Annotated in this window: 56 protein-coding genes and 8 pseudogenes; 23 read left to right on the forward strand and 41 right to left on the reverse strand. The window is 59.8% G+C overall.

What is annotated here, in order from left to right; all coding sequences use genetic code 11:
* Positions 1-393 (reverse strand): annotated as a pseudogene (locus tag IEX84_RS14910) (transposase); the annotation flags it as partial.
* Between the two features lie 655 nt (positions 394-1048).
* Here IEX84_RS14910 and IEX84_RS13235 point away from each other — a divergent pair.
* A complete protein-coding gene (locus IEX84_RS13235; protein ID WP_188873045.1) occupies positions 1049-1702 on the forward strand; it encodes a winged helix-turn-helix domain-containing protein in 654 nt (217 codons plus the stop codon).
* 14 nt (positions 1703-1716) lie between these two features.
* Complete coding sequence (locus IEX84_RS13240; protein WP_188873046.1) at positions 1717-2274, forward strand: hypothetical protein; 558 nt, start codon at positions 1717-1719, stop codon at positions 2272-2274.
* A gap of 492 nt (positions 2275-2766) precedes the next feature.
* On the opposite strand, the gene IEX84_RS13245 is transcribed toward IEX84_RS13240, so the two are convergent.
* Both IEX84_RS13245 and IEX84_RS13250 read right to left on the reverse strand, forming a co-directional pair.
* Positions 2767-3858: a hypothetical protein gene (locus IEX84_RS13245; protein WP_188873047.1), complete on the reverse strand. Its 1092-nt coding sequence runs from the start codon at positions 3856-3858 to the stop codon at positions 2767-2769.
* 149 nt (positions 3859-4007) lie between these two features.
* Entirely contained in the window at positions 4008-4547 is a 540-nt protein-coding gene (locus IEX84_RS13250) for a COX15/CtaA family protein (RefSeq protein WP_188873048.1), read from the reverse strand.
* Positions 4548-4720: 173 nt separating this feature from the next.
* On the opposite strand from IEX84_RS13250, the gene IEX84_RS13255 reads away from it, so the two are divergent.
* From IEX84_RS13255 to IEX84_RS13265, 3 genes are read left to right on the forward strand one after another with little or no spacing between them, the layout of a single operon-like run.
* The gene (locus tag IEX84_RS13255; RefSeq protein WP_188873049.1) at positions 4721-5998 is read left to right on the forward strand and encodes a DUF7405 family protein; all 1278 of its coding nucleotides are present in this window, start codon (positions 4721-4723) and stop codon (positions 5996-5998) included.
* The gene (locus tag IEX84_RS13260) at positions 5991-7034 is read left to right on the forward strand and encodes a DUF7350 domain-containing protein (RefSeq protein ID WP_188873050.1); all 1044 of its coding nucleotides are present in this window, start codon (positions 5991-5993) and stop codon (positions 7032-7034) included. The genes IEX84_RS13255 and IEX84_RS13260 overlap by 8 nt, the downstream gene beginning before the upstream one ends.
* Entirely contained in the window at positions 7031-7831 is an 801-nt protein-coding gene (locus IEX84_RS13265) for a sulfite exporter TauE/SafE family protein (RefSeq protein WP_229732380.1), read from the forward strand. Before IEX84_RS13260 ends, IEX84_RS13265 begins: the two co-directional genes overlap by 4 nt.
* Before the next feature lie 412 nt (positions 7832-8243).
* On the opposite strand, the gene IEX84_RS13270 is transcribed toward IEX84_RS13265, so the two are convergent.
* Genes IEX84_RS13270 through IEX84_RS13280 form a run of 3 tightly spaced genes read right to left on the reverse strand, consistent with a single transcriptional unit; the run spans position 8244 to position 10223 of the window.
* Positions 8244-8756 (reverse strand): winged helix-turn-helix transcriptional regulator, encoded by a 513-nt coding sequence (locus IEX84_RS13270; RefSeq protein WP_188873051.1) that lies wholly within the window; start codon positions 8754-8756, stop codon positions 8244-8246.
* A gap of 28 nt (positions 8757-8784) precedes the next feature.
* Positions 8785-9147 carry a DUF7471 family protein gene (locus tag IEX84_RS13275; protein WP_188873052.1) on the reverse strand — a complete coding sequence of 121 codons (363 nt, stop codon included), beginning with the start codon at positions 9145-9147 and terminating at the stop codon, positions 8785-8787.
* Between the two features lie 26 nt (positions 9148-9173).
* Complete coding sequence (locus IEX84_RS13280) at positions 9174-10223, reverse strand: CNNM domain-containing protein (RefSeq protein WP_188873053.1); 1050 nt, start codon at positions 10221-10223, stop codon at positions 9174-9176.
* Between the two features lie 356 nt (positions 10224-10579).
* On the opposite strand from IEX84_RS13280, the pseudogene ilvN reads away from it, so the two are divergent.
* Together ilvN and IEX84_RS14920 are read left to right on the forward strand one after the other, a co-directional pair.
* Positions 10580-11110 (forward strand): annotated as a pseudogene (ilvN, locus tag IEX84_RS14915) (acetolactate synthase small subunit); the annotation flags it as partial.
* A gap of 25 nt (positions 11111-11135) precedes the next feature.
* Positions 11136-11280: pseudogene (locus tag IEX84_RS14920) on the forward strand (ketol-acid reductoisomerase); the annotation flags it as partial.
* Between the two features lie 66 nt (positions 11281-11346).
* On the opposite strand, the pseudogene lrp reads toward IEX84_RS14920, so the two are convergent.
* From lrp to IEX84_RS13305, 3 genes and pseudogenes are all read right to left on the reverse strand, one after another.
* A pseudogene (lrp, locus tag IEX84_RS13295) lies at positions 11347-11801 on the reverse strand (HTH-type transcriptional regulator Lrp).
* Positions 11801-12373, reverse strand: a complete 573-nt coding sequence (locus IEX84_RS13300; RefSeq protein ID WP_188873054.1) for a hypothetical protein — start codon at positions 12371-12373, stop codon at positions 11801-11803. The pseudogene lrp and the gene IEX84_RS13300 overlap by 1 nt, the downstream one beginning before the upstream one ends.
* On the reverse strand, positions 12370-13161 hold the full coding sequence (locus IEX84_RS13305; RefSeq protein ID WP_188873055.1) for a ParA family protein: 792 nt from the start codon (positions 13159-13161) through the stop codon (positions 12370-12372). Before IEX84_RS13305 ends, IEX84_RS13300 begins: the two co-directional genes overlap by 4 nt.
* A 476-nt stretch (positions 13162-13637) precedes the next feature.
* Between IEX84_RS13305 and mntA the strand changes: the two genes are divergently transcribed.
* Complete coding sequence (gene mntA / locus IEX84_RS13310; RefSeq protein ID WP_209590452.1) at positions 13638-14030, forward strand: type VII toxin-antitoxin system MntA family adenylyltransferase antitoxin; 393 nt, start codon at positions 13638-13640, stop codon at positions 14028-14030.
* A gap of 248 nt (positions 14031-14278) precedes the next feature.
* On the opposite strand, the pseudogene IEX84_RS13315 reads toward mntA, so the two are convergent.
* Positions 14279-14518: pseudogene (locus tag IEX84_RS13315) on the reverse strand (zinc ribbon domain-containing protein); the annotation flags it as partial.
* Between the two features lie 23 nt (positions 14519-14541).
* On the opposite strand from IEX84_RS13315, the gene IEX84_RS13320 reads away from it, so the two are divergent.
* Positions 14542-14739 (forward strand): hypothetical protein, encoded by a 198-nt coding sequence (locus IEX84_RS13320; RefSeq protein WP_188873097.1) that lies wholly within the window; start codon positions 14542-14544, stop codon positions 14737-14739.
* Between the two features lie 60 nt (positions 14740-14799).
* Here the strand turns inward: IEX84_RS13320 and IEX84_RS13325 are convergent, their stop codons facing one another.
* Genes IEX84_RS13325 through IEX84_RS13340 form a run of 4 tightly spaced genes read right to left on the reverse strand, consistent with a single transcriptional unit; the run spans position 14800 to position 18185 of the window.
* On the reverse strand, positions 14800-15780 hold the full coding sequence (locus IEX84_RS13325; RefSeq protein ID WP_188873056.1) for a beta-ribofuranosylaminobenzene 5'-phosphate synthase family protein: 981 nt from the start codon (positions 15778-15780) through the stop codon (positions 14800-14802).
* Positions 15773-16351 carry a DUF447 domain-containing protein gene (locus IEX84_RS13330; protein ID WP_188873057.1) on the reverse strand — a complete coding sequence of 193 codons (579 nt, stop codon included), beginning with the start codon at positions 16349-16351 and terminating at the stop codon, positions 15773-15775. The genes IEX84_RS13325 and IEX84_RS13330 overlap by 8 nt, the downstream gene beginning before the upstream one ends.
* On the reverse strand, positions 16348-17190 hold the full coding sequence (locus tag IEX84_RS13335) for a triphosphoribosyl-dephospho-CoA synthase (protein ID WP_188873058.1): 843 nt from the start codon (positions 17188-17190) through the stop codon (positions 16348-16350). Before IEX84_RS13335 ends, IEX84_RS13330 begins: the two co-directional genes overlap by 4 nt.
* On the reverse strand, positions 17187-18185 hold the full coding sequence (locus IEX84_RS13340; protein ID WP_188873059.1) for a 5,10-methylenetetrahydromethanopterin reductase: 999 nt from the start codon (positions 18183-18185) through the stop codon (positions 17187-17189). Before IEX84_RS13340 ends, IEX84_RS13335 begins: the two co-directional genes overlap by 4 nt.
* Before the next feature lie 172 nt (positions 18186-18357).
* Between IEX84_RS13340 and IEX84_RS13345 the strand changes: the two genes are divergently transcribed.
* The 3 genes from IEX84_RS13345 (at position 18358) to IEX84_RS13355 (ending at position 21003) form a co-directional block, all read left to right on the forward strand.
* Positions 18358-19341 (forward strand): 5-methyltetrahydropteroyltriglutamate--homocysteine methyltransferase, encoded by a 984-nt coding sequence (locus tag IEX84_RS13345; RefSeq protein WP_188873060.1) that lies wholly within the window; start codon positions 18358-18360, stop codon positions 19339-19341.
* Positions 19338-20393: a methionine synthase gene (locus IEX84_RS13350; protein WP_188873061.1), complete on the forward strand. Its 1056-nt coding sequence runs from the start codon at positions 19338-19340 to the stop codon at positions 20391-20393. The genes IEX84_RS13345 and IEX84_RS13350 overlap by 4 nt, the downstream gene beginning before the upstream one ends.
* Positions 20394-20487: 94 nt before the next feature.
* Entirely contained in the window at positions 20488-21003 is a 516-nt protein-coding gene (locus IEX84_RS13355; protein ID WP_188873062.1) for a TOBE domain-containing protein, read from the forward strand.
* Here IEX84_RS13355 and IEX84_RS14620 read toward each other — a convergent pair.
* A pseudogene (locus IEX84_RS14620) lies at positions 20981-21285 on the reverse strand (hypothetical protein). The gene IEX84_RS13355 and the pseudogene IEX84_RS14620 sit on opposite strands and share 23 nt — an antisense overlap.
* 200 nt (positions 21286-21485) lie before the next feature.
* On the opposite strand from IEX84_RS14620, the gene IEX84_RS13360 reads away from it, so the two are divergent.
* On the forward strand, positions 21486-21653 hold the full coding sequence (locus IEX84_RS13360; protein ID WP_188873063.1) for a DUF1931 family protein: 168 nt from the start codon (positions 21486-21488) through the stop codon (positions 21651-21653).
* A gap of 219 nt (positions 21654-21872) precedes the next feature.
* Here the strand turns inward: IEX84_RS13360 and IEX84_RS13365 are convergent, their stop codons facing one another.
* On the reverse strand, positions 21873-23126 hold the full coding sequence (locus tag IEX84_RS13365) for a Cdc6/Cdc18 family protein (protein ID WP_188873064.1): 1254 nt from the start codon (positions 23124-23126) through the stop codon (positions 21873-21875).
* 613 nt (positions 23127-23739) lie between these two features.
* Between IEX84_RS13365 and IEX84_RS13370 the strand changes: the two genes are divergently transcribed.
* Entirely contained in the window at positions 23740-24063 is a 324-nt protein-coding gene (locus IEX84_RS13370) for a hypothetical protein (RefSeq protein WP_188873065.1), read from the forward strand.
* A gap of 141 nt (positions 24064-24204) precedes the next feature.
* Here IEX84_RS13370 and IEX84_RS13375 read toward each other — a convergent pair whose 3' ends face one another.
* The 4 genes from IEX84_RS13375 to IEX84_RS13390 form a co-directional block, all read right to left on the reverse strand.
* On the reverse strand, positions 24205-25011 hold the full coding sequence (locus tag IEX84_RS13375) for a hypothetical protein (protein WP_188873066.1): 807 nt from the start codon (positions 25009-25011) through the stop codon (positions 24205-24207).
* Positions 25012-25454: 443 nt separating this feature from the next.
* Entirely contained in the window at positions 25455-26282 is an 828-nt protein-coding gene (locus IEX84_RS13380; protein ID WP_188873067.1) for a DUF6159 family protein, read from the reverse strand.
* A 96-nt stretch (positions 26283-26378) separates the two neighbouring features.
* The gene (locus IEX84_RS13385; protein WP_188873068.1) at positions 26379-27176 is read right to left on the reverse strand and encodes a DUF7847 domain-containing protein; all 798 of its coding nucleotides are present in this window, start codon (positions 27174-27176) and stop codon (positions 26379-26381) included.
* Positions 27177-27224: 48 nt separating this feature from the next.
* Positions 27225-27974, reverse strand: a complete 750-nt coding sequence (locus IEX84_RS13390; RefSeq protein ID WP_188873069.1) for a hypothetical protein — start codon at positions 27972-27974, stop codon at positions 27225-27227.
* 226 nt (positions 27975-28200) lie between these two features.
* On the opposite strand from IEX84_RS13390, the gene IEX84_RS13395 reads away from it, so the two are divergent.
* The gene (locus IEX84_RS13395) at positions 28201-28413 is read left to right on the forward strand and encodes a hypothetical protein (RefSeq protein WP_188873070.1); all 213 of its coding nucleotides are present in this window, start codon (positions 28201-28203) and stop codon (positions 28411-28413) included.
* Between the two features lie 481 nt (positions 28414-28894).
* On the opposite strand, the gene IEX84_RS13400 is transcribed toward IEX84_RS13395, so the two are convergent.
* The 8 genes and pseudogenes from IEX84_RS13400 to IEX84_RS13430 form a co-directional block, all read right to left on the reverse strand.
* Positions 28895-29215 carry an AzlD family protein gene (locus IEX84_RS13400; RefSeq protein ID WP_188873071.1) on the reverse strand — a complete coding sequence of 107 codons (321 nt, stop codon included), beginning with the start codon at positions 29213-29215 and terminating at the stop codon, positions 28895-28897.
* Positions 29208-29918, reverse strand: a complete 711-nt coding sequence (locus IEX84_RS13405; RefSeq protein WP_188873072.1) for an AzlC family ABC transporter permease — start codon at positions 29916-29918, stop codon at positions 29208-29210. Before IEX84_RS13405 ends, IEX84_RS13400 begins: the two co-directional genes overlap by 8 nt.
* A gap of 159 nt (positions 29919-30077) precedes the next feature.
* On the reverse strand, positions 30078-30728 hold the full coding sequence (locus IEX84_RS13410) for a helix-turn-helix domain-containing protein (RefSeq protein ID WP_188873073.1): 651 nt from the start codon (positions 30726-30728) through the stop codon (positions 30078-30080).
* 1025 nt (positions 30729-31753) lie between these two features.
* A complete protein-coding gene (locus IEX84_RS13415) occupies positions 31754-32029 on the reverse strand; it encodes a PadR family transcriptional regulator (RefSeq protein ID WP_188873074.1) in 276 nt (91 codons plus the stop codon).
* Between the two features lie 146 nt (positions 32030-32175).
* The gene (locus tag IEX84_RS13420; RefSeq protein WP_188873095.1) at positions 32176-33111 is read right to left on the reverse strand and encodes an ImmA/IrrE family metallo-endopeptidase; all 936 of its coding nucleotides are present in this window, start codon (positions 33109-33111) and stop codon (positions 32176-32178) included.
* A gap of 836 nt (positions 33112-33947) precedes the next feature.
* Entirely contained in the window at positions 33948-34610 is a 663-nt protein-coding gene (locus IEX84_RS13425) for a hypothetical protein (RefSeq protein WP_188873075.1), read from the reverse strand.
* Between the two features lie 12 nt (positions 34611-34622).
* On the reverse strand, positions 34623-34745 hold the full coding sequence (locus tag IEX84_RS14785) for a hypothetical protein (protein WP_268237670.1): 123 nt from the start codon (positions 34743-34745) through the stop codon (positions 34623-34625).
* Between the two features lie 273 nt (positions 34746-35018).
* A pseudogene (locus IEX84_RS13430) lies at positions 35019-35198 on the reverse strand (transposase); the annotation flags it as partial.
* A 573-nt stretch (positions 35199-35771) separates the two neighbouring features.
* Here IEX84_RS13430 and IEX84_RS13435 point away from each other — a divergent pair.
* Positions 35772-36098 carry a hypothetical protein gene (locus IEX84_RS13435; protein ID WP_188873076.1) on the forward strand — a complete coding sequence of 109 codons (327 nt, stop codon included), beginning with the start codon at positions 35772-35774 and terminating at the stop codon, positions 36096-36098.
* Positions 36099-36294: 196 nt separating this feature from the next.
* On the opposite strand, the gene IEX84_RS14925 is transcribed toward IEX84_RS13435, so the two are convergent.
* Positions 36295-36597 (reverse strand): hypothetical protein, encoded by a 303-nt coding sequence (locus IEX84_RS14925; RefSeq protein WP_407647618.1) that lies wholly within the window; start codon positions 36595-36597, stop codon positions 36295-36297.
* Positions 36598-36709: 112 nt separating this feature from the next.
* Here IEX84_RS14925 and tnpA point away from each other — a divergent pair, with 112 nt between their 5' ends.
* The 4 genes from tnpA (at position 36710) to IEX84_RS14625 (ending at position 39575) form a co-directional block, all read left to right on the forward strand.
* Entirely contained in the window at positions 36710-37099 is a 390-nt protein-coding gene (gene tnpA, locus IEX84_RS13440; protein ID WP_188873077.1) for an IS200/IS605 family transposase, read from the forward strand.
* The gene (locus IEX84_RS13445) at positions 37096-38331 is read left to right on the forward strand and encodes an RNA-guided endonuclease InsQ/TnpB family protein (protein ID WP_188873078.1); all 1236 of its coding nucleotides are present in this window, start codon (positions 37096-37098) and stop codon (positions 38329-38331) included. The genes tnpA and IEX84_RS13445 overlap by 4 nt, the downstream gene beginning before the upstream one ends.
* Positions 38332-38568: 237 nt before the next feature.
* Positions 38569-39123 (forward strand): DUF7342 family protein, encoded by a 555-nt coding sequence (locus IEX84_RS13450; protein ID WP_188873079.1) that lies wholly within the window; start codon positions 38569-38571, stop codon positions 39121-39123.
* Positions 39124-39311: 188 nt separating this feature from the next.
* The gene (locus tag IEX84_RS14625; protein ID WP_229732381.1) at positions 39312-39575 is read left to right on the forward strand and encodes a hypothetical protein; all 264 of its coding nucleotides are present in this window, start codon (positions 39312-39314) and stop codon (positions 39573-39575) included.
* An 85-nt stretch (positions 39576-39660) separates the two neighbouring features.
* On the opposite strand, the gene IEX84_RS13460 is transcribed toward IEX84_RS14625, so the two are convergent.
* The gene (locus IEX84_RS13460; protein ID WP_188873081.1) at positions 39661-39924 is read right to left on the reverse strand and encodes a hypothetical protein; all 264 of its coding nucleotides are present in this window, start codon (positions 39922-39924) and stop codon (positions 39661-39663) included.
* Positions 39925-40095: 171 nt separating this feature from the next.
* Here IEX84_RS13460 and IEX84_RS13465 point away from each other — a divergent pair, with 171 nt between their 5' ends.
* Positions 40096-40518 (forward strand): helix-turn-helix domain-containing protein, encoded by a 423-nt coding sequence (locus tag IEX84_RS13465; RefSeq protein WP_188873082.1) that lies wholly within the window; start codon positions 40096-40098, stop codon positions 40516-40518.
* A gap of 157 nt (positions 40519-40675) precedes the next feature.
* On the opposite strand, the gene IEX84_RS13470 is transcribed toward IEX84_RS13465, so the two are convergent.
* The 4 genes from IEX84_RS13470 to IEX84_RS13485 form a co-directional block, all read right to left on the reverse strand.
* On the reverse strand, positions 40676-40966 hold the full coding sequence (locus IEX84_RS13470) for a UPF0175 family protein (RefSeq protein ID WP_188873083.1): 291 nt from the start codon (positions 40964-40966) through the stop codon (positions 40676-40678).
* A gap of 97 nt (positions 40967-41063) precedes the next feature.
* The gene (locus tag IEX84_RS13475) at positions 41064-41273 is read right to left on the reverse strand and encodes a hypothetical protein (protein WP_188873084.1); all 210 of its coding nucleotides are present in this window, start codon (positions 41271-41273) and stop codon (positions 41064-41066) included.
* Between the two features lie 61 nt (positions 41274-41334).
* A complete protein-coding gene (locus IEX84_RS13480) occupies positions 41335-41598 on the reverse strand; it encodes a DUF7389 domain-containing protein (RefSeq protein WP_188873085.1) in 264 nt (87 codons plus the stop codon).
* Positions 41599-41615: 17 nt separating this feature from the next.
* Complete coding sequence (locus tag IEX84_RS13485; RefSeq protein ID WP_229732382.1) at positions 41616-41999, reverse strand: DUF6166 domain-containing protein; 384 nt, start codon at positions 41997-41999, stop codon at positions 41616-41618.
* A gap of 440 nt (positions 42000-42439) precedes the next feature.
* Here IEX84_RS13485 and IEX84_RS13490 point away from each other — a divergent pair, with 440 nt between their 5' ends.
* On the forward strand, positions 42440-43813 hold the full coding sequence (locus IEX84_RS13490) for an MEDS domain-containing protein (protein ID WP_188873087.1): 1374 nt from the start codon (positions 42440-42442) through the stop codon (positions 43811-43813).
* 153 nt (positions 43814-43966) lie between these two features.
* Positions 43967-45859, forward strand: a complete 1893-nt coding sequence (locus tag IEX84_RS13495; protein ID WP_188873088.1) for a sensor histidine kinase — start codon at positions 43967-43969, stop codon at positions 45857-45859.
* A gap of 76 nt (positions 45860-45935) precedes the next feature.
* Here IEX84_RS13495 and IEX84_RS13500 read toward each other — a convergent pair whose 3' ends face one another.
* From IEX84_RS13500 to IEX84_RS13530, 7 genes and pseudogenes are all read right to left on the reverse strand, one after another.
* Positions 45936-47078: a PAS domain-containing response regulator gene (locus IEX84_RS13500; RefSeq protein ID WP_188873089.1), complete on the reverse strand. Its 1143-nt coding sequence runs from the start codon at positions 47076-47078 to the stop codon at positions 45936-45938.
* 610 nt (positions 47079-47688) lie between these two features.
* Entirely contained in the window at positions 47689-48180 is a 492-nt protein-coding gene (locus IEX84_RS13505; RefSeq protein ID WP_188873090.1) for a hypothetical protein, read from the reverse strand.
* Between the two features lie 191 nt (positions 48181-48371).
* Complete coding sequence (locus IEX84_RS13510; RefSeq protein WP_209590454.1) at positions 48372-48593, reverse strand: hypothetical protein; 222 nt, start codon at positions 48591-48593, stop codon at positions 48372-48374.
* Between the two features lie 420 nt (positions 48594-49013).
* On the reverse strand, positions 49014-49877 hold the full coding sequence (locus IEX84_RS13515) for a biosurfactant protein 1 (protein WP_188873091.1): 864 nt from the start codon (positions 49875-49877) through the stop codon (positions 49014-49016).
* A gap of 67 nt (positions 49878-49944) precedes the next feature.
* Positions 49945-50866, reverse strand: a pseudogene (locus tag IEX84_RS14930) (transcription initiation factor IIB).
* 85 nt (positions 50867-50951) lie between these two features.
* A complete protein-coding gene (locus IEX84_RS13525) occupies positions 50952-51398 on the reverse strand; it encodes a hypothetical protein (protein WP_188873092.1) in 447 nt (148 codons plus the stop codon).
* A partial coding sequence (locus IEX84_RS13530; RefSeq protein WP_188873093.1) for a DUF7342 family protein occupies positions 51395-51838 on the reverse strand: 444 nt, incomplete at its 5' end. The genes IEX84_RS13525 and IEX84_RS13530, both read right to left, overlap by 4 nt.

Raw genomic sequence — 51838 nt, forward strand, 5'->3', positions numbered from 1 at the left:
CGATTGATCGGGTGCCGTCCCCAACTCGAGGCGTTCACAAAGTTCAGGGTGGCTATCGAGATACTCGAAGAGAGGCGTTTCGTGCGTCCAGCCGTGGAGTTCTTTCAGCACGAACACGCGAAAGAGGGTATCCATCTCGTAGCATGTCGAACTCTCGTAGCAGTCGTGGGCTTCGAAGCGAAAGTAGGCCAGGGGAAGCTCGCAGACAAACTGTTCGAGTGAGTCATGATCAGGGTGCGTAAACCAGACACCCAAGACGACTCGAACGTCCGATTCTAACCCACCGAGTGAGGAGCGATCGTACAGCGGTGTCGAGTCATATTCGGGCCACTCGACGTGCTGGTGTGCGATTCGTCGAAAGACGCTGCGTCGAGACTCACGAGTCGCAGCCACTGCAAATGGATAGTAGAGATACGCTCAAGAGTCCGTCCAACCGGCCAGTATCGAGAGAGTTCCGTGCTCTGTCAATCGCGAACAGGAGTGGTGCAACTAATCGTTAGATGTAGGCCAGCTATTGAACGTTCGATAAGAGGGAATTGAACTACGCCGTGGACACGACTGCTACATATGTGTCATTGTCATATCTCACGTAGCGGTAGTGAGTCCATGGATCAATACTAACATTATTCGGTACGTCAGCAATCCCCTTCTGAAGCGCGTCCTTGAACACCCGCTGTTGAGCAGGAGTTAGCTCATCGAATTGGATCACATCATCAGCTGAAATGTTTCCGTCTGCTTGCTGGACGTGAAGGTGGTACTGTGAGTTCTGGGTATTCGACGGCGATAGAGGGTTCGTAGCGGCACAACCAGCAAGGACGATTAAGCACCCTGCAACAAGGACGTGGAGATGCACACGGTCCATATGATAAGCTAGTAGTACACTGGTAAATACTCTCTGGGAGATTGCCACTTAATCATCAATAAGCGTATCTACTTAATTGACGTTGTGGGCGAGAGTAGTGTGTAATTAAGGCACGTAACAAAGCTATCCTCTGCGATTGCGCCCGTTTGTAAACGCTACAGCGTCCCGTTTCCGTGGCAAACATTTATGGTTTCCAGTTTCGTAACTCTATACAAGATGAGCTACGATACAGAACACGTGCGAAACGCGGGGGACACTCCGGGAACTATCACTGGAATTCCGACGTTCGCAGAATTACTTGAAAACCCGTCTCTCGCTGACCTCTATACATCGATTAGACAGGCAGAAACTGCGACAGGCCCCGAGCTCGTCGAAACAACGACCGTCTCGAAAAAGACGGTGTACGACTACCTCCATAAACTGGAGCAAGCGGGCTTGATCAGCAAGGTTGGTGACGACGGCGGGACTGCCGTATACACCGCTCAGGAGTTCGAGCTAACGTTGACAGTCCGTGAGACGGAAGTCTCGATCACTCCCAAGATCATCGAGGTAATCGCCCAGAAAAACGAGTACCCAGCGATCGAACGAGTCCTCGAAGACTACGGCATCGTCACGCTCGCACTCGCATACGATCTCGTGAACGCACACAGTGAGGGCGATGTCACGATCCGGCAAATCGCGAGCCTCACAGATCTCTCTCCTGGAACTACGTATGACCTCGTCGAAGCGCTCTATTCGGTTCTCGATCTCGGTGATGATGAGTCGGCCCCGACGACGTACACACCGGATGAGTTCGATGCGGACGAGGGCGCTCTTCTCGAGGAATTTGCTGACAAGTAGACCGAGTGACGAGGATGTATACTGCGAACATTGCGGACACGGTGATGTTTCGGAACTTGGGGAAGCGCCCCAGTCCACACCTACAATCGCTCAAGAGTGCCGTAGAGGAAGCTGGAACTGAAGTTTGGGTGCCAGCAGCGGTCTACCACGAGTTGGCGGATACCGGGAGTGCCGACTCACCGACGAATCCATACCTCGATACGGCTATCGAAGAAGGAAGGCTTCGGGTAGCCCCACCGCTACCAGGTGATCGTACAGAGGGATTCGATAGTAGCGCTGGACCGGTTGAGAAAGCACGGTTCGTTGCAGATGGGTTTCTCAACCAGCAGAGCAAGTATCCAGAGACTAACAACTGGCAGGATGCGGCGTTGGTCGCGTTGGCAGTTCGATTGTTCGATGCGAATGCTCGAATCCGTGTGATCACCCACACAGCGGACGAAAATCTGGCAAAGGCGTGCGCTCGTATCCCTCCCGAATTCGGATACTACGACATCAAGTCCCGATACTACAACCCACCCCAAACAGCAAAGGTTGAGTTCCCAACCGTTGGCCAGCTCACGTGGAGCGAGTAGCGAACATTTTGGCGGCTGGGCCAGTATCAGCACGTCCATTCACGACGTTAATGTCAACGTCAGCGCGACGCACTGGCCGCTGTGGAATGAGTAGCCCTCCCAGCTTGTCTGTGGCTAGGAGTGAAATCGACGAAAATGTCGAAGGAGCACCTTGTCCATAGCCACAAACCAGCCCGAGAACCATATGCATTGAGAAGGACGGTCTCAACTTCTGATACCCCCAGTCGCTCCGAATGTGTACGAGAACCCGCGAAATTTGTCCCACGATTCGACGATTCGTGCCTCTGTTACCCCGATTGAGCCCGTTCAGCCTCCGATGAACCGACCGGAAAACCGAGTTCGTTGCAAAATCGGTGATTTTCTCGACGAGTCGATAGCGATGCCTCTCGCCACCCGCTCACACCGGCCTCTTCACGAGGTTACAGTGGCACGAGCAGCGACGAGCGAACGAACTCGAGGAACCGCCTCGCAGTTCGCTCCCGATACGGTCGCTTACAGAGTGTGTTCCGGTAGCGGTTCTGTCGGAGCAAGCGCAGCCGAGAATCGGACGAGATTGCCGAGTAAGAGTACGATACTGCCGGTGAAGAAGAGGACTCCGAGCGGTGACGCTGTGTCGATGAAGAGCCAGTAGAACGGCATCGCGGCGCTCGGTCCGAGTGCGACGACAGCGAGCTGGGAGAGGACGGGGCCACAACAACAGCAGGCGTTCGGGGCGGCGATTGCTGCCGCACCCGTTGCACCGTCGAACCCGACCGTACTCTGACAGCGCCACTGGTAGGCGACGATAGCGCCGTTCAACCCGACGAGGAGCGAGATGATGAGGACGAGTGTGAGCATCCCGACGGAGAGATAGCCACCGAGCGGTAGCGGTGGGAACCAGAACTCGACCGCCGGCCAGTAGACGAGCGGGTCCTTCACGGGAAGAACGTGAACGAATGACTGCGTCCACGTGATTCCGACGCCGCTCGGATCCGGGAGCATGATGAGGATCCCTGCAGAGAACATGAAGAAGACGGCTGTGAGGACGCTGACCGCAGCGCCGAAGCGCCGTGTGATCGGGTCCGTGCAGAGCGTTCGAATCGCGTGGCGGCAATCTCGCCATGCGATGTAGCCGACTGAGAAGACGAGCGTGGCGAAGAGCAGATAGCCGATGGGATTGAACCCGGGCTGGAAATCTCGAAGGAGAATCGGGTAGAGGAACCACCCACCGAAGAGCAGTCCGAGACCGGCGTAGCGTGGCTTCATCGGCCAGCGTCGCCGGGCGAGCGTAACGCTTGTGACGAGGACAGTCCCCCCGAGAACGAGCCGGACGAGCGTGAGCGTCCGCGTCGTGAACGGGCGGGATGTCGTGCTGAACGACGTAATTGGCGAAAGCTGGACGAGCGCGATTGCACCGATAACCGCGAGAACGAGCCCGGAGAAGACGACTGTGAGGACGTGTGAGACGCGAGCAGCGGGACGGCGGCGGCGGACGGTGACGGCGCCCGCGACGACGAGTATCCCGAGCAGTAGTGGGATGAGTGCGTACCACTGTTCGACGCCGGGGAAGTAGGCCGCGCCGCCGTGTGCCGAAACGACCGGCACACCACAGAGACTCCCGAAAAGCAGTGTAACGCACACGAGCGTTCGCCGGAGTGTGCTGGCGAGCGACGCGCGATTCGGTGGGTACGTGTTCTCCATCGGTGGTTCGTCCGTCAACTGAGGTTGAGAGGTCGTGATAGACGTGGACATAGTCAATTAGTAGCCGTGGCGTCAGTTGCTGTGGAAGTATTCCGTGTCGTGTGCCGCCAGAGGATGGCGGTCGCAATGGCCAGCGAGCCGAGGACGAACAACGAGATGACGGTATGGAGGGCAACGTAGCCGAATGCGGGATTGGGAACGCCGGTGACGACGCCGAGCCACGCCTCAAACGGAAGGACAGCGGTCGCGGCTATGACGAGCCGTGTGGTGAGCCAGAACCCCGTGATGCGCCACCAGGCAATCGCGCTCGCTGCAAGCATCAGCAGGCCGGTGAGGAACGCGATAGCGCGATGCGACCACTCAGCGAGAATTTGCGCGGCGGTGTATTCGGCGGAGAGCGTCTCAACCGGGTGGAAGATCGGTGCCCAAACGCCGGCGCACTTCGGGAACCCCGCACCACAGGACATCCACCCTTGGAGGGCGACTGAGTAGACGGCCGCGCCCATCAGAAGGATCGTCCCGACAAGCGAGAGCGTCACCAGCCAGCGGAACGCGCGCGACCACCGTCGGGATCGTTCGGAGTTCTCCGTCATCGTACTGTGCGATGGTGTTGCGTTCGATGCCTTCTATGCGTCGGTCGTACGAGTGCTTTCGACCAGCGTACCAGACGGTTCAGACGCTCACGGCTACGATACGTCATCCCTCCGAACATCGATTCGACGCCCGTACCAGAACCACCATTGACGGTGGTCGCATCGACGCACCCATGGCTGACCACGGTGGTCGTGGCATCAACCGGCGGGCGTTCGTGAAGTCCGCGCTCGCGATCGGCGGCGTGAGCGCGCTCTCGGCGTGCCTCGACCGAACGGACGACCCTGACGTCCCACCGGGTACTCCGACGTCGCTTCCTGAGCGCCAGCACGCGTGGAGCGCCTACGTCGAGCGCGACGACCACGGGAACGCCGTCCCCGTTCCGCACCGCCTGCTCCTCATGCTCGACTACGACGGTGACGGCACCCCCACCGCGGACGAGCGCGACACCGTCAAGGGCGCGCTGGCAACGCTCGAAGAGGCGTACGCGTGGCGTCACAACGGCCTCCTCTCCACGATGGCGTACTCACCCTCCTACTTCGCGCGCTATGACGCCTCGCTCCCTGACTCCGTTGACCTCCCCGCTCCCGCCGCGCTCGCCTCCTTCGAGAATCCTGAGCTCGACACCTACGACGCCGCCCTCCATCTCGCAAGCGACCACGCACACGTCCTCCTCGCCGCCGAACAAGCGCTCAAAGGAAAGAAAGGCACTCTCAACGGCGTCGACGTTTCGGGGACGTTCGACGATGTCCTCAACGTCGCCGAGCGTCGCACCGGCTTCACCGGTGACGGCCTTCCCGCCGACCACCAAGATACGAACGGAGTGCCGGACTCTGATCCGGTCCCGGAGGACACCCCGCTCTACATGGGCTTCAAGTCCACCTTCAAGAAGACCCAGGCAAGCGAGGACCGCGTCACCATTCGCGAGGGGCCATTTGCGGGCGGTACGACGCAGCACGCCTCGCATATGCGTCTCAATCTCGAGCAGTGGTACGAGCAGGACGATCGCTATCAGCGCGTCGGAAAGATGTTCTGCCCGTATCACGCCGAGAATGGCGTCGTCAAGGGCGCTGGCGACAACCTTGGGACGGACGCGAAGATGGATAAGGCCAAACCCGCCGTGAAGGCCGCCAACGAGGACGGGATGGTCGGTCACAGTCAGAAGATGCTCGACGTCCGCAAGGACGACCGCCCGATCATTCTCCGGCGGGATTTCGACTCCACCGACGGCGGCCACGCCGGCCTCCACTTCCTCAGCTATCAACGCGACATCACCGACTTCGTCCAGACTCGCGAGGCGATGACTGGCACCGGCCTCGCCGGAGAGACGCCGGTCGGCCAGCGCAACAACAACGGTATTCTCCAATACATGACTGTCACCCACAGAGGCAACTACCTCGTCCCGCCACGTTCGAATCGCGCACTGCCGACACCCGAGGGTGCCGATGCGTAGACGACGCGTCCTCTCAACCGCCGGGACGCTCGGCGTGGCCGCACTCGCCGGCTGTACGGACCTATTTAATCTCGAGGAGCGTGCGTTCAGCGCACCGCCGGTCGTCGAGAATCGGCCGAACGCCGTCTACTACCCCTCACACGTCGAACAGATGCAGATGGTCGGGATGGCGACAGAGGGCGCTTACGCGTGCGCACTTAGCTACACCTACCCGCATCGCTTCTGGCTCGTCACTGGCACGCACACGAACCGCGTCACTATCGAGTCGGCAGACACGATGCATCTGATGGTGTCGCTCTGGCACCGCGACTCGGGGACCGTGATTTCCGACGTCGCGCCGAGCGTCCGCCTTACTGGGCCGAGCGGTGAGACGGTTTCGAACACCCCGTGGTCGATGCTCTCCCAACCGATGGGCTTCCACTTCGGCGACAACGTCCGGCTCCCTCAGGAGGCGACGTATGACGTCAGTATTGATGTCGGTGCGCCGTCGGCGACGCGGACAGGCACGCTCGGGGATGCCCCCAATTCGCTCTCCTTCGACTTCACGCTCGACTACGCCCGCTCGACGCTCCGCAACATCGAGTGGCGTCGACTCCCCGAAAAGCAGGGGACGAGCGGTGCGATTGCTCCGATGGATATGGAGATGCTGCCCGCGGGAACCGTCCCGACGGCCGAGGCCATGCCAGGATCAGTACGTGGGCGGGGATCGATTGGCGATGCCGACCTCGTCGCGACCAATCTCGATGACGCGACGCGGTTCGGTGGCAGTGAGGGCGACACTTATCTCGCCGTCTCCCCACGCACACCCTATAACCGCTTCCCACTCCCGGCAATGGGGGTGACCGCGATAGTTGAGGATACCGAACACGACCTCACGGAGACGCTCGATCCCACACTCGGCCTCCACTACGGCGTCGTTCTGAATGCGGATCCGACCACCGTCTCGCTCCGCGTCGAGACGCCACCCCATATCGCACGCCACGAAGGGTACGAAACCGCCTTCCTCGAAACAGGGACCGTCCAACTGGACTCGTGAGCGGCGCTCTCAGTGTGCTGGTTCCGCTGCACGCGGGCGGTACCCTCCTCTCGAATCGGCCGGTCGAGCTCGGTGTCTTCCTCCTCATCGGCCTCTTCGGCGGTGCACACTGCTTGGGGATGTGTGGGCCGCTCGTCACGACGTACGCTGAGGCGTTCGCGAGCGATGACCGCGGCCCCACGTGGTTCGAGATCCGCCAGCACGTCCTGTTCAACGCCGGGCGAACCGCGAGCTACGCGCTCATCGGCGGTATCTTCGGCCTGCTTGGGGCGACATTTTACTCGATCGCTGGCAGCGTCCTTGACGCCGCTGGCTGGCTTCGTGTCGCGTCCGGCCTTCTCGTCGGTGTGTTCGTCCTCACTACCGGCGTCTCCTACCTGACGGGACGGGGCGATCTCCTCGGGCACGTCTCCACTCCCCTCGATGGCGTGTTCCACACGCTCTCTGCCCGTGTCGGCGACTGGGCCGACTCCCCACGAATCGTCGGCCTCGGCTTGCTTCACGGCCTCCTGCCCTGCCCCCTCATCTATCCGGCGTTCCTCTACGCATTCGCTCGAGGGAGTGCCACTACGGGTGTCCTCTCGCTCGCTGCGCTCGGACTTGGAACGATCCCCGCACTCTTCCTCTACGGAACAGTAGTCGGGACGGTCGACGAGCGAATCCGTACGCGTCTGCATCGCGGGCTCGGCGTCACGTTCGTCCTCTTGGGGTGGATGCCGATCGCACACGCGCTCGCGACGCTCGGCGTCCCAGTTCCGCATATCGAAGTCCCCTACTACCAGCCGTTGACGCCGTAGCGGGCACGGCCGGCGTCACATAAACAGCGTTCCACGGAGCAATGATCGCCAGGTGATCCGAGAAGTGCAGCGACGAGTGCGAGCCCGTCGAACGCGAGCGCCCACGTCACGAGCGTCGCGGCGTTCGACGACCGCACTTGTCGACCGACGGTACCCCGATAGAGCAAGAGAGCGAAGCCGGCGATTGCGAGCACCTGCACGAACGCGACAAGCGCGGTCGTCCCCCGCGTTCGCGACGAGGTGAATGGATGCCACTGCGGTCACGAAGACCGTGACAGCCGCCCCCGCGTAGAGATACGTGAGCGGGATTGGTGCGGCAAAACGCGACGCCTGAATCTGGTGAGCGTGCGCCGTCCCGCTGAGAACGGGGAGGCCGACGAGCGTGACGAGCAGACGGGGGGTGCGTTTCGCGTCATACCTCGAAGACGGAATCGACGAGCCGGAGGAAGCGGTCGATGAACCGGTCGCTGACCGACGGGGCCACGGTTTCGAGGACGCGGACAGTCTCCTCCGGTTGGACGAGAACGAGCGTAACGCGATTCCGACTATCTCGTTCCTTCCGAACGATATCGTGCGTCGTGAGGTGGTCGAGATGATGTTCGAGCGTGCTACGCGCGATATCGATCTCGTCGGCGACAGTCGCCGGCGCGCTCGGCCCACTCTCAAGGAGGACGAGAAGCACGTCGCGGACCGTCTCGCGGCGCGCAAGCGCGAATGCCGCACGATCCCACGAGGGACAGTCAATCGGATAGTAATGCGTGCGGCCGTAGAACTCCATACGATCGAGATCACCGTCGCGAACGAGCCGGTGGAGGTGATACTGCGTCTGTCCGGTTGCGAGGTCAAGTGCCTCCTGCAGGCCCGAAAAGTGAACCCCAGGGTGATCTGTGACGTACGACGTGAGACGGGCGCGCTGATCAGTCACAGCGAATCACCCGACAGACCCTCCATCACTACTCCTCCCTTCGGGACTCGGATACTAATGTCGTCTCATCGTCGCCCGCCGCTCGCTCGATCGTGCGCGCATAGTAGACTGCAGCGAGGACGAGTGCCGACTGGACGAGAACGAGTGCGTGCTCGACGAGATGATGCGTTTGCTCAGTCACCATCCCCAGCACCTGCAGGACCGCAATGAGCGAGTAGCCGAAGAGCGCACCGAACGACGCGACGAGCAGGAGTACGGAGCGGGTACGTCGACGGGTGTACGCGGCCAGCGAGAGCACGAAGAGAAGCGTGGCTAGGCCGAGCGAGCCGATGAGCAGGCCGTCAAGGACTGGTGTCGCAGCAGTCGTGGTTGGGGCGAGGTCAGGATGCATGGTAGGAAAGAGCGACAACGCGTTCGTCAGTCGAGTGGGTCTTTGAGGTTACCCATGACGGTTTCGAGGGCGTCCGTCGCGGTGAGGAGGCCGACGACCTCCCCGTCACGGAGGACGAGTGCAATTTCTTGGTCTTCGGCCTGGAATTGGTCGAAGGCGTCGCTGACGCTCGTGTCGGCGGCGAGCGTCATGGGTGGTGCCGCAATCTCCTCAAACGACGTCGTCCCCTCCGTGAGCCCTTCGTAGTGTTCGATGAGAGACGGCGAGTAGACGATGCCGTGAAAGTCCGTCAGATCCTCGCCGACAAGCGGGAAGCGCGTGTGTGGGCTGTTCCGGATGCGCTCGAGGTTCTCCTCAACGGACGCCGAGACGGATATTGCGATAATGTCGTCAGCAGGGACCATGATCTCGCTGATCTCGAGTTCGTCCGCGTCGAGTGCGTTCATCACTTCTTCGCGACGCTCCTCGGGGAGTTCGCCACGGGAGAGGAGGGAGTCGAGACGGTTGCGGAGGTCGGCGCGTGACTCGAGGACGTCCTCCTCGGTCTCCAGCCATGCGCCCGTCATCTCGACGCCGAAGAGCTTCAGCGTCCCCTTCGCGACCCCATCGCCGAGCGTGATGAGCGGGGAGATGAGCCAGTTGAACCAGTAGAGCGGTGCGGCCCCGTATCGACAGACAGTTCGGGAGCGCTCGACGCCGAGATACGTCGGCGTCTGCTCGCCGTGCGTGAGATGCAGGAGGTTGATGAGACCGAACGCGAGGATCGCACCGGCCCCAATCGAGGCGAGACCCGTCCCGGCAAAGTACGGCTCGAAGAGCGCGGCGAGGGCGGGCTCAGCGACAATCCCGACAGCGATGCTCGAAGCGGTAATCCCGACCTGGCACGTCGTCAGATAGATCTCGAGGTTGTTCGTCATCTCCCACGCTCGTTCGAGCGCGGGGTTTCCGCCAATAAACTCCGCCTTGCTAAACTGACGGGCACGCGTTAACGCGAACTCAATCGCGACGAAGAAGCCATTCGCCAGGATGAGTCCTAATCCCGCGAGTAGCCGAAGGCTAACCTCCAGCGGTGTCATATCCACGTTCTACCAAGGGGTGAGGTAAATATCCCGATGGTTGAGGATAATAGATTTGGGGTGGCACGCCTGGCGTAAACACCGGGGCTTCCCGCACCGCAAGGTTGGGTGGCGGGTTCTGGAAGGTCAGATATTATGTGGGAACAACAGGAGCGGTGTCGGAAGAAGTGGTTGACCGTATAGCCGATTTACCTATCGTTCAGTGCAGACGAGCTACCCAGTATCCGTTCCACCACTGTCTGTAGCCAATAAATGAACATTTACCAAGGTAACAGATGAGTAGGTCTCATGCACAGATCATCACGTCCGGCGTCGCCCGGCACCAGATGTGAGCCGCCCAGTACTGGACGTTCACCGAGCGGCGACATACGGTGCTGTCGGCGCTCATCGAGGACGACCCCGGTGTGCTCTCACGCAGGGTTGTTCTCCCGCCGGCATTTCAATATCGAGAGCCTTACCGTCGGACCAACGACCGTCGAGAATCACTCGCGGATCACAATGGTTATCGAGGAGTCCGAACCCAGGATCGACCAAGCGGACAAACAACTCGCCAAGCTCAAGCTGGTAATCGCCGTCGGTGAACCTGACAACGCCGTGCGGACCGAACTCGCCCTCCTGTAAGTCGAAGGAGACGGCCCCGACAAGGTCCACGCTGTCACCGAGATGTATGACGGACAGACGCTTGACGCCGACCCGGAGACCATCACAGTTCAGCTCACCGGCGACGAACAGGAGATCGACGACGCGATTGACGGGTTCCACAGTTCGGTATCATCGAAATCGCGCGGATAGGCTACACCGTATTAGCACACGGCGATCAACCGTCCGTCCTGGACGAGAAGCCGGGCACCGCAAACGAACTGTCCCAACCGCCGAACGCATCATAATAGACACAGTCTAGCGGACGAAAGCCTGAACACGACGGTATACTACGACGACGCGGACCGATCCTACATCGGGATATGACCGTAGCCGTCTTCGGCTATGGCAGTCAGGGCTACGTCCACTCGCAGAATCTCGACAAATACGGAGCGACGTAATCGTCGGCCTGCGCGAGGTTCGTTCTCCGGCCGGAGAGACGCTTTTGGCAAGAGCTACAGCTGGATATCTCTGAATACACCTCTTACTCGACGTCGAGCTCGAACTGTTCGTTCTCAGCGGCGGCATTCAGGACGACACTCGTTGAGGATTCCTTAATATCGGCGTCGCCGAGGAGTTCCTTGATGAGGACGTTCATATCGTCGGTATCACGGAATTTGCCGACCGCGATAACGTCGTAGTCGCCCGTGACCTCGTAGACGGACACCATCTGTTTGTGCGCGCTGAGCCGGTCTGCGAGATCGGGCAATGAGCCGCCTTCGGCCTTGAGCTGGAGGGTGGTAGTGACATCATAGCCGAGTTTGCCGTAGTCGACGATTGGGGAGTAGCCCGGATGAAACCAGCATCCTCGAGATCATGGAGATGGTTCGAAACCGTCGTCACAGATACATCGAGTTCTTCGGCGAGGCGCCGCAGACTCGCACGCCCGTCCCCGAGAAGGGCGTTGACCAACTGTGTATCGAAGTTCTCGTAGGCCATCAGTATCGCTCCTCCATAGCCTCGACGTAGTCATCAAGGTCGTCTTGGTCGAGGCCAGCGCGAAGAACGGCCTCAAGGAAGTGTTTGTGCTTCTCAATCTCGGGTTCGTCGTCCATGATCCGCTGTGCGTTCATCCGCTTATAGCGCTGGTTCAACTCCTCTTGGAACTCGTCGGTGAGATAGATTGGATACTTCGTCCGCGTACTGCGCGTGCTCGTCGGGTCAGGGTCTGGACCGGGGGTACTTGTCTCACTCGTGGCTCCCATACTCTCCGTACTACCCGTGTCGCCCGTATTGTCTGCACTACCCGTGTCACCCGCGTTATCGGTACTACCCGTAGTGTCCGAGTCGTTCGAAGGCTCAGAAGCGCTTGAGTCATCTAAAGGACCAGTATCACCTGCATCACCCGTAGAACCCGTATCACCCGAGTTATTTGAGTCACTTGTGTCGCCTGTACTCTCCGTATCAGACGAGTTGTCTACCGATTCGTCGGGGCGTTTCCCGACACGGCCGCTAAGCGCGTTGCCGAGTTGGTCGTTGAACGCGTCGTCGTTCGAGTCGTCGTCAGTCATGCGAAGTATTCCTCCATGGTGCTGGCGAGCCGGTCATATATCTCACACACTTCAGCTGTTTTCTGCTCACGATGGCGGTTCTCCGGTTCATAGGTGTAAAGGCTCCCCTCCTGTTCGAATGCACCCCCAATCGCGACAGTCTCAGGGACAACAAACGTGTTCTCCTCACCGAGATACTGGTGGAACCACTCAAGGCGGTCCTCGCTGATGTTGTTCCGGCTCACCGCGTTGACGACTGCACCAAGAATACCGATCGAGGTCTGGAATTCGCGTTCGAGTTGATCGATTTCCTGGGTAAGGAGATTCATCGAGAACGTCGCAATCGGGTCGGCACGTGAGACGAAGAGGACGTTCTGCGCAGCCAAGAGGGCACCGTCCGCGAGCGGCCCCATGTTCGGCGGAGAGTCAATCAAGAGGTAGTCATAGTCGTGGGCGATACGGTCCAGGATCATGTCGAGGCGTTCTTGGGTACGGCTGAGCGACCAGAGTTCGCGTTCAAGCTGGAAGTTACTCCCGTGTGCTGGGAGGACGTCGAACTCGTCGTGAGAGACGATGAGGTCGTTCACTTCGTCGAACCGATCGATGTCGGTCATGACGTCGTAGAGCGACCGGTCTTCACTCACGTAGTACTCGCGGAGGCCAAGAGATATCGTGATGAACCCCTGCGGGTCGGCGTCGACGACGAGGACGTCGTGGCCAGCGTCCGCGAGTGCGCCACCCAGATTGATTGTGGTGGTGCTCTTCCCGACGCCACCCTTCTGCATTGAGACGGAGAGCCGATTGGTCATACGTCCTCCCTCCAGAGCGCGTATCGTACGCATCGTACAGGTTCGATAGGTGATGAGCGCATACCGGGATATTGCGTGGAACTCGTATAAATCTATGTCTCTCGTAGAACTCGTGTGATACAGGATACGCGTAGAGTATCTGTTAGAGAGTCCGTATCGAGAGGTTTTAGGAAAGGTAGTGTATTTCTCAGAACCCGTATCGTACGAGTGGTTCGGTCGTACGATGTGTACGATACGGGTGACTCGTGATACACATACGAGGATTGGAAGACAGGGTGTTAACCAACAAACAAAGAGGTGGAGAAAGTGTTGGTTAATATTTCGCGGAACGAGGCAGAGGTTGACGGTAGCAGTCGACGAGAAACTACCGACATCACGACTACTCGTTAGGGCAAGATGCAAGTGAAAATCAACCATCTGGTTGGAAAATGGCGCATCAAAGTGAGCCGGCTGTCGAAGGCGTGGATCTTGCGGGGATGCGGAAGTACCTCGCCGAGACAGACGTTGATTTTGCGATTCTGTTCGGCTCACACGCCCGAGGGACGGCAGACGAATCCTCGGATGTCGACATTGCGCTCCGGTTTCCAGAAGACCTGAACGAGCACGATCGGTTCCACCTTCGAAATCGAATCGACGCCGAGCGCCAAGAGTATGCCGCGAAGTTCGTCGACGTGAGCGATATCGAATCGCTCCCGAATCACGTCGCGTATGCGGCGCTCCGAGACGGGATACTCCTCGCTGGAGACGAAGACACTCTCGAGACGTACAAAGAGGGAGAGTTAAAGCCGAGTACGAGGCAGGAACCGATGAGCGTGGGCGTGAGCGTCAAGAGTTCATTAACTGACTCGCTCAGGGAAACGTCTAGGTGACATCCTCCTCGCCGTTCACGGCGAGGCTTCCCGTACCGCAGGTTGGGATATTTGCCGGTCTACGACACGACCTGTTCTCTCGTTCGAAACGTCCCGCTCTCGCGGTCGAACAGGTATGTCGATGGCTGTGTCGTTCGAAAGGCGCTCCGCGCCTTTCGTGATGTCGTCAGAACGCGAAGCGTTCTGGCTGCTAACCAGAAGTCTTCGACTTCTGGTGATGACGAGAGACCTCTGGTCTCTCGAACCACCACACAGCCGTTACTCCTATCCTCACCGTGAGAACTCGGAGTTATCTTCTGGCGCATGTTCTCCGCCCCGTTGCAATCCGCGTTCCCGACTAACCCACACGACGAACACACGTACAAGCCACGGTGCTTGCGGTTCGATTTCGTGTCGTCGCCACACTTCGAGCAGGTCTTCGAGGTATCCCACTCGTTCTCCTTCAGCACCTCAACGCCACGTATCTCACCTTTGTAGTCGAGGTACTGGGGCGACGTACACGGACGCCGAGTTGGAGCGCTCCGTCCTCGAACGCTTCCGCGCCCACGACGCCGTCCAGCGCGGCGAGATGCACGGCTCGTGGGTCGTCCGCTACGACGGGAGGGTCTACTGGGCCGACCTCCACTACGGGCAGTTCGTAGAGGAAACCTATGTATCGGGTCCGGACCGTCGAAATCCGATCGATACGACGCCGTACCGACCCGAGTGACCGGTCGAGCGGTGGCGACACCGCGTCGGGAAAAGCGACAAGGCGGCGGCCAACGAGCCCTCACCCGAGGGAGCCGCAGTTCTGCGGAGCGACGATTCGGACATCGCCGGCGACACCGGCACGTTCGAGCGCGCGCTCGCCGGCCGCGCGGGCTGCGGCCCGCTCGTCGGTAGTCGTGACGCCGTACGCGACCGGCCCCCAGGAGGACTGGCCGGCCCCGGTGATCGCGTCGTCCGCCAGCAGGGTGTCGACGAGCGTCGCAACAGGTGCACGGTAGACGCCGTCCTGTTCGTCGGCGTACCACGTCCCGTTGAGTCGCCCGATCTCCGTCACGGCGTCGCCGAACGCCGCCGCGTCGCCCGCTTCGATCGCCGGGAGGACACGACGCGTGACGAGGCCGGCGATCCGATCCGAGACGTCCGGGTCGGCGTCGCCGATCGCCGCGCGCATACTCTTTTGCTCCGCGTCGCCACAGCGACCGGGGTCGGCCGCCGGAACGACGAGCACGAACCGCCACGCCGGCGGGATGGTGTGGCGGGCGACGACTGGCGGGACCGTCCACGTCCCGTCCTCCCCGTCCGTCGCCGTCCCCGTGGGTGTGCCGCAGGCCGGCGTCGGGCGGCCGGCGTCGAGGACGAAGCCACCGTTCTCGATAGCCGCGACGCCGATGCCGCTCCGGCGACCGCGGCCGAGGGCGGGCGCACACTCCCGGATGCACGGTTGCGCGTCGTACGTGCGGGCGATGGCCGCGGTCATCGCGAGTACGGTCGCGGTTCCGCTCCCGAGACCGACGTGCCGGGGGAGCGACTCGTTCAGCTCGACGCGCGCGCCGGGGACGCCGAGGTGGTCGACGATCCGCCGCACGTCTTCCTCGAACGCGCGCGGACAGTCGATCGTCTCCGCCGCCGTCGCCGTAACCGACACGCGGGGCTTGGCGAGCGCGACGCCGAGACTCCCGTACAGCCGTTCGTGCTCGGGCGAGAGGTTCAGGAACCCCATGTGGAGTCGCGCGCCCGTGGAGACGGAGACGCTCTCACCCATCGGACTGTGCCTCCTCGACGTGCTCGTGCACGCGATCGATGGCGTCGTGCTCCGCCGGGCCGCCACACCGGCGCGCGACCGCAGTCGCGTGGTCCAAGCGACGCCGGAGGACGTCGTCGTCGTAGGCCTCGACGCCGAGCCGTGACGCCGCGACCGTCGCCTCGACGACGGCCGCGAACCCGCGGTTCGTGAGCGGGACGCGCTCCTCGCCGACCGCGACGGCCGTAGGGTGGAGTGCCCACGACGCCCACGGCGTCCCGTCGCGCTTCCCCGCCTCGCGGCGCTCCACGTCGACGCGAACTCGTGCATCGGCGCTCGGGAGCGCCGACTCGTCGGTTTCGTGCACGCCGAGTGCGGCCTCGACGAAGAGGCGCGCGTCCCGGGTGAAGTGGACGTAGCCGACGCCCGTCCGCTCGAAATTGCGGCGCGTCCGCGTGTGGCCCCAGGTCTCCGCGGTGACGACGTCGCCCGCGTGAAGCCCGAGCGCCGCCGCGTTCCACCGCCCGTTCGGGCCCTCCGTGGTGATGATGCTCTCCGTCACGCCACGCAGCGGAACCGGCCAATCGGTCATACGCGGACCCCGCGGGAGAGTGCAACGAACACCGCCGCGGTGGTGATGTCGGCGGTCGTTCCCGGATTGATCCCCCGATCAACGAGCTCGTCGGCCCACGCGTCGATCGTCGCGCGGTCCGCGTCTTCGAGTGCCGCAGCGCGCTCGCGCACGCGCTCGGCGACGGCGCTCCCATGTCGGGCGGCGACGTGTCCGTCGGGAGCCTCCGCGAGCAGGCCGAGGAAGGTTCGGGCGATTCGCTCGGGGAGCGCCGCCGTTCCCGCACACAGCGAGGCCGCGGCGTCGAACGTCCGCTCGAACCCGCTGGCCCACTCGTCGGCGACGCCGTCGGTCGGCGCGCCGGCCGTCACGACCGCCGAGAGGGTGAGCCCCCGTGATCGGACGGCCGGGATCGCGTCGGCACCCCGCCGAACGTCGAGGTCGGCGAGCTCCGCCGGGGGGTCGGCGACGCCGACGTCGGTGTGGTCGAACGCCCGGTAGAACTGGACGGCGTCGTCCACGGTCGTCGCCTCGGTGACGTCCGTGGCGGCCGCACGCGTCACCTCGTCGGCGCTCGCGGCCGCGCGGATGAGCGGCGTGAGGAGGAGGAGCGCGCCGAACTGGGTGTTGTCCCGCGCCCGCTCGGCCATGCCGGCGACGGCGGTCTCGAACGCCTCACCGACCGGCGCGCCCGCGGCGGCAGCGTCGAGGCCGGGACGGGCACCGACGGCACCGGCGAGGAACTGCTCGAAGCGGAGGTCGTGGTGGTCGCGCTCGCGATCGACGTTCCCCGGCTTCGGGGCGGCGGCCACATCGAGGAGGAGCGCGAGCTGGGCGTCCCCGGCGACGCCGCGCGTCACGGCGCACGCACCCGCTCGAACACGTCGCCCAGGTGGTCGATGGCGCTCGCCCGGTCCGGTCCGAGTGGTGCGGCGGCGACGACGCCATCGACGTATTCGAGGATGTTGCGGAGTCGGGTTTCGACGTCCGCCGGATCGCCGGCGATGCAAAAGGCGTCGATCATCGCCGGCGACACGGTCTCGAATGCGTCATCGAACGCGCCGCGACCGAGTGCGTCGCCGATGGCGGCCGCCCTGTCGGGGTCGATCCCGTGGCGATCGAGGATGGCACGCGGCGCGCCGGCGGTGACGAACGCGACGGGCGGGCGGGCGGCGCGGCGTGCCTCGGCAGCGTCGTCGGCGATGCTGACGCTCGCGAACGCGACGGTGTCGAAGGACCCGCGCTCCGGAGACCGGTCGGCGAGACCGAGGTCGATCCGGTCCACCGCGGCCGCGAGGTCGTCTGGATGCGCGGCGTTCACGAGCACGCCGTCGGCGTACGTCGCGGCCATACGGAGCATATCGGGTCCCTGTGCACCGACGTAGATCGGCGTCGAGCCGGCGTCGTAGTCGAGAGTCGCGTCGACCGCCCGAAACGTGCCGTCGTGATCGACGCGCTCGCCGTCCCAGAGCGCCCGTGCGACGCGTATGGTCTCTAGGACGCGGCGAAGGGGTCGGTCGTGCTTGATCCCGAGATCGGCGAGCGTCGAAGCGTCGCCGGCACCGAGACCGAAGAGCGTACGGCCGCCGCTCCGTTCCGCGAGAGTCGCTATCCGTGAAGCTAGGGCCACTGGATGCGTCTCGTACGGGTTGACGATTCCGGGACCGAGGCGGATTGACTCCGTCGCGGCCGCCACCCGCGAGAGCGCCACGAAGGGGTCGCGGTTGTTGTAGTGCGCGGAGACGAAGACGCGGTCGAACCCGGATCGCTCCGCCGTGGCCGCGAGCGAACCGACGGAGTCGGCCGGGACGTCCGGTGTGAGCTCCACCCCGGCCGTTCGGAGCGAGCGGCTCATTTGCGCGCCCCCGCCTGCGTCCGTGGTTCGGTGATCCCGGAGACCGTTTTTGCGTCCCCGCGCGTCCCGTGTCGGTTCATACCCTTCGGTAACCCGGCCGAGACACAAATAACTAGTGGGAATAGGCAACGGCAGTATTATTATCAAACAGCATCGCATCGGTGGCGGATGTATGGAGCAATTCGCGACGACGGTCGGTCTGTTCCCGCTTCCCGACGGGCAACGGGAGCGACTCGCCGAGCTGAAGGGCCACCAGAAATCAGACCTCATCGACGGCGACGAGAAGCCGGCGGTACGGGAGGCGTACTCGGCGACCCAGGGTCACTACATCGACCGCCAGCGCGAGGCCGGTCTCAACCGGATCGTCGAAGGCCAGGGGCGATGGGACGACCTGCTCGCCCATCCGCTCTGCGTCCACGATAACGTCCGGACGGGTGGGATCGTCCGCTACTACGACAACAACAACTTCTATCGGGAGCCGATCGTGACCGGCGAGCTGACGCCGAACGGGGACGTGCCGGCCGAGCTGGCGGCCGCGTCGGAGCGCTGTGACGACCTCCATGCGGTGCTTCCGGGGCCGTATTCGCTCGCCGGCCTCGCAAGCGACGAGCATTACGGCTCGTTCGCGGCATTGCTTGATGGGGTCGCGGGCTTCCTCGCGGGCGAGGTCGCCGCGTTCCCCGACGCCGTCGAGACGCTCACCCTCCTCGAACCCGGGTTCACCACGGACCCCCCGGACGCAGCGACGCACGACCGGATCAGCAAAGCTATCGACACCATCGCGGCCGCGAGCGATGCGGAGGTGATCGTCCACACGTACTGGGGAATGGCTGGCGAGGACCTGTATCGACACCTCCTCGACACCGGCGCGGATGGGCTCGGCTACGACCTCGTCGCGGCCCCGGACGCCGCGGGCGACCTCGTTGCGGAGTACGGCGCACCACCGCGTGTCCTCCTCGGTGTCGTCGACGGCCAGAACACGCTCATTGAAGGGCGTGAGACAATCCGCGAACGGGTACGGCGATTCGAGGAGCGTGCCGCGACCGATGTCAAGGCCGCGTATCTGACGCCGAACACGGGGCTGTTCCATCTGCCGGTGAGCAAGTTCGAAGCGAAACTGGATGCGCTCGCCGCGGCCGCGGGGGGTGCACAATGACGGGTCGCGAGCGCTTCCGGCCCGCCGACCACTCAAACGACCACTTCCTCCTCACCACCGTCGTCGGCTCGTATCCGAAGCCGACGTGGCTGAATCGGGCGCGCGACCTGCGCGACGACGACGACTCCTCCGACTTCGACGCCGACGCGTGGGACGAAGCCGTTCGCGACGCGAGTCGCGCTATCACGCACGAGCACGAACACACCGGCCTCGACGTCGTCTGCGACGGCGAGATGCGCCGCGAGGAGATGGTGGAGTTCTTCGCCGAGCGTATCGAGGGGTACGAGTTCAACGGCCCGGTGAAGGTCTGGGGACACAACTACTTCGACAAACCGAGCGTCGTCTCCGAGGTCGCTTACGACGAACCGTGGCTCCTCGATGAGTACGAGTTCAGTACCGATGTCGCACAGCGCCCGGTCAAGGTGCCGATCACCGGCCCCTACACCCTTGCGTCGTGGAGCTTCGACGAGGAATACGGAAGCGAGGAGACGCTCGCCTACGAGCTCGCCGACCTCGTCAACGAGGAGCTCTCGCGCCTCGTCGCGGCCGGCGCTCGCTACATCCAGATCGACGAGCCCGCGCTCGCGACGACGCCCGACGACCACGCCATCGTCGGCGAGTGCCTCGAACGGATCGTCGCTGATCTCCCCGACGACGTTCGTGTCGGCCTCCACGTCTGCTACGGCGACTACTCGCGGATCTATCCCGAGATCAACGACTACCCGATTGACGAGTTCGACGTCGAACTCGCCAACGGGGACTACGAGCAGATCGACGTCTTCGCCGACGGCGACTTCGAGCCCGATCTCGCGCTCGGCGTCGTCGACGTCCACACGACCGACGTTGAATCCGTTGAACAGATCGAGGCGAACATCTGCGAGGGATTGACAGTCGTCCCGCCGGAGCGACTCACGATCAGCCCCGATTGTGGCGTCAAACTCCTGCCGCGCAACGTTGCCCGCGAGAAGATCGAAAACATGGTTCGCGCCGCCCGGAACGTCGAGGCGGCGCTCGACGCCGGCGAGATCGACCTCGACTGTCGGACGGTGTGACGCGGATGTCGCGTCCCCGCATGCGACTTCGCCCATAGCGGGCGATCCGTCACGCCGGGGCAGTCGCGTTCCTGCGCACGCGTTGACGTCCGCTATGGCGGCGAACTTCCAGCAGGTCGCCCCACTACAGACACTCTACGATTATCCAGCCAATCGGTTCGTCACCGAATTCATCGGTGAACCTGCGATGAACGTCCTCTCGGTGGGCGTCCACGAGCACGACGGCCGCGTCGTCGCCGTACATGACGGAGTCACCCTCACGCTCCCTGACGGAAGCGGCCTCGACGCCGCCACGGGGACGGACTGGGCGTTCGGTGTCTGCCCCGAGGATGTCTCGATCGCCGGCGCGCTCCCGGGGGATGTCGAGACGTTCACCGCGACGGTCACCGTCCGCGAACCACTCGGCGAACAGCTCCTGATACACTGCCAGGTCGGCGGCGAGGAACTCCGCGTGAAAGTCCCCCCACGAAGCGAGGTCGCCGTCGGCGAGTCAGTCGAACTTAGTGTCGACACCGCACGCCTCCATCTCTTCGACGGAATGAGCGGGGACGGATTCTATCACTCGACACCGCACGATGACCCGACCGTCAAGCACGTCGCCGCCGACTAATGCGCACCCCATTCCCTCGCCACTGCCAGTAGTAGTAGCGGTTGTCGTTGATTTCTTTGGTGGTGAGCGTCGCTCGCGTCGGAACGTCGTCCGGCAGCTCGTCGAGACGGCCCCTACTTCATCCTGATCTTCCTCTCCAAGTCGAGCCTCGCGCTCACGGTACTCGGCAAGCGCGTCGGCATAGCGCTCAGCCGCTCGGAGTTCCTCCGCCGAACAGCCCTCCAGCGATTCGACGAGGTCACGTGAGAGTTCCTGTGGTGGTGTCGGTGGCGAATCGGGCATCGTGTGGTTGTCTTAACCAACAATTCAGGGGTTGCTTAGGTGTGTTAGTTAAAGCGCTGGGCAGCCATCAAACCACGAACAGACATCCTGCAGAGCCGGCTCGGGTCTCAGTTTGCACCGGTCTTCTTGTTAGCTGATACACTCCGATTCCCCCCGTCATCCCTTGCTTATAAGGGGTAGACAGGTGAGGTTGATACTGTATGTCGGAATTTGTCGTTAAGGCTGCGGTTAAGGACGCACTGTCGGAGAAGAATGTCGCTGGGGATTTCTACGAGGCGCTGGACGAGGAAGTCGAAGAGCTCCTGGAAGAAGCAGCTGCACGCGCCGAGGCAAATGGACGCAAGACCGTCCAACCGCGCGACCTCTAAACCTCACCCCGCTCTGTCGAATCCACAACAGTAGTGGTTCACAGGGTTTGAGCGCAAGGCACTCGCCTCGCTCATCTGTAGAACCGGGGTCTCCTAACAGACTCTGGGGGAGTGACACATAGTGGGCGGAAGCCACCCCTGAAGAGGTGGGAGGATGTCAATCAGAGTATCCTGCAGTTTGCTCAGAGGAGAGGGGGTATCGGAGTGTAACGACTCAAGCTACTCGAGTCGGGTAGTTATCTTACTTAGCCGGTCGTCATCACCGACCTTATCGATGACTAGGTCTGGGTCAACCGAGAGACTGTACATGTTCGTCATACCACGTCCACGACCTCGGCCACGACGGTCGCCTTCGAGGATGTTTCCGTGGACAAGGTCGTTGAGTTTCTCCCGGAAGGTCCCTTGTTGATACGTATCCGCACCGATCTGTTTCGTGAAGCGCTTATATCGACGATAGAGTTCTGTAGTTCCTTCGGGGGCGTCCCCGGCGCGCTCTGCTTCGAGAACAGTAAGAAGAGCGATCTTCCGCTGCGTCGTCTCACCGCGGATGCCTTTCCCGATGGTTTCTTCTTGGATTTCTTCGCGGGCCTCACGGACGTGGGACTCCTCAACAGTGTCACTGCCGTTGTCCAGAGCGAGATCACATGCGGTCGATAGGAGGTGAATTGCTTGGCGGGCGTCACCGGTGTCTTGCCCAGCAAGCGCAGCACAAAGTGGTATTGCGTCGTCTGAGATTACGTCGCTACGGAGATGCTCGGAGTCTCTGATACCGTCCTCGAAGTTCGTATCGCGAAGTGCGCGGCATGCGCGTCGGGCAAGGATATCGCGAAGCTGGTTCGCGTTATATGGGCTGAAGACGACTTCACGACTCCCTAGCGACGACCGGATGTCCGCGTCGAGATTCTCGTGGAACTGATAGTCGTTCGTAATGCCGATCACACCGATCGAGACACCGTCGATCGACGCGCGAGGGAGTTCGTAGAGGACGTAGTTGTCCTCTTGGATACCGTCGATCTCGTCGAGGACGATAATAACCATTCCGCCGATCGCCCGAAGGTCGTCCGAGAGCATCTCGAACAACTCGACTTTCGTCGGGCCGCGCGGTTTCTCGACCGTCTTGTCGTAGCGGGCTTCGCGAGCCTGCTTGACGAGGTCCGCGAGGACGTTCCACGATTTTCCCGCGCCCTTGCAGCTGACCCGAAGGACGGTGAGAGTGACGTCACCCTCCGTATCGGCCCACTCCTGAAGTTGTTCCGTCTTCAGATTGACCCCGACCGTCTTCCCTTGTCCCGTCGGGCCGTAGACGAGGATATTCCGTGGCGATCCACCGAGGGTAATCGGCCGGAGAGCAGAGTGAATGCGGGAGAGTTCGTCCTCTCGCTCCGGAAGCTCGGTCGGTTTGTACGTATCCGGCTCCGGGTCGAGGACGTCGACGTCTTCGTAAATCCCCTGTTCGGCACCGAACGGTTCCATGGTACCGACCCAATACACTACGTCGCTATAAATCCATGGGAGTGAACAGAGTGACGAGAGTGAACAGAGTGACGAGAGTGGACGGAGTGATGGAGGGGGTATCGGAGTGTATCGACGGCCAAATCAATGCAAGATGGAGAGCAAGCAGAACAAAGCCTGCTAGCAGAGATGGAGGATGAGAAGTACCCCGGAGGGGGAGGGGGTATCGGAGTGTAATTCTCACAAAGGTCTCCCCCAGTAAGGACGAAAGAGCAAGTACAGCAGAAGCCGTAGAGTAGCACGAAACAGCCTTTCAGGCACGATATAGCCGCTTCTCTATGTCTGATAGCATCAGCACGGTAATATTATTATAACGTTTTCTATTAACGTTAAGTAAGTAAGTAACAGTATAACAGGGATACAGTCCCCAGTAGACCAATTCCATCCATTATTGGCGTTCGTATATTCCCTCTTTCTCTGCCCTGCTTCTACCGGTCTTTATACCTATCCGACTACTCGGTTCGGACCCCACCACACTCGCACAGGTTTACACTCCGATGCCCCCTCCCCCCGCCACCAGGCTGATTAACCAACAGGACTTTCTCCTTGCGATTCTGTTGGTTAATCCTAGGCTATGTCGTATTCAGAGCCGACGCCGCCCCAATCTCTCCCGAGCGAACTGGCCGAAACTCTTGAGGACTGTTCGACCAACGAGCTTCGAGCGGTCGAACGATACGCGGAGGCTCTCGCCGACTATCGCGAGCGGGAAGAACATCTCGCCCAGGAGGACAAGGACTCAGTTCAGGAGCGTCCCGAAGAGATGCCCGCGGATGTCCCAACGCGAGCGACGCTCACAATCAAGGAAATAAACGACAACCGCTACTACTACTGGCAGTGGCGGGAGGGTGACAAAATCAAATCTCAATATAAGGGACCGGTCGATGCCGACGACTCGTGACCTCTGTGCGCCGGTCTAGTTGATCGGCTCTTCGACTGACCGGCCATTGATCCTGTTGGGATTTACACTCTGATCCCCCCCCCCTCCCTACGTCAGTTTCACTCCGTAGTTTACACTCCGATACCCCCTCCCCACCACGGTTCACTCTCGATTTTGAGGCAGTCGGCCATCCGGCCGCGGGACTTGTCCGTGCTTAATCTCGTAGTCGACGCGGCGGAGGTGCTTGCACCCACCATCGGGTTCTCGCTTCTGGTAGTCCGGACAGGTACACGTCTTGGCGATCACGTCGACGTCGTAGACGCGTCCGGACTGCGAGCAAACTTCGTACTGGCCCCCCTTCGCGAGGAGTGAGATGGCCATCTCTTCGTCGAGTGCGCGTTGTGTCCGTGCTTCGAGGCCTCCCGTCTGCGCTGGGTCGCTCACGGCTTCGCGAGCTCGGACGTCGCCCGCACAGCCACCGTTGGGTGCGACCGCTTGTGTGTCTCGTTCGAGGCGCTCGTTGAGTCGGTCCTCGACGGGGTGGCCGAGTGGCCAGCAGTAGTGGACTTCGCGACGGCTCTGATACTCGTAGGCGCCGACGTCGACGGCGTCGCCCGACCAGACGCGCCACGCGCCGAGCGCACCCATCACGTCGCCGACCGCGCGCGGGACGTGTGCGACGTCGTCGGGGTAGAAGACGCGGAATCGCGTGCAGTCCTCTCGGACGGGCATTTCGTCCCACCAAGAGACCGTTGAGCGCCAGGTGTCCGTCATCGCCGCGTCCCTCCCGTACCCGACAGTTACGTCGACTGCCGGTGAGCGCGGGCCGGCGTCGCCTTCGAGGAGACGAAGGACGGCATACCGCAGGTATTCGTGGAGCGAGTTAGCGACGCCGTTCGCGACCGCCGGGTAGTTGTTCGCGACGTGCATCGCTTCCTCTAGGAGCGTCTCGAGATTGTGTTCGGGCATTGTTCGAAAGCGGGGGTCTGTGCGCCCCGCTCCTCGCGGGCGCCAACAAGCTTTAACCAACACTCGCGTCGAAATCGCGCAGACTGTTGGTTAACGATGACTTCTTTCTGTACTCTATTTGCAGAATCGGAGATTCGGTTTTAATGAGTAGGCCTGTAAGTCGGACACTACCAACTAGCGACGAGACTGATAGAGTCCCCAGCTTGAGACGAAAATCACGAGCAACCAAGCACCAGATGCAATCATTCCAAGCGTTCCAGATTTACCACTAACTACTCTATAGGTCTGTATTGACCCTGCTATACACGCCGCGATAACGATGAGCTACCACCGACGTTGAGTGATTTCACTCATCTTGTTATATATCCTACAGAGTATAGGGGTGGCTACAATCCGACGGTGGATGTACTCTTGAAAGGCATACCGCTAGTTTCCTAGTGTTGTCACGAGTCGGGGAAGACGCTGTTGGGGTCGCGAGTGGCGAACGGGCCGACGCGGCGGCCGTCGGTCGCGTATTCGTAGAGGGCGGTGCGTGCGACCATACCGAGGACCTGCCCCGCAACGATCGCAGCGACGACGACGAGAAGGCCGAGTCCCCCGAGGACCCACGCAGCAGCGCCGTGGAGGCTGAGGTAGGCAGCCCCAAGCAGGACGATGCCGACGACTGCAATCGGGAGGACGACGAGTGAGACGCCGAGTGAGGCGCTGACGCTCTCACCCCACGTCTCTTTGAATGCGTGTCCGCTCTCGCGGAGGATGGTGCGGAGGTCGGCGGTGTCCTCGACGGCGATAACGGGGATGACGAAGAAGGTGAGGAGGCCCCACGCGAGGTCGAAGACGAGGCGGGCGGCGCTCCCGAGGAACCCGAATTTGTCGTCGAGGATGTAGAGGACGGTCCCGAGGGTGGCGGACGTGAGTGCCCAGATGGCGATAGCGCGACGCGAACGCCACGCGGACTGCAGGCCGCCGCGGACAGTCGGGTTCTCGCCGTCGAAGTATTGGAACGCACAGTGTGCGACCGCGACGTTGAAGAACGCACCCAGACTCGACGTGAGCGCAAGTCCAACGAAGATCGCGGTGTACTTGATGAGATCGTTCGTGAAGAGCGATTCGACGAGGCCGTAGTGGAGGGCGATCCCGGCCGCGACTGCAAACCCACTTCCGACGAACAGGAGACTGCACAGCGGGAGGACTGCCAGGCGGGGATTCGCCCGGAACACGTCGAGACTCCCGTCAACGACGTCGAGTCCACGACTGAAACGTCCGGACATACACTCACGTCGTTATTCAGGGATGATAAGTCTTCATCCGCGAGACACACGAAGATCCAGTCTGTTGTCGGCACAGTACGGACTATGACGGGGGTCTTACCGCGTGAGAGCGCGGTAGAACGCCACCGAGTAGACCGAGAAGAACCCACCGAGTAGCACAGTGAGACCGAGGACGACGAACCCACCGAGAACAGCGATGGGGAGCGCTAGCTCGGGCAGGTGGAAAACCGATGCTGTGCGTGGGGAGAGCAGGAGTGAACCAAGAGCAGCGATTCCACCGAGGAGGCCGCCCAGAATTCCGCCGATGATGGCGTAGCCGAGTGTGCTCACGAGATGGTGGCGTACCACGGAGGCACTATGTTTGAGGCCGTCAATCGCGTCGTAATCGTCGAGAACGATTGCCTGCCCGTAGAACTGGACGAAGAAGATGAAGAGGACGTACAGCAGGATCACGATTCCGACGACCGCCGCGATGGCGCCGAGAGCGAGCAGATTCATCGACTCAAACCCGCCGCTGGCCAGGACTAATACGCCGCCAAAGAGACCGACGAAGAACGCGATAATTCCGAGGACGAAGCTGACCGCTACGAGGAGGAGGTAGGCGACGAGAATCTGGACGTAGTTCGCCTTTCCTTCCGTGATGAACGTCTGGAGGGAGGTCCGGCCATCGAGGGATTCGTTAGCCATCGCAATCGTGCCACCTTGGAAGAAGGGAATCACCACGATGAAGACGAGTGACATCGCGAATGAGACGACGCTACTCAGCAGTGGATTGATCGATTGGAGGGCGAGCTGTGGTACCTGGACGAGGGCCAGGGCGAGGATGGGGACGAACAGGACCGGATTCCGAGCGAGCGCGCTTGGCGTCCGGCGGAGGGCATTCAGGACTGCCATAGTCGGCGTATCGTCGAATAGCGTGAAAAGAATTATCGAGCTGATTCGTTAGATGACGAGGAGGGCGAGGCCGAGGAGGAGTCCGAAGCCGCCGATGGCGAGACCGACGAGGGAGGTTTTCGCCATTCGGAGTACAGTCGTTGCGGGTGATCGATCGGAGACGACGAGCGGGTCGATGCTGTCGCCGTCCTCGGTGACGTTCCCGACGACGGTCACCTCGCCATCGGGCATCGCTTTTTCCTCAGTATAGCGGCGCGTCCCGAGTGAGAGGAAGCGCCGGATCGGCTCGAGAACCGACGGTGGGGTTCGCCAGATCGTCGTCGAGGGGAGCGCGGACGTCTGCTGGTCGAAGCGTTCGATACGCTCCGGTGGCCTCTCGTCTGGAGTGACCGTCGCGACAGTCTGCCGCTCAAGGGTGACGGTTCGCGCCGGTGCGACGACGTCGATTCTGCCTTCAGGTGTGTGGACGCGGAACGGCGTCGAGCGCGCACGCTCGTAGACCGTCACGAACCACGGCAAGAGGAGGGGACTTAGGCGGCGTTCCTCGACGGCATAGCGGAGCGCGAAGCAGTGCTCGCCACTGAAGGGCGCGAGGAGTGCGTCTCCGGGTCCACGCTGTGCTGTGCCAGCGACTCGCACGAGCATCCCCGCCGCGGCGCCGTCGAGTGACGCGACGTCGATGGCTCTGTAGATGCTCGTGGCACGCCATACGTATCGCGCGCTGAACGCGAGGACGACGACGCCGACGAGGACCATAACGCCGCCGAACAACTGGCTGCCGGAAAGTGGGAGGGCCATAGCGACTGACGCGCCGCCAACCGTATCGGTCTATCGCTCACCAACGAAATGCCCCCTCAGGCACTCTAGCAGCGTCTCTCAGAAATGAGACTCTATCGAAATCCTATCCGTCTAACACCATCGCCGCTGAAACAACCGTTAGGTAGGTGTGCGAACCGAACAGTCAGTTCAGCTCACGCAACGCTGCCCCAGTTGTTTTTGCCTCTCGAAGACATGTCCGATACAGATGTCTGAGGAGTCCGACGGCACTGACGGAGAACGGATCGTCTTCGCAATGCTGATTGGAGTGACGTTCGGAGCGGCACTCGGAACGACAGTTCTCCAAGATATCACACAGGGTATTGTTGGTGGTGTCGTCGTTGGAACCCTCGCTGCGCTCGTCTTCCCAGAGCGGACAGACCGGCTCTTCGAGACGGTCACAGACAAACTCGAAGAATAAATCTGCTGTACAAATATGTTGCAAACGGCGCTAGTCTATCTTGGATTCGTCCTGACGCCGCTCCCGGGGCTCCTCGCGCTCCGCCTGTTGTTGCGCTCTGGTCTCGTCACTGAGGGTACCGAGGAACGTGACGTATGGTTCGCCGACGAGTCACAGTCGCTTCACTCCTATCGGTCATGGTCCCACAAGGGACTGACCTGGGCCACGTTCTTCGGCGTCTGGTGCCTCACACTGGTGCTCTACGTCTCCCTCGTCGATCCGCCCGTCTGAACGCCGGCCCACAACCCTTGCTGTGAGCGAGGAGCGATGAGACAAGGGCGGGGCCGCGTCCAGCCGCCGTGGTCCCGAAGAGAGGTAGTCGCAGACAAAGCCCGGCACGCGACGCCGATCACGCGACCTCACTCAGTTGGCCGGTAGCGTCCAGTTATCGCCGGAAACGGATGATTCGGGGCTAGATTCAACAGGGCTGCTCTTCTTGGCGTCACGCGAACACCGGCAGATGGCGGAGGAGTAATACGACCCCGATTCCCGCGAGCATCGCGTAGAGGATATTTCCAGAGCGCCACGCGACGACGAGTGCGGCGAGTGCGGCACCCCATTTGGCGGGACCACCTTTTGCGAGTTCGGGCACGATGAGCGACACCAAGATGGCACCTGGGACGTAGCTCAACCACGCTTGGAACCGAGGGGTCAGCTCAAACCGGCTTACTAACCAATACCCTCCGACCCGGGTGAGATATGTTCCGACTGCCATCCCAACGATAGCGATGAGTGTGACTGTATTCATCTGTATCTTAGACATATTCATCCCGGACGACGCCAGCGATACTTCCCGTTAGTCCGCCGACGATGATGTACCAGTTCCCCGAAACCACGACAGACGAAACGAGAGCGACCAACGCCGCGATACCGACAGGAACAGCATCTTCACGTCCATCCCACACACCTGCCAAGAGGGCGATGCAGACCGCGATAAACGCCATGTCCAGTCCGTATCTGGCGGGGTTCTGGATGAGGCCGCCGATAGAAACACCGAGGGCAGTCGAACTGATCCATGCAATGAACACGATGAGGCCGCTTCCGAGAAGGAACGCGGCGTCGTTCTCGCCGTTTGATCGGGCACGCATCGTCAGTCCCCACGACTCGTCGTTCAGGAAATAGAGCATCCCGTAGGTTTTGCGGGGAGTAAGCCGCTTGAGCCATGGCTGAATCGACGCACCCATCAAAAGATGGCGAAGATTCACGGCGACAGTTGTGACTACGATAGCGATAACTGGAAGCGGTGACTTCCAGAGATCGAGCACGACGAACTGCGCGGACGCAGCGAAGACTGAGGCGCTCATCAACACCGCTTCGCTGAGTCCAAGTGACGACTGCCGTGCGAGAACCCCGAAGACGATACCGTAGGTGAATACACCGAGCGCGATCGGGGTACTTTGTCGGACCCCCGCGCCCAGCCCCTTTCGACTAAACTCCGCTCTCTCTGACTCGTTGTCCTCTACCATAGTTCACCCAGTCCACTGCTTCTCGGCGTCTTCTATCATGGATGAGGTCTCGGTCTGTGGTTAGCTCAGTGAGCGAAATGCTCCAGACCTTAGTAGCAGACAAAGGAAGAACCGAGAAGAGATTCACCCTACTATACTCGGGTGAGGTGCCTACCTGGACTAGTCTTGCGCTTTAGGCGGGTCAAGGAGGTGGTTCTCAGCCGAGCGGAGATGTTCGAGGAATGTCGTTTTCGAGACCCCAAGGTCGTCAGCAAGGGCCTGCACGCTCGTTTCTCGTGGCCATTCGTAGTAACCGTTCTGCCGTGCCAGCTTGTAGGCTTGGCGCTGACGTGGCGTAAGCTCATCCAGTCGGTCTTGAAAGGACGACTGGGACCGATCTTGGTCAGCCGGTGTAACTTGTTCCAGAGTGATGTCCGCATCGTACTCCTTCTCGATCTCATCTATTCGACGACCGAGACTAGATCGATCCATTTGCACCAAGAGCGGCCAAAGCTCCCGTCCGTCTTCCATCTGCGACGCTCCATTGAGTACGAATCCCCGGGAGAAGAAGGCCGGACCGATACCCTCGGTAAACTCGTATTCGATAAATACATCCTGTGAAACTGTTCCAATAGCGGACTCTGGAGCGATGCTCTCCGTTGGCGTTGACTGCACTTCCCGAACATGGCTTATCCGGGTGGATTCTTTCGCAGTCTGGACAGCGTCACCCACCTGGTCTGGCGTCTCTCCATAGATAGCGCACCGCTCGTACGCCCGCCGACCGTCGATCACGCTCCCATATCCAAGAACGCCGGCACCCGTCTCCTCCATGACCTCGGCAGACCAACAATCTGGATGCCACAGCTCCAATTTCACGCTAAGAAGCTCGCGTCTCGGTGATGGCACTACATTAACACTATTGCGGTTATCCAAAAAGCATCTGTTTTGAACCCGAGTATAGTCGGATAAGATTAGTCCCCTCTCTGCTTAGAAGACGCGAACGCACCCACTACGTCGTATAACCAAGCGGGTAGGACTCAATGGCTCTGCTGAAATCCAATTGTTCCGGTACTTTCCCGATGAACTAGCCGTTAGGTAGGTACGCGAGTCAATCAGCGACAGGACGGTAGCTATCAAGTCTCCACGCGCACGATACTGGTATGAGGAAGATACTTGTCAACCGCACGTATTTTCTTAATTAATGGCCCCTCCAGTATCCCGCCGTACGGTGCTTTCCGTTGGTTCCATTGCTGGTCTTAGCTTTCTTGCCGGCTGTCAAGGGTGGGCGAATTCTGCGAGTCCGAGTAGTTCGGATGAAGCCGAAATCAACCAGGGCGACGACTCCCTTGGACTCGCTTACTCAAAGAGTCATACATCGTTCCCAAGCGAGGAGGAGGCTCACAGCGGATGGGTCCACATCGTGAGCGACGGTGACTCAGCAGATTTAACGTTTGACGTGCGTCTCTGTGACGAGTTAGGGGAGGTTGAACCAAAGCTGACCCATTCCATTGGGAATGAGTTCGTCTTGAGATTCAACGTCACGTCTGGATTCAGTAGCGGAACGTCGTCCAGTAGAACGACCAAGGAATCGCAATGCAGTTCCGTAACTCACCTTGTCGGTGGAGCAAATGTGCCGAGTGACTGGGAAACGCTCACCGTCGCGGTGAACAACGTCGAAATCCAAACGATCGAGCGGTCAGGAACGATGCCAGAACTTCGGCCACTTCCAGACCCAGTACGCCCTCGATAGACCCCACCTGTACTGAGTGGTAAGTCCCTCACCTATACCTAACGATGAGCCAGACCAGTTCGATTAGTGGCTGAGGCGCTCAAAGCTGACAAACGTTGGATCAGTCCTACAGGTCGACGTACTGGTTCTCCCACTCGCGGCGGGCTTCAAGTTCGCGGCGGCCGCGTCGCGTGAGCGCGTAGGAGTTGGTTCGCTTGTCGATTTCGCCTTTGTCAACGAGCCCTTTCTCAACGAGGGTGTCGAGGTTCGGATAGAGACGGCCGTGATGGACTTCGGTCTCGTAGTACTCCTCAAGCTCCTCCTTGATCGCGAGCCCGTGCGGATCGTCGAGGCTGGCGATGACGTAGAGCAGGTCACGCTGGAAGCCAGTGAGATCGTTCACTATATCCATTTAGAATTGTCTACATATTAGCGTATCGGATACAGCCGCGCCGAGTAGGAAAATTGCCACCACACCGGCTTTTCCATTCACTAATATTGGATAGTTGACTGAAAAGAGGTGCCTCCTAGTGTGAGGAGTTTGGGTCGCTATGCGGTCTTTGAATCGACGACGTCGATGAGCTGTTGGGCTGTCCGGCTAATGCGGCCGAGTCGCTCCCGGATTGCCTCAGGATCGTCGCCGGCCCAGGCGGCGAGGTAGAACGACGAATTACTCGTGTCGAGCCCATAGTGGCGGCCGACGATGTACGCGACGGCTTCCGCTTCGAGTTCCTGCTCGGAGCGCGCCAGTGGGTCGCTGATGGCGCCATGGAGGAGGGCGTGTGCGAGTTCGTGGACGAGCGTCACCGCGAGGTCTGCCTCGTTCGCACGATCACGAACCTCAACGAGTGGTGGTTCATCCGACTGACGCGGCTTGCAGATACCCTCTACCTGCCCATGGATCCACTCGTCGGCGTTGACGAGCCGCACCTCGACGTCGAGTTCGGCGGCTGCGTCTTCGAGGACGGTGACGAGGTCGCCGGCGTCACCCGTCGCCGCCGTCTCAAGTTCGGGCAGTGGCTCGCCCTCGGTCTGCGAGACGTCGAAGACCGATGCCGGCCGAAAGCCGACGAGTCCCTCTGACCACTCTTCGGGTGGCGTCTCGTCGTACTCACAATCATTCCGTTCGTGGTAATTCGGCGAGTTCTCGCACTCCGGGCATTGCTTCGTAATGATGGGTGCCCAGATCCAGATGGCGCTCTCGCCCTCCTGGACGTGTCGGTCGAACTCCTCTTGCCACGCTCGGTAGCCCGCGACCTTCGTCGCCTCCGGACACTGGAGGGTGATCAGGAGGGTGTTCCGGTAGGAGTAATCGTGGAATCGACTCTGGACATCCAGCCACTCTTGGAACGCTTCGCTTCCGCGTGCCTCCTCGACGTGCGTGATGAGATCCTCGACCCACACCTCGATTGTTTCGGTCATCGATTCGCTTCGCGAGCTTGAGTCCTCGAACGCGACCGCTGACTCCGATTGTGCGTCACTCATGGATTTGTTCGCGACGACGCGCCTCGTGGGCGCGCCCGCATCCCTCTCCGGGGCCAACAAACCCGATCCGCGAGCCGACCCCTCTCTTGGGGGTGGCTGATGCTCATCGAACCCTCCTCGTGCTTCTGTCAGCCGGACTGGTAAGGAGGATCGAATCAACTCGTTCGCTGTCCTTAGTCAGACTGTCTGTCGGAATACGGCAACCCACCGGTGAAGGAGTGTTGTGAGACCGCTTACTGTTGATCAATCCTACGTCGAGCAAGGTGCTGGAGACGCCACTGTCCCATGACTTACCCGTGTGGCAGTTGAATACAACCCTACACACCTCAGTATGCCTCCTGGAGATTCCTCCGAGCAGCAGACGGATGACGTCCACAGTCATCCGCCGATTCAGTGTGACGCGTGCGAGTCTGCGCTCCACTCAAACAGCAGTCACACGGTGTCCTTCCTGCTCCTGGATCAGCTTACGCTCCCGCTCGTTGGCTGTGATGCCCACCGTGAGCAGTTCACCTCTATCTGTGAATTTACTACCGAGAACACAGCTGAACTCCTAGATTATCGGCCGGCCAGCGGTCTCAATTGTCCCAGCTGCCATCTCGCACCCCATTCTCCAAACCAATCCGTGGTCCCGGTCCAGGACGGCGCCGTTGGCATCCTTGCTTGTCCAGAACATCAAGCAGAAATCATTGATCGGTTCCACACAGGCCTTGCCACGCAACAACAGCTAACGGAATCCCTCAATCCGACACAATAGGTCTCTCAGACCCGAATAGACAGACTCCATAGGTGGAGCAGGCCCAATGCCCCAGGGCTTAGCCCCGAGGCGGCTCACACGTTCATGCCCTGTTTTTCTCACACCACGATTCGAACGCATTCTCAAATTCACTGAACAAGTTTCGGTGAAAGTCCCCAATATACGGAAGTGGATACCGTTGATCTCCGTCTGGTGCATGCGCTAAATAGTCACCAGCGCTATCAAGATCGCCTTTCGGAGTTACCTCGAAATCCCGCTTCTGAAAATATAACTGGTAGCAATCATTTCCATTCTGTGTCCCTTGGTGCTCAACTTTCAGACACCAATAATCTCCATGCTGGAAGTCGTTCCGCAGACCCCAGAGAAACGTCCCTCGGCGCACGTACTCGGGTGCCGCTTTGTCATCACGTGATGGGAGAAAATAGCCCTTCCCGATCTGCTGGCTCAACCGCTTGTTCAGAATAGAGCGAATCTGCTCATTATACGAATACAATGATGAGACGTAATTGTGTACTCGACGGTAGACTTCGTTCTCCACATCTGTGTCTGTGGCTCCTTTTTCGACGACGATCAGCCCCATCGTCGAGATATCATCGCACATCTGCGCCAGTTCGTGAAAATTCCCGTGGACGATATAGGCGGAGGACCGCGCTCGCGTAAGGTCGCGGTTAGTAATCGGGTCTTCCGGACCGTTCGTATGGTCGAGTAACTGGTCAACAGTATTCAGTGACTCAGGCTCGCCCATCAGAAAGTACCGCTATTCAGCGTCCGAGTCGCTTGACATCTTCCCTGCAGCCACGCGGTCCTTTCGGAGTTGCTCCACAGATTGCCCTGTTGTCTCGGCCAGCTCGTCTACCGTGGGGATATCCTTCAGGGCCATTCGTTCATCACTAGGTTCGTCGCTTTCCCAATTATACCTTTCGCACCTACCGATCGATCTGGTTGATATAATGTTGAATACAGGGGGTTTCAGCAGAGGGCTCTGTTGAAATCCTATTGGTCAGCCACTATCTGCTGTGAAACAGCCGATAAGTGGGGTTGCGTACTTAACGAATAGAGGGGCGAATATTTGGTATGAGAACCATTGTATGACCCCCTTAGCCGCTAATATAGTAAACTGGAGATAGATTTATGGCAGTCCTTCTATAAATTACTGATCATTGAACGTGCGGTCACAATCCTTACACAGATACCGCTGAAATACCCGATAGCTGCCGTGCCGAATCCGTGATTCGGCACGGCAGCGTGGGCAATAGACGCCGTCACGCCAGCGAATCTGTGCTAGCAGATTCGCGGCCTGACGCTCCGAGACGAACGTCTTGATTGGCATCATCGTTCGTCGGGTGACGCGGCGCGTCACCCTTGCCCGCTGTGACTTCTAGCTACTGCTCAGAACTGACCAACAATCCTCTACTCAAGAGCGATCCACTATGACCACCTCAGCGCTACCTCAGCAGGGCCACCGGGATGGTCTCCGCTAGTGATCAACGAAACTTCTGGGTGAACTGGGATGAGGACTCAGTCGAAGAACGGATCTCTACCTTATCTCTGGCACGTGGAGTACCCAAAACTTCTGTGAACTACTATCGGAGACCATCCCTGGAGAAGCTCAGTTAGCCCTTGCTGAGGGTACATATCCGCTCGATCGGTCGCCTGCTACGAGACAGTGGCGAAATTCGTCGGGGCTAAACACGTACGACTCAGCAATATCAACGCTCCCCTACGCAAGAGCGCAACACAACAATTACTTACCTCTGATTCGATGAAACAATATGAGTGAAATATCGTCAAGAGACCGATTAGACGTTGTCCTTGTTCTCTCTATTGCTAACTTTCTTCTTCTCCTTAGGCATACAATTCCCGATAATATTAGATCGGCAATAATAACATTTTTAGTTCTATCTGTATGTCTTTATATATTGTATTATTAGAGATTATTGAACATAATGGTAGTCAATATATGTCTTCTTTCGTCGGCAATTCAAGCGATTTAGAAGGACAAGCACGTTATTATCAGGCCGCACTATCCCCAGATTCGCATGATGGAGTTGTTTTACGGGCTTATCAGGATGTTGCTCGTGCCGCTGACAAATTAGCTGAGCAGATCTGTGACGAGCACATTATATCAGATACAGTTTGTGTCTACCGTTTTGAGATTGATGATGAAGAGATGGTTAATCAAGGAGACAATCTGGAGTACCGAGTGTATCTCAATGAGACAAAACTTCTATAACGTCGTTCTAAAGTAACTCGGACACGGTGTTCGGTAGTTATTGTCCTAAAGAAGGTGCCAAAACCGGTGAGTCAGCATGCTGTGCTACACTTAATGAACACCCAACCTTGGCTTTGAGGCTGGATCTGGACAGGGGAACTACGCTTCCAACTCTGTTACGCCTAGCCGGGGTATCGGTTGGAATCCCGCTTCAGGACTAGTCGTCGAAGAGGCAGCGTATTGCGGCGTTTTCGCCGGTGAGTGTCTGCTGGTCTTCGGGGGTATCGGGGAAGAGCGCGGCCTGCTCGTCATCCTCACTTGAGTCCTGTACTTCGGGGCGGTCGTCGACGCCGAACTCACTGGCCTCAGGTCGGTCGCGTCGTGACTCGCGGTCGCGATGGTCGACGTCGGCGCCGAAATCCTCGAGGGATGTCTCGACGCTCGACTCCTGGACTTCAAGTTCGCCGCCGTCACTAAACGCTGCTTGATATAGACCGAGAGCGCATACCTCCGTCTTCAGGCGGAGGTCAAGCGATAGGCATAGTGCGTCAATCCACGAGTCCCGCCAGTACTGGATTTCTCACGCTACACCGAGGGTATTAAGATGCTATCGAACTATAGTGTACATACGGATGAAGAGCACACGGCACGCGACCTACAGCCTCAACTACCACATAGTGTGGGTGTCGAAGTACCGCAACTCGGTACTCGTCAATGGGGTCGCCGACCGTGTACGAGACATCCTCCACGAAATTGCTGACAACAAGGGCTTAGAGATAATCGACCTGACCGTTCAGCCCGACCACGTTCACCTGTTCGTCAGTAGTCCACCGAAACACGCCCCATCACTGCTCGCTAACTGGTTCAAGGGTATCAGTTCGCGGAAATACAACCACCGACACGCCGACCATGACGGCGAGAAAATCAAGTGGGCACGCGGCTACTACGCAGGAACAGCAGGCCACGTTTCGAGTGAGACTGTCGAAAAGTACATTCAGCGACACGAGGAGGACGAACAGTGACCGAACTCACCGAGACGTTGGAACTGAAGCTCGTGGAACCGAACGCCCACAAGCATCGGAAACTCTGTGAGACGAAACGAGCGTATCAAGACGCGCTCGAAGCCGCGTTCACCGCAAACTGCACTACACAGTCGGCGGCAAACGACGTAGTAGTTAACTACGATCTGAGCGGGTACGCGAAGAACGCGCTCAAAAAGTACGTCCCGCAACTCTGTGGCGGAAGCTACGACGCAAAAGAGCTCCACGATGACCATCCCGTTCGGTTCACGAACGAAGGCCCGAAGCTCGACCACAAGCCACAGAACGCCATCGAGTGGTACGTCAAGATTCCGCACCACGACGACTACGACCTCTGGTTGCCCGCACAACCGAACCCGGAACAGCGAGAGTGGTTGGAAGCATTGCACGCGGGAGACGCGACGATGGGTGAATGTCGGCTGTTCGACCGTGACGGCGAGTGGTACTTCCACATCACGGCGACACGGGACGTGGCGGAACGAGAAACCAGTTCGGCGGAAACGCCGATTGGGGTAGACATCGGGGAAGCCTCTCTAATAACGGTGTGTCACCGTAATGAGCGCGGCTCCCCGACTGCACCCAACCTCTGGAACGACGAAGGCAAGACGGTTCGACAACTCCGTGAGACGTACTTCACGGCGACTCGACGCCTTCAGAAACGCGGAAGCGAACGTATCGCAGAGTCCTACGGCGACGAGCTGTGGCGACACATCGACCACATCCTTCACACGGTCACGTCGGAGGTCGTCACCTACGCTGACCAATTCGAGAACCCCGTCCTGGTTCTGGAAGACTTGACGCACATCCGTGAGAACATGGACTACGGCGCGTTCATGAACCGCCGTCTTCACGGGTGGGGGTTTGCGAAGATGCACGCTCAGGTCTGCTACAAAGCGGCTGAGAAGGGCATTCGCGTTGAAACAGTGAACCCTGCGTACACCTCGAAGACGTGCCACTGTTGCGGAGAACAGGGCTCCCGTCCGACGCAGGCGACGTTCAACTGTTCCAACTCGGAGTGTTGGGTTTCGGAGTACCACGCAGACGTGAACGCCGCGCTCAATATTGCAGACCGCTACCTCAGCGGAGAGAGTCACTCAAGAGAAGACACGAGTGGCGATGACTCGGCTGAGGAAGGGGGACGTTTGACCGTCCCACAAGACGGCCACGCCGATGCTGACACCCAGCAAGCGACGCGTGGACCGTATGCGTCTTGAAACCTTAGGGCCGCGCTCGGCCTGAAATCCCATGGTGGGATTCCCGCGTCTTCAGGCGCGGGAGGAGGTCAAGGTGGACCTCTGGGTTTGGTGTGTCGCTCATCAGTGAGAGCTTCCGCTCGCTCCGGCGGCTCGACAAACCTCACGCCGAAGTGAGCTACACCCAGCGTCCACAACGCAGACGATATATGCCGACTGAACCAAACATATATCTTCTAATGGCTACTACGGGTGTGTATGAGCGAGGAGTCCCCGACGCCCGGCCCGTCATCCGACGCGGATAGTGATGCACGAAGCCGGTGGACGGCTGAGCGAACCACCTTCCAGCGCGTCTACGACGTCGTCACGACGCTCTCGTCCTATGAGACTGTGAGCGAGATCGCCGAGCAGGCAGCGTGTTCGACGGACGGGGCGCGCGACGCACTCACGCAGCTCGTCGAGATGGACATCGTCGAGACACGTGGCAGTCGCCCGGCCGAATATCGGCGTAACGAGGCGTACTTCCGCTGGAAACGCATCGAAGACCTCGCCCGCGACCACACCCCGAGTGAACTCCGCACCCAGATTGACGAGCTCATCGAGGAGGACGAAACACTCCAGGAGCGCTTCGACGCGCCCAGCCCTGCTGCTGTCTCACCCTCCGAGTTCGAGGACGTCGACCACGAGGCGATTCACGACCGCTGGGACGCGCTGAATCGCTGGCGGAGCATCCGCCACGATATCGAGGTTCTCCAGCAGGCCGCCCATCGCGCTGAACAGCGCCGAGACACCAGCGACACCGCCTCCGCCTGACCCCGCTCTTCTCGATGTCGCCACCGACTCCCGATGACTCGGTCCCGCAGGGCCGTCTCGACACGACGACACTCCGCACACTCGGCCGTCGCGCAGCGACGCATCCACTCGTCACCGCGTGGTCCTTCGAACCGACCAGCGCCTCACCTCGCTCTCTCGAGATCACCCTCGACGCGGACGCCTACCCAGTGGACGTTGATAGTGTCCGGCTCGAAGTCCACTGGTTCGACACCGACGACTACTACGTCCACTACATCGAGACGCGCGATACCGAGTACTACCAGTGTCGGTGGGACCGCCATCCGAAGACGGACGCGCCCCGCAGCCATTTCCACCCGCCGCCGGATGCTGGGACTGCCGTCGAGTCACCACTTGGGACGGACGCGCTCGACGTCCTCTTCACCATCCTCGACTGGGTGCGCGAGCGCGTCGAAACGCTGCATGCAGCGTGAACAGACAGCCACTCGCTGATTGACGCACGTTCTCCAGAGGCGGGGGTGACTCGCACCTCAAAACCGTTCGACGCTACCCAGCTAGCTACTCACTCCCAGCCGTGTCGTCGCCCTTCACGGCTGTGATGTCCGCCGCGACGTCCCTGACGTGCTGCTGGTGCTGCGCCGATGTCCCGACGTGCTGGGCCGCTTCAAGTTGGTCGTCGACGACCGCGTTCTGCTGGGGTCCCCAGACCTCTGGTGGCTCAGATTTGATGTACGCCACCCAGCGCTTGACGGCCTTGATGCGTTGCTCACGGTTCCGCTCGTGTTTCTCGTTGAGGGCCTCTCGCACGTTTGCGTCGCTCATATTCGTCCTCCACGTCCAGTTGCGACATCTACTCTTCGAGTCCCTCAAACTAAGACTTTCCTCGAAGCGTGTCGAGGTGGTTCTCCAGATACTCGACAGTTTGAACGAGCCGAGAGGGGAGCACACCCATTCACCCGCACACTTATCCACCAGCACACCGTACTAGGCGGTATGCCGATCGATATCGAGGAGTTTGAAGACGGCGAGGAAGCGGAGCGGACGACCGCTGAACTCATCATCGAGTTTCTCCTTGAGAACCGCGATACCGCGTTCACTCGGAGTGAAATCGCAACCGCGATCGACCGCAATCCGAACACGGTTGGGTCGAACCTCTCACGGCTCAAGGAGAGAGGGCTCGTTCGGCACCGCAAGCACCATTGGGCGCTCACCCGTGACCTAAGTCGAGTCGCGGAGGCGATTCGGTTCTCCGATCTCCTCTCGACGCTCACACTTGAGCATGAGCCTCTCATCACGAGTGAGGAGGAGGCAGAGGCGTGGGCAGACGCCCAACCGACTCAGCCCCATCCCTCGGGGACAGACGATGAGGAACAATCCAGTGGGGGCCGCGCCGCCCAGCAGTCCTCGGACCACTGATGCAGGCAGCTGGCCGTGACTACCAGCCGGGAGACGTCGTCTGGACGGTCGACCCGTGGCAAGGCCGGCTTACACCTAGTCAACTACTCGATCTCGACCGCTGGATTTTCGCAAGCGAGCTTAAGATATTGTTGTCGACGAGCACACTCACTCCCCGCTATAGGTTTTCGAGGCGCTCGGACCGCTCCTCGTCGGTAAGAATAGCGACATCGCGGCTAACGCCGCGGTCGCGGAGAATCTCTTTGAATTCTGCGGGACTGTAGCCGGCGAGTTCGGCAGCACGGTTGAGCGAGACGCTTCCGGTCTTGTATTGCTCGACGGCGAGATCGACGCGTAGCTCGGGGCGCTTCTCCAGAAGGGCACGGAATGCTTCCTCGAGGAACTCTTCCTCGGAGGCAAACCGTCCTGACTGCTGGAGGAGTTCGATGTTGTCTTCAACGTCGATCATAGTCTGAATACTCCGTATACTCTCTTGGTGAGCCATCCGTATAAAGCCGGAGGTGAACCCCCTGCTTCCGACGGATGCATCCGCCGACGACGGACATTCACTTTGCCCGAAGTTCCGCTGCCTGCTGTGCGAGCCAGCGGAGGATGGGCTCGCGATTCTGGTGTGCGTTCTCGTAGGCGACGCACGCTTGGACGGTCTGGACGTTGGGAATCGTCACGATGCACGCACGGAGGAGGTCGAGGTTCTCCGGCGCGAGTCGCTGTTCGGGCGTGAGTGTGTTCGCGTCGTCGCTCTCTGGGTTGGACATGATGGACGCCTCGCCCGCCCGCGGCGACGACAAACGCGACCAGAGGCTTCGATGCTCTCTTTTACTCGTCCTCAACCTCGGGTTGGATCTGTCGCACATCGTCGGCGAGCCGGTGCAGATACTCCCGAAGGATGTCCATGTCCTCACGGGCGTCGGCGAGCGTCTCGGCCTTCACTTTGCCCTTGATTTTGTCTTCGTCGCGCGTTCCGGAACCGCGTTTGAGTTGGACGGTGATCGAGACGCCGACGTCGGTACGTTCGACGTGCTGGGTTTCGGTCGGCTGGTCGGCGGTCGCATCGCTCGAAGAATGAGTCGTATCGGACATCGTTGGTGTGAGGTTGGCTAGGCAGTCGGTGCGACGTCGTCGGGGAGGACGTGCTCGATATCGGCGTCGGTGAGCATCCAGGTGCCGTCGGCGCCGTACTCGAGTTGGCCGATGACGTCATCTTTGAACGTCTGATAGTGTTCACGGGCGAGCGCCGCGTTATCCGTGTAGTCGAGGAGGACAGCGAGTGCGAGCTGTGCCGGGCCACTCCCGCGATAGCCGACGGCGAAGCCGCTCGGACTATGCCGGGCAATTCGGAGGCTACGCTCCGGCGTGAGGCGCTCCCCACCAGGGTGCGTCGTCACGACCGTCTCGCCCTGCTCCCGGGAGCCGACGTAGCGAGTCTCGCCCTCTTGGTGTGTAGTCTGTGCCGTCGCGTGGTCGTTGAAGGTGCCACTCATCGTTCGGTGCGAGAGCACCACTCAGGCACTCCCGCACCCCTCTCGGGGGCGACAAACACGACGGTGGTCGCGACCTATCCAGTTTAACCAACACAGTTCTGGTTCTACTCCTCATTGTTGGTTAACGCGCTATCAGACAAATATCCAAATGTGTCTAATAGAGTCTGAAACGCCACTAAAGTGGATATTTACACTTTGCACACGCGGTGTCTGCTCATCGAGCCGTGTGATTGCATCCACCAGAAGCTGTCGTGTCCGCTGATACTCAAACAGCAACGGAGAGCTCGGTGTCCCTCTATTAATACCGATCAGTCAGACCAGATTCTCGTTGAAACAGCTGCTAGGTAGGTATGCGGCGCCACTAAGAGAATTGTTGAAATCTAATCGACCTGTTACATAGTGGCGCAGTTTTATGGTTTCATCTCAAGAGGGAGATAATGATGGAACAGTCCGAGGCGGAGTTCGCCCCTGAGATGGCGCGCCACGCGACTGCCGCAGACCTCCGTGCCGAACTCGGGTCGCATGATCTGTCACGACATCTCGCACTCTTCTACCGGTCGAACGAATCCCAGTTGGCTGCCGTCACAGCCTTCCTCGTTAAGGGGCTCCAGTCAGGGCACCGCTGTGTCTACCTACTCGACGTCAACACCGCTACGGACATCAAATCGGCACTCCGAAGAGCTAATGTCGACGTCGAGCAACGCATCAACGCTGGAGACTTCGTCATTCGAGACGCCGAAGAGGTCTACCTCGAATCTGGTTTTAACCCCACCGAAATGGTCTCGACGCTCGAAACCGAAGCGAATGCCAGCGTTGCCGACGGCTACAATGGATTGTGGATCGCCGGCGAGAACTCGTGGTGTTTCCACACCGACCAGTCGTTTGACCACATCGTTGACTTTGAGGCGGACTTCGATGCTGCCTGCCCAGAGCTCCCAGTTACCGCACTCTGCCAGTATGACCTTGATCGCTTCAACGGAACATCGGCTGCCAAGGCTCTCCGGACACACGCACAGATCATCTACCGCACTCAGCTCTGCAAGAACCCCTTCTACATCTCACCTGCAGACTATCGTTCGACTGATAACTCAGAGCTGAATGCGCAGCTGATGCTGGAGCAAGCGTACTCGCTGACGAACGCCCGCCGCGACATCTCCGACCGCGAACAACGCCTAGATATCGTCAACCGTGTGCTCCGGCATAACATCCGCAACGACCTGAACCTCGTGCAAGGGATCCTTGAGATGGTCAACGAGACGGAGTCGCTATCCGCCGAGAGCCACCAGCGGCTGGCAATCGCTATTGAGCATGCAGAGTCGGTCGTCGAGATGGCGGACAAAGCCCGCTACATCCAACAAACGACCGGCAATACGACGGTCGAACCCCAGCGGCTTGACTCCCTCATCAAGACCGCTATCGAAGAAGTGACAGCCGACTACCCGGCCGCTGATGTTCAGCGTTCTGGGGCGACCGGTGTGACCGTGCTTGCGGATACGAATCTCGACGTTGCGTTACGCGAAGCCATTGAGAATGGGATTATCCACCAAGACACGGATTCTCCAACTGTCGTCGTCTCCGTCTTGACGGCGAGAGAAGACATGGCCCAGATAGAGATTCGGAATGAAGGCTCCATTCCGAATGTGGAACGGTATACACTGGAGGAGGGAGCGGAGACCCCGTTAGAGCATTCGAGTGGGCTTGGCCTCTGGCTCATTAAGTGGATCGTTGAGAACGCCCATGGATCAATCCGATTCCCAGACTCAAACGCAGGTGAGGCATGCCTCCAGATCGAATTATATCTGGTTCCTTCATAGCAGAAGCCACCGGTAGAATCCAAGTTAGCGTATCCTCAAGAGCGTCGAATACTCCGCTGCCCGTTCCGATAGTGGTCCTAACTAACCCTGTCTCGATGCATTGTCGCCGAGGGCGACCGAAACATTTGACGCACCTCAGGTCATTCTCTGTTCATGGATCGGAGCCGCTGGAAACGAGTGTTGAGCGGCGGTGCAATTCTACTACTGGGCCTCGTTTTTCTCACACTCACCCTCTATGATATCCCGGCAGACGTCCTCCACCAAGGTATCCCTCTCCATCTAACCCTTCTTGAGAATTCGCTCCCAATCCTTCTCAATCTCTTGCTTGTCGGGTCAGGGATTCTCCTTCTCGCGTATGGGCCAATTTCACCGCAGACGGCGTATCTCATCGCGCGGTGGAGTATTCTGAGTGCGGTTACCGTCTGCCTGCTCCTCGGCTGGGTATACGCCCTTCAGCTCATTGAAGGTGTATTTAAGCCGTATCTGCTGTTCACGCATACGATTACCGTCGCTACTCTCACTGGGCTAGGTGTCGGGGTCTATGATAGTCGGCGTCGCCGCCACCGGCGGCAACTCCAAGACGAGAATACCAAAATCACTGCTCTCTTCGAGAATAGCTCTGACTGCATCGCTGAGATCGAGTTCGTCGACCAGGCCCCACTTATTCAGGCCGTTAACCCAGCGTTTGAACGGACGTTTGGATTTGAGGAAGCAGACATCCAAGGGAGGTCGATTGATGAGCTGATCACTCCATCTGCTGTGCAAGACAGTGCGTCCGCAATTAGCCAGCGCGCATACGCTTACGAGCAGTTTGAGGAGTCGGAGATCTGTCGCCAGACCGCCTCCGGTGAACTGCGAATGTTTCACCTTCAGGTGATCCCTCTTCGGACGAATTCCACCGACACGGATGGATATGCCGTCTACACCGATATCACGGATGAATATCGGTATAATGAGCAGCTTACTGCCCTCCACGAAACGACACGAGATCTGCTCCGGACGGACTCAACGACAACAGTTGTTGAAGATGCCGTCGACGCGACGACCGATCTCTTCCGGTTCGATCTCGCGGCGATCTACCAGTATGATACGGAGGCCGATGAACTCGTTCCGGAAGCATATACGACCGCCGATGGCTTGTTCTCTGATCCGCCGAGTTTCCCTCGTGGGGAGGCAATCGCGTGGACGGTCTTCGAAACCGGGGAATCGCAATGCATCCAGAACGTGGCGGAGCATCCGGACGCCTATAATCCAGCGTCGCCGGTCGCGAGTGAGTTGATTCTTCCGCTCGGCGACTGGGGAGTGATGATGATTGGGTCAGAGACTCGTGATGCATTTGATGAGACGGACTATTCGTTGGCGAAGATTCTCGCTGCGAATATTACGACCGCGTTAGAACGGGCGGAGCGGGAAGCACGACTTAGGGAGCAGAATGAGCGGTTGGAGCGGTTTGCGAGTGTTATTTCACATGACATTCGAAACCCGTTAACGGTCGCGCAGGGATATCTTGATCTGGGACGTGCTGGCGACGAGGCCGCATTTGATCGGGTTGAGAGTGCGCTTGAACGAATGGAGCAACTGGTGGATGAGCTATCGACGCTTGCGCAGCAAGGTGAGGAGATTAGCTCCCGCTCACCAGTCAACCTTGCAACGACTGCGAGAGCCGCGTGGGAGCAGGTCGCAACTGCTGACGCCGATTTGCGCGTTGAGAGTTCCCGTGAGATTCAAGCAGACCGGAACCGATTCCAGCAGCTCTTGGAGAATCTCTTTATGAACGCGATCACACACGGAGGAGACGATATCACCGTGTTCGTTGAAGCGACGGGAGATGGCTTTGCGGTGGAGGACACTGGAACCGGTATTGAGCCGGCGGAGCGCGAGCAGATTTTCGAGTCAGGCTATACCACTGACGCGGATGGAACCGGACTGGGGCTCACAATCGTGCAGGAGATTGTGGATGCGCATAACTGGTCCATCTCTATTACTGAGGGAAGAGAGGGTGGCGCACGGTTCGAAGTTGAAGTTGATACCCGTACGCACGAGTGAGCTCCCGGTCCCACTCTCGTTGTCCTGTTTGAGGATGGTGGCTCCTCGCGACGACTCATCTGAAGCGCCGTTCGTGTTACCGGTCTTCCTCTCGTTGCTTGTGTGTCGTGATATCATCAATTACTCCTTCAAGCACTTCGGGTTGATCGCCCGGAGTCGAAACGCATTGTCCACGTTCCCAGACCCATTTAACCGACTCATCTGCAGTAATGATTCGATATGAGAGTTCAAAGGAATCTGATGTTGCAAGTGTGTCGTCAACCGTCTCCCAGACTTCTGCCTGATCCTCTGGATGAATAACGTCGTCCCCCCAGGAGAAGGTATCCGCCTCAAAGTCTGCGGCCGTGTAGCCCGTAATCGTCTCGATGTCTCCGCGAATATCGATCATTGGCCATTGGGGCGTATACCGACAACGATAGACGATTCCCGGAAGGTTCCGCACAAGCGTTTCAAACCGTCGTTTGCGCTCTTTTTCGTCCGTAATTTCGCGTGTGATACCTGTCTGTAGCGGTTCTGTGCTCTCTTCTTGGAGTGTGCGGCCCGACATTTCACCCCAGCAGAGAGCGTTGTTCCTCTGGAAGCGAAACTGGACTGTATATGTGTCTCCTGAGCGCGCTGCAGCACGGATTTCCTGCTCGGTGGCCTCGCGATCTGCGGGATGGACTTCAGCGAGGAAATCTTGAAGCGAGGTAATCTGAACCCCGAACACGGGGCAGACGGTTGGATAGATCTCCATCGTATCTGTTGTAATGTCGCGTGTCCAGACCGCTGCAGTCATTGATTTTAGCGCGAATTCCATTCGAGAGCGTTCGCGTTCAAGCTCGGACTGGGAGTGATATCGCTCAACGACGTTTCGGATTCGATTTGCGAGAAGCGTATATTGGTCCGCTCCGGACTGTTTTTGGAGATAATCGGTCGCACCGGCAGAGATCGCGTCACTGGCGACTTCCTCACTTCCCTTGCCAGTGTAGAGAATGAAGGGGAGTTCTGGATAGGTGGCGCGGACCTGCTTAAGAAAGTCCAGGCCATTCTGCTGGAGCATTTCGTAGTCGCTTACGATACAGTCTAGTCGCTCATTGGTGAGAACCTCAATGCCCTCTCTGACGCTTGTTTCTGTGGTTACAGTAAACGCATCATCCTCGCGTTCAAGGAAGGTGGCCACTAGCTCTCCAAATCTGGGGTCATCGTCGACATGGAGAACGTGAATGGCCTGGGACATACTAACTAGTTAGCCCTACCACTTATTAAATTCCTGTGCCAATATTGTATAAATCATTTTCTTGTAGAATGAGAACAGAGCCATGGGGTGAGGGTGGCTGGCGATCTTTGAGATTGGACGCGACGATTAGCTCCCCGTCAATAAGTTCGGCGTATCATCGTTCCAAGCCTGGACAGATGCAGTCTGTCTTTGATGAGTAGGCCGTAAGCCCAATATGTCTCACAGAGCAATAGGAAGCTGCCTACGGCTGGAGGCGTTGAGCACTGGACCTTCCCGCGCGGGGAGACTGCCCAGTGGTCGGAAATCCGGCCACGATGGTCAACTCTGGGGGGAGTTGACAGCCCATCGGAACCCACCGGTCGCGACCGGTGAACCGGAGTCCTCTCTCCGGTTCATCAGCAGTACTGTACGGACATAGTAAAGCACATCTATGCCGGTTCTTCTTCCGTGAGTTCGTTCTCGAAGTAGCAGTCGGCACAGCGCTGATCGCCACGTGCGGCGTAGACCGGGTCCGCCGGGACCTCCCGACAGCTCGTACAGTAGCCGAAGGCGGTTTTCGGGACCGGCCTCTGCCACGGCGGCCGTCGACGAGTCGTGTGACCCGCCATCGTTAGTAGTGGACGTCAGTGGGGACGATCCAGCACGACTCGGCGCTGTTGCGGACCCGCTCAAGGCGGTCTCGGTCGCGAATCCCCTGTCCGTGTTCGTCGTAGAGGACGACTGACGGCCCACGATAGGCACCGAGGTTGTGGCAGGCGTGCCGGACGAGGTCCTCGTCACGCATGATCGCCTCGTCGTCGAGTTCGTCCAAGCCCTCGCGAACAGCCACGAGGTTCTGTTCGAACGCCTCGATGGTCGCCTCCCAGCCGGCCTCCAAGAGGTCTTCGCCGGCGCCCGACTCAACCGGCGCCGCGGCCGGCCGCTCACCCCACCACCCCTCGCCCACCCCGGTGACGTCCGTCTCGTCGAACGTCACGTAGGAGTCGAACACGCTGTCGGCGTCTGGGGCGACGCCAACCAGTCGGTCGAACGCAGATGAGCCTGCCGCCGGTGCTTCGTCGCGTATCGATGCCTCCACTAATGCGTAGATGAGCATGTGCATCATCGAGTCCGACGCACACTGTTTAGGCGCGCGTCGCCACTCTCCGCGCGAAAAACCCCTCAGAGACTACCGCAGGAGACAGGCTATCTCCCTCGTGATGGGGGCGATTTACACTCGACATCTGGAGTGTCTTGCTGTCGTCGTCGTACTCCTGCTGGTGCGACATTGAGCGTTAGATAGAGAGGTCTAACTTAACGGCCGTAGAGTAAGTACGAGAATAGAGAAAATGCCAGTATTGCACTAATAAAGAAGACGATTGATCCGAGAAATCCAGACCACATCGTCCCCACAACAGCGCCGAAAACAAATCCGACAATAGCCGAGCCGAGTAGAAGGATAGCTCCCATCTGCCACTCTGCAAGAAATGCCACAACCTTTTCTCTCATACCATCACTTACCTTCTTCTCTCCCATACTGGTACCTTTATTATATACCCGAATAGTCTTTTCGACAGTAGATATACAGTCTGGTTCGGCCTCGTCGCGCTGGAATTATCTACACTCCCGATTCGGTTAATACAGGCGACTAATCTCTCGGTTTGTCAGGCGGCTGCTGGAATGTTCGGAGCGATAGCGCTCGCAATGAATAAATCTGCGATAAAAAGAAGAAATGCAAATCCGCCGCTGAACTCGTGGGTATCAGTAGTGAGTGATGCATGAACGTACGCAGCCAGACATATCACTATAATTCAAGAACTTGAATGTAAGTCAATAAGTCCACTGGAACCGCATGTTCAGTAGACCCTGCGTCCCGATACAATCGCAGACCCACCTAATGGTTGTTTCATCTAATATATCGCAGCAGGAAAGATAACGGTCTATCTGCGCTCCGGGTTACGATGGATTCGGGCCGTAGCGTGATGCCCCACAGACTCGACAGTCCCAGATTGGCTGCCCGGCCCACTGGTCGGCGGGACTGGCTTCGGCGCCGCGGAATTGATGAGTGGTTTCACGCTCACAGTGCCGACACATGAGTGTCTGCCGTGTCGGCGTCGCGGACGACCGCTGTCCTGTGTCGTCGGGACGCGACGGCTGTTGGAGTGCGAGCGCGGGGACGAGCCAGAGCGCGTCCGCTGCTTGCTTACGCACTGCGGTGAGTCGCTGCTGCGAGTCAATCGTGGTCCCGGCATGGTCGTAGAGGTAGGTCGCGTGTCCGCCCGAGTCCGCGTCGTCCTCCCACTGTGTGCGGCTACATGCTTGGTGAAGCAGGCGTTCGCCGACGTCGCTCTGCATCTGGACGACGTCGGGAAGGCTGCCCCAGTGGTTGGTGAGCGTTCGCGACGGCGAGCCATCACCATCGGCGACGAGTTCGCACTCGTCGATCGCGGTGTCGCCCTTCGTAACGAGGAGTGAGTGTGCGGCGGTCCCCTTCGCGAGCGCCGCCGTCTCTGTGCGTGCCGCGACGAGCGTGAAGACGAGATGGAGGAACCCCACCTCCGCCTCTCCGTCGTCCTCGTTCGCCTCCGATTGTGTAGCGCGCTCGTGGCGACACGACCGACACCTCTCACGCGCTAGCGGGACGGACTGGCCGCAGTCGGGGCACGTCGACGGCGACTCCTGTGTCTCGGGATAGTCCGTCCCCGCTAATCGATCGCGTGGGTCGCCGTTTTGTTCGAGGACGTGGTCCGGCTCTCGGGTCGTTTCGCCGTGGGGCTGAAACGCCTCGTCGTCGCGACGACGGTCCGGGTGTCGCGTCACACTCCCTTTGCCCTCGTCTTCCAGTATAAACCTGAGCGGGGCTCCGCTCAATTTCCGCGCCATCAAGCTACTCGAGTTCATTACGGAGTGTGTCGCGATGCCCGCGGACTGTGTTGGCCGCGACACCGGCGACGTCGGCGACCGCGGCCTGCGTGATTCGATAGTCAGCCCGCTGTGCAGCCTGATAGAGGCAAGCTGCAGCGAATCCCGGCGGTGACGCACCGTGGACGATTTGTGTCTCTTCAGCCCGCTCTGCGAGCGTCCGCGCCTGTCGCCGAACCCCGTCCGGAACGTCGAGGTCGGAGGCGAGACGTGGAAGATACGCATGAGGCTGCATCGGCTGGGCCGGCAGTCCGAGTTCCTGGTTCAGCGTCGCGTAGGCGTTGGTCACGCGATTCTCGCCGACGTGTGCGGCCTCGACGACGTCCGCGAGTGGGAGTGAGCGGCCATTGCACCGGCAGGCAGCGTAGACGCTCGCTGCCGCCACCGCCTCGATGGATCGTCCATGGAAGGAGGTCCTCGGAGTGGGCGCTCTGGAAGAGCTGGCACGCCTGCTCCTGGAGCGGGTCGTCGACGTCGAGGACGCTCGCGACCCGCTGCACTTCCCCGAGGCCGTGGCTCAGGTTTCGCTCCTGTTTGGAACGGAACCGCCCACGCTTCTGCTCGCGACGTAGTCGACCGAGCTGCCGGCGCTTCTTCGCCGAGAGCGTATTCCCCTTCGCGTCGCGTTTCCGGCCAATCGTCGTCGAGAGTCCACGGTCGTGGCGCGACGCCGTGAGTGGCGCGCCTGTTCGCTCGGTTTCGTCGTCGTACACCGGTTCGCCGCTATGCTCAATCGCGTGTTCTGCTAGGACGAGTCCGCACGCCTCGCAGACAGTCTCCACCGTGTTCGTCTCCACTCGTCCATCGCACTCCGGGCAGCCATTCGTCTGGTCATCAGTCTGAACATCCTCGTCGAAACCGTTTGCGTAGATCTCTCTCGAAGCCATCCCGATCACGAGGCATCCGGGGAACGCGTCGGTCCGCCGAACCCCTCACCCCTCTCTGGGGGTGACAAGCAGACTGTGGAGTCAGCTAGTCGGTCCAGAAGCCACGCTGGCGGTCCTCAACTTCGCTTAAGACTGCTGCAAGAACGTCCCGCCAGTCAGCGGGATGGCTGGTATCCTCCCCGGGCGTCGGTGCGTCCGGCCCTGGGTGAATGTGATCTAACGCGTTGTGCGTCGAGGGATGCCGGTCCCACCGATGGTCGAACTCGCTCTCGGCATGGCTTTCGTGGTAGTGAATGGAGAACGTTCCATTCTCAAACCAGACGATGTCGAGACGTGCCTCGTCAACCTGTACTGGGTAGAGCGCGGAATCGAAGACACAGACGAGCCGCTCTGGTGCGGTCGGCGGCGACTCCTCAATTCGAGCGAAGCGAGCATCGTTTCCGAGACGCTCAGCGATGATCGAGAGCCGTTCGAAATCGACCGGTGCACCATCACCGACGTCGAGCTCGGGCGTCTCGCCACCGTCGCTCATGCCGGCGACTGCTGGCCAGCGGCACCGTCGTCCACACCAGTGAGCGCGCGTTCGAGGAGTGCGATCCGCCGTCGCGTCGTCATCCACAGCGAGACGTCCTCCCAGACGTCCTCCACTCGCTGGTCGTGTTCCCGTGCGTACGCCGTGATCGAGACGTCCTCGGGTGCGTCGACGTCGAACTCGGTCGCGTACGATTCATCGCGGTCCGTCGCAGCCTGGAGGAACTCGAGCAGTTCGTCCTGCGAGTACTCCTCTTGGAGGTGCTGTATGCGCCGCCACTGGAGATATGCCTCGTTGCGCTCGTACGTCGCCGGCGACTCCGTCACCCGCGTGACGACGCCCATGCGCTCGAACCACTCCAAGTACTCACGGGCGGCATCCACACCATGCTCGGCACGCTCCGCGACCTCCTCGACAGTCGTTGGGCTATCGAGAGTCAG

Origin of the sequence: Halarchaeum rubridurum, assembly GCF_014647115.1 — an archaeon.
GTDB classification, from domain to species: Archaea; Halobacteriota; Halobacteria; order Halobacteriales; family Halobacteriaceae; genus Halarchaeum; species Halarchaeum rubridurum.

Bases quoted from the DNA above. Each gene is read 5' to 3' on its own strand.
- IEX84_RS13235 (WP_188873045.1), top strand. From the start codon at position 1,049: ATGGTTTCCAGTTTCGTAACTCTATACAAGATGAGCTACGATACAGAA.
- IEX84_RS13240 (WP_188873046.1), top strand. From the start codon at position 1,717: ATGTATACTGCGAACATTGCGGACACGGTGATGTTTCGGAACTTGGGG.
- IEX84_RS13250 (WP_188873048.1), bottom strand. From the start codon at position 4,547: ATGACGGAGAACTCCGAACGATCCCGACGGTGGTCGCGCGCGTTCCGC.
- IEX84_RS13255 (WP_188873049.1), top strand. From the start codon at position 4,721: ATGGCTGACCACGGTGGTCGTGGCATCAACCGGCGGGCGTTCGTGAAG.
- IEX84_RS13260 (WP_188873050.1), top strand. From the start codon at position 5,991: ATGCGTAGACGACGCGTCCTCTCAACCGCCGGGACGCTCGGCGTGGCC.
- IEX84_RS13275 (WP_188873052.1), bottom strand. From the start codon at position 9,147: ATGCATCCTGACCTCGCCCCAACCACGACTGCTGCGACACCAGTCCTT.
- IEX84_RS13280 (WP_188873053.1), bottom strand. From the start codon at position 10,223: ATGACACCGCTGGAGGTTAGCCTTCGGCTACTCGCGGGATTAGGACTC.
- IEX84_RS13300 (WP_188873054.1), bottom strand. From the start codon at position 12,373: ATGACTGACGACGACTCGAACGACGACGCGTTCAACGACCAACTCGGC.
- IEX84_RS13305 (WP_188873055.1), bottom strand. From the start codon at position 13,161: ATGACCAATCGGCTCTCCGTCTCAATGCAGAAGGGTGGCGTCGGGAAG.
- mntA (WP_209590452.1), top strand. From the start codon at position 13,638: ATGCGGAAGTACCTCGCCGAGACAGACGTTGATTTTGCGATTCTGTTC.
- IEX84_RS13325 (WP_188873056.1), bottom strand. From the start codon at position 15,780: ATGGGTGAGAGCGTCTCCGTCTCCACGGGCGCGCGACTCCACATGGGG.
- IEX84_RS13330 (WP_188873057.1), bottom strand. From the start codon at position 16,351: ATGACCGATTGGCCGGTTCCGCTGCGTGGCGTGACGGAGAGCATCATC.
- IEX84_RS13340 (WP_188873059.1), bottom strand. From the start codon at position 18,185: ATGAGCCGCTCGCTCCGAACGGCCGGGGTGGAGCTCACACCGGACGTC.
- IEX84_RS13345 (WP_188873060.1), top strand. From the start codon at position 18,358: ATGGAGCAATTCGCGACGACGGTCGGTCTGTTCCCGCTTCCCGACGGG.
- IEX84_RS13350 (WP_188873061.1), top strand. From the start codon at position 19,338: ATGACGGGTCGCGAGCGCTTCCGGCCCGCCGACCACTCAAACGACCAC.
- IEX84_RS13355 (WP_188873062.1), top strand. From the start codon at position 20,488: ATGGCGGCGAACTTCCAGCAGGTCGCCCCACTACAGACACTCTACGAT.
- IEX84_RS13360 (WP_188873063.1), top strand. From the start codon at position 21,486: ATGTCGGAATTTGTCGTTAAGGCTGCGGTTAAGGACGCACTGTCGGAG.
- IEX84_RS13365 (WP_188873064.1), bottom strand. From the start codon at position 23,126: ATGGAACCGTTCGGTGCCGAACAGGGGATTTACGAAGACGTCGACGTC.
- IEX84_RS13370 (WP_188873065.1), top strand. From the start codon at position 23,740: ATGTCGTATTCAGAGCCGACGCCGCCCCAATCTCTCCCGAGCGAACTG.
- IEX84_RS13375 (WP_188873066.1), bottom strand. From the start codon at position 25,011: ATGCCCGAACACAATCTCGAGACGCTCCTAGAGGAAGCGATGCACGTC.
- IEX84_RS13380 (WP_188873067.1), bottom strand. From the start codon at position 26,282: ATGTCCGGACGTTTCAGTCGTGGACTCGACGTCGTTGACGGGAGTCTC.
- IEX84_RS13385 (WP_188873068.1), bottom strand. From the start codon at position 27,176: ATGGCAGTCCTGAATGCCCTCCGCCGGACGCCAAGCGCGCTCGCTCGG.
- IEX84_RS13390 (WP_188873069.1), bottom strand. From the start codon at position 27,974: ATGGCCCTCCCACTTTCCGGCAGCCAGTTGTTCGGCGGCGTTATGGTC.
- IEX84_RS13395 (WP_188873070.1), top strand. From the start codon at position 28,201: ATGTCTGAGGAGTCCGACGGCACTGACGGAGAACGGATCGTCTTCGCA.
- IEX84_RS13400 (WP_188873071.1), bottom strand. From the start codon at position 29,215: ATGTCTAAGATACAGATGAATACAGTCACACTCATCGCTATCGTTGGG.
- IEX84_RS13405 (WP_188873072.1), bottom strand. From the start codon at position 29,918: ATGGTAGAGGACAACGAGTCAGAGAGAGCGGAGTTTAGTCGAAAGGGG.
- IEX84_RS13410 (WP_188873073.1), bottom strand. From the start codon at position 30,728: ATGGAGGAGACGGGTGCCGGCGTTCTTGGATATGGGAGCGTGATCGAC.
- IEX84_RS13420 (WP_188873095.1), bottom strand. From the start codon at position 33,111: ATGAGTGACGCACAATCGGAGTCAGCGGTCGCGTTCGAGGACTCAAGC.
- IEX84_RS13425 (WP_188873075.1), bottom strand. From the start codon at position 34,610: ATGGGCGAGCCTGAGTCACTGAATACTGTTGACCAGTTACTCGACCAT.
- IEX84_RS14785 (WP_268237670.1), bottom strand. From the start codon at position 34,745: ATGGCCCTGAAGGATATCCCCACGGTAGACGAGCTGGCCGAGACAACA.
- IEX84_RS13435 (WP_188873076.1), top strand. From the start codon at position 35,772: ATGTCTTTATATATTGTATTATTAGAGATTATTGAACATAATGGTAGT.
- tnpA (WP_188873077.1), top strand. From the start codon at position 36,710: ATGAAGAGCACACGGCACGCGACCTACAGCCTCAACTACCACATAGTG.
- IEX84_RS13450 (WP_188873079.1), top strand. From the start codon at position 38,569: ATGAGCGAGGAGTCCCCGACGCCCGGCCCGTCATCCGACGCGGATAGT.
- IEX84_RS13460 (WP_188873081.1), bottom strand. From the start codon at position 39,924: ATGAGCGACGCAAACGTGCGAGAGGCCCTCAACGAGAAACACGAGCGG.
- IEX84_RS13465 (WP_188873082.1), top strand. From the start codon at position 40,096: ATGCCGATCGATATCGAGGAGTTTGAAGACGGCGAGGAAGCGGAGCGG.
- IEX84_RS13470 (WP_188873083.1), bottom strand. From the start codon at position 40,966: ATGATCGACGTTGAAGACAACATCGAACTCCTCCAGCAGTCAGGACGG.
- IEX84_RS13475 (WP_188873084.1), bottom strand. From the start codon at position 41,273: ATGTCCAACCCAGAGAGCGACGACGCGAACACACTCACGCCCGAACAG.
- IEX84_RS13480 (WP_188873085.1), bottom strand. From the start codon at position 41,598: ATGTCCGATACGACTCATTCTTCGAGCGATGCGACCGCCGACCAGCCG.
- IEX84_RS13485 (WP_229732382.1), bottom strand. From the start codon at position 41,999: ATGAGTGGCACCTTCAACGACCACGCGACGGCACAGACTACACACCAA.
- IEX84_RS13490 (WP_188873087.1), top strand. From the start codon at position 42,440: ATGGAACAGTCCGAGGCGGAGTTCGCCCCTGAGATGGCGCGCCACGCG.
- IEX84_RS13495 (WP_188873088.1), top strand. From the start codon at position 43,967: ATGGATCGGAGCCGCTGGAAACGAGTGTTGAGCGGCGGTGCAATTCTA.
- IEX84_RS13500 (WP_188873089.1), bottom strand. From the start codon at position 47,078: ATGTCCCAGGCCATTCACGTTCTCCATGTCGACGATGACCCCAGATTT.
- IEX84_RS13505 (WP_188873090.1), bottom strand. From the start codon at position 48,180: ATGCACATGCTCATCTACGCATTAGTGGAGGCATCGATACGCGACGAA.
- IEX84_RS13510 (WP_209590454.1), bottom strand. From the start codon at position 48,593: ATGGGAGAGAAGAAGGTAAGTGATGGTATGAGAGAAAAGGTTGTGGCA.
- IEX84_RS13525 (WP_188873092.1), bottom strand. From the start codon at position 51,398: ATGAGCGACGGTGGCGAGACGCCCGAGCTCGACGTCGGTGATGGTGCA.